The 57,671-nt window shown below is 33.0% G+C and carries 43 protein-coding genes, 4 tRNA genes and 1 pseudogene (2 of these 48 cut by a window edge); 28 read left to right on the top strand and 20 right to left on the bottom strand.

Annotated features, from left to right (window positions below; genetic code table 11):
- Nucleotides 1–1,416, top strand: partial view of a hypothetical protein gene (locus H3T80_RS05460; protein WP_198200533.1) — the 3' portion only. 132 nt of this gene lie to the left of the window's left edge; only the last 1,416 of its 1,548 coding nucleotides appear in the window; its start codon lies off the left edge, out of view; it ends in the stop codon at nt 1,414–1,416.
- Between the two features lie 209 nt (nt 1,417–1,625).
- Here the strand turns inward: H3T80_RS05460 and cydC are convergent, their stop codons facing one another.
- From cydC to H3T80_RS05435, 5 genes are all read right to left on the bottom strand, one after another.
- Nucleotides 1,626–3,257 carry a cysteine/glutathione ABC transporter ATP-binding protein/permease CydC gene (cydC, locus tag H3T80_RS05455; RefSeq protein ID WP_198200531.1) on the bottom strand — a complete coding sequence of 544 codons (1,632 nt, stop codon included), beginning with the start codon at nt 3,255–3,257 and terminating at the stop codon, nt 1,626–1,628.
- Nucleotides 3,251–4,990: a cysteine/glutathione ABC transporter permease/ATP-binding protein CydD gene (gene cydD / locus H3T80_RS05450; protein ID WP_198200528.1), complete on the bottom strand. Its 1,740-nt coding sequence runs from the start codon at nt 4,988–4,990 to the stop codon at nt 3,251–3,253. The genes cydC and cydD overlap by 7 nt, the downstream gene beginning before the upstream one ends.
- A 15-nt stretch (nt 4,991–5,005) precedes the next feature.
- Nucleotides 5,006–5,959, bottom strand: a complete 954-nt coding sequence (trxB, locus tag H3T80_RS05445; protein ID WP_198200524.1) for a thioredoxin-disulfide reductase — start codon at nt 5,957–5,959, stop codon at nt 5,006–5,008.
- A 545-nt stretch (nt 5,960–6,504) separates the two neighbouring features.
- Nucleotides 6,505–7,158 (bottom strand): NAD(P)H-dependent oxidoreductase, encoded by a 654-nt coding sequence (locus tag H3T80_RS05440; protein ID WP_181414634.1) that lies wholly within the window; start codon nt 7,156–7,158, stop codon nt 6,505–6,507.
- An 8-nt stretch (nt 7,159–7,166) separates the two neighbouring features.
- A complete protein-coding gene (locus H3T80_RS05435; RefSeq protein ID WP_110447430.1) occupies nt 7,167–8,429 on the bottom strand; it encodes an AmpG family muropeptide MFS transporter in 1,263 nt (420 codons plus the stop codon).
- A gap of 266 nt (nt 8,430–8,695) precedes the next feature.
- Here H3T80_RS05435 and H3T80_RS05430 point away from each other — a divergent pair, with 266 nt between their 5' ends.
- From H3T80_RS05430 to H3T80_RS05410, 5 genes are all read left to right on the top strand, one after another.
- Complete coding sequence (locus H3T80_RS05430) at nt 8,696–9,685, top strand: 2-hydroxyacid dehydrogenase (protein WP_198201168.1); 990 nt, start codon at nt 8,696–8,698, stop codon at nt 9,683–9,685.
- Nucleotides 9,686–9,740: 55 nt separating this feature from the next.
- Nucleotides 9,741–10,814, top strand: a complete 1,074-nt coding sequence (gene mltB, locus H3T80_RS05425) for a lytic murein transglycosylase B (RefSeq protein WP_198200523.1) — start codon at nt 9,741–9,743, stop codon at nt 10,812–10,814.
- A 767-nt stretch (nt 10,815–11,581) separates the two neighbouring features.
- On the top strand, nt 11,582–12,964 hold the full coding sequence (locus tag H3T80_RS05420) for a hypothetical protein (RefSeq protein ID WP_198200521.1): 1,383 nt from the start codon (nt 11,582–11,584) through the stop codon (nt 12,962–12,964).
- A gap of 498 nt (nt 12,965–13,462) precedes the next feature.
- A complete protein-coding gene (locus tag H3T80_RS05415) occupies nt 13,463–14,791 on the top strand; it encodes a hypothetical protein (protein WP_198200519.1) in 1,329 nt (442 codons plus the stop codon).
- A 695-nt stretch (nt 14,792–15,486) separates the two neighbouring features.
- The gene (locus tag H3T80_RS05410) at nt 15,487–16,830 is read left to right on the top strand and encodes a hypothetical protein (protein ID WP_198200517.1); all 1,344 of its coding nucleotides are present in this window, start codon (nt 15,487–15,489) and stop codon (nt 16,828–16,830) included.
- A gap of 141 nt (nt 16,831–16,971) precedes the next feature.
- Here the strand turns inward: H3T80_RS05410 and H3T80_RS05405 are convergent, their stop codons facing one another.
- Entirely contained in the window at nt 16,972–17,778 is an 807-nt protein-coding gene (locus H3T80_RS05405; RefSeq protein ID WP_198200515.1) for a sulfite exporter TauE/SafE family protein, read from the bottom strand.
- Between the two features lie 276 nt (nt 17,779–18,054).
- Here H3T80_RS05405 and H3T80_RS05400 point away from each other — a divergent pair, with 276 nt between their 5' ends.
- From H3T80_RS05400 to H3T80_RS05390, 3 genes are all read left to right on the top strand, one after another.
- The gene (locus H3T80_RS05400; protein WP_110447437.1) at nt 18,055–18,474 is read left to right on the top strand and encodes an OsmC family protein; all 420 of its coding nucleotides are present in this window, start codon (nt 18,055–18,057) and stop codon (nt 18,472–18,474) included.
- 112 nt (nt 18,475–18,586) lie between these two features.
- On the top strand, nt 18,587–19,933 hold the full coding sequence (locus tag H3T80_RS05395; RefSeq protein WP_198200513.1) for an APC family permease: 1,347 nt from the start codon (nt 18,587–18,589) through the stop codon (nt 19,931–19,933).
- A gap of 688 nt (nt 19,934–20,621) precedes the next feature.
- The gene (locus tag H3T80_RS05390; RefSeq protein WP_173795321.1) at nt 20,622–21,248 is read left to right on the top strand and encodes a LysE/ArgO family amino acid transporter; all 627 of its coding nucleotides are present in this window, start codon (nt 20,622–20,624) and stop codon (nt 21,246–21,248) included.
- A gap of 36 nt (nt 21,249–21,284) precedes the next feature.
- Here the strand turns inward: H3T80_RS05390 and H3T80_RS05385 are convergent, their stop codons facing one another.
- Entirely contained in the window at nt 21,285–22,241 is a 957-nt protein-coding gene (locus H3T80_RS05385) for a tetratricopeptide repeat protein (RefSeq protein ID WP_198200511.1), read from the bottom strand.
- Nucleotides 22,242–22,636: 395 nt separating this feature from the next.
- Between H3T80_RS05385 and H3T80_RS05380 the strand changes: the two genes are divergently transcribed.
- Nucleotides 22,637–24,598: a glycoside hydrolase family 3 protein gene (locus tag H3T80_RS05380; RefSeq protein ID WP_198200509.1), complete on the top strand. Its 1,962-nt coding sequence runs from the start codon at nt 22,637–22,639 to the stop codon at nt 24,596–24,598.
- Between the two features lie 115 nt (nt 24,599–24,713).
- Here H3T80_RS05380 and H3T80_RS05375 read toward each other — a convergent pair whose 3' ends face one another.
- From H3T80_RS05375 to H3T80_RS05360, 4 genes are all read right to left on the bottom strand, one after another.
- Nucleotides 24,714–25,331, bottom strand: coding sequence for a tetratricopeptide repeat protein (locus H3T80_RS05375; RefSeq protein WP_198200507.1), 618 nt, complete (start codon nt 25,329–25,331; stop codon nt 24,714–24,716).
- Nucleotides 25,332–25,795: 464 nt separating this feature from the next.
- Nucleotides 25,796–25,871 (bottom strand) — tRNA-Lys (locus H3T80_RS05370).
- A gap of 16 nt (nt 25,872–25,887) precedes the next feature.
- A tRNA-Val gene (locus H3T80_RS05365) sits at nt 25,888–25,963 on the bottom strand.
- A 35-nt stretch (nt 25,964–25,998) separates the two neighbouring features.
- Nucleotides 25,999–26,074 (bottom strand) — tRNA-Val (locus H3T80_RS05360).
- A gap of 200 nt (nt 26,075–26,274) precedes the next feature.
- Here H3T80_RS05360 and H3T80_RS05355 point away from each other — a divergent pair.
- From H3T80_RS05355 to tusA, 6 genes are all read left to right on the top strand, one after another.
- Nucleotides 26,275–27,222 carry a hypothetical protein gene (locus H3T80_RS05355; RefSeq protein WP_198200505.1) on the top strand — a complete coding sequence of 316 codons (948 nt, stop codon included), beginning with the start codon at nt 26,275–26,277 and terminating at the stop codon, nt 27,220–27,222.
- A complete protein-coding gene (locus H3T80_RS05350) occupies nt 27,215–27,688 on the top strand; it encodes a hypothetical protein (RefSeq protein ID WP_110447443.1) in 474 nt (157 codons plus the stop codon). The genes H3T80_RS05355 and H3T80_RS05350 overlap by 8 nt, the downstream gene beginning before the upstream one ends.
- Nucleotides 27,685–28,056, top strand: coding sequence for a hypothetical protein (locus H3T80_RS05345; RefSeq protein WP_110447444.1), 372 nt, complete (start codon nt 27,685–27,687; stop codon nt 28,054–28,056). The genes H3T80_RS05350 and H3T80_RS05345 overlap by 4 nt, the downstream gene beginning before the upstream one ends.
- A 29-nt stretch (nt 28,057–28,085) precedes the next feature.
- The gene (locus H3T80_RS05340) at nt 28,086–29,378 is read left to right on the top strand and encodes a secretin N-terminal domain-containing protein (RefSeq protein ID WP_110447445.1); all 1,293 of its coding nucleotides are present in this window, start codon (nt 28,086–28,088) and stop codon (nt 29,376–29,378) included.
- Between the two features lie 116 nt (nt 29,379–29,494).
- Nucleotides 29,495–30,301 carry a Cof-type HAD-IIB family hydrolase gene (locus H3T80_RS05335; protein ID WP_198200503.1) on the top strand — a complete coding sequence of 269 codons (807 nt, stop codon included), beginning with the start codon at nt 29,495–29,497 and terminating at the stop codon, nt 30,299–30,301.
- Between the two features lie 26 nt (nt 30,302–30,327).
- Nucleotides 30,328–30,558 (top strand): sulfurtransferase TusA, encoded by a 231-nt coding sequence (gene tusA, locus H3T80_RS05330; RefSeq protein WP_110447447.1) that lies wholly within the window; start codon nt 30,328–30,330, stop codon nt 30,556–30,558.
- A gap of 39 nt (nt 30,559–30,597) precedes the next feature.
- On the opposite strand, the gene H3T80_RS05325 is transcribed toward tusA, so the two are convergent.
- Complete coding sequence (locus H3T80_RS05325; protein ID WP_198200501.1) at nt 30,598–31,002, bottom strand: protein YgfX; 405 nt, start codon at nt 31,000–31,002, stop codon at nt 30,598–30,600.
- Nucleotides 31,003–31,437: 435 nt separating this feature from the next.
- Between H3T80_RS05325 and H3T80_RS05320 the strand changes: the two genes are divergently transcribed.
- The 5 genes and pseudogenes from H3T80_RS05320 to H3T80_RS12395 form a co-directional block, all read left to right on the top strand.
- Nucleotides 31,438–33,978, top strand: coding sequence for a penicillin-binding protein 1A (locus H3T80_RS05320; RefSeq protein ID WP_294912148.1), 2,541 nt, complete (start codon nt 31,438–31,440; stop codon nt 33,976–33,978).
- A 13-nt stretch (nt 33,979–33,991) separates the two neighbouring features.
- Nucleotides 33,992–34,555, top strand: a complete 564-nt coding sequence (gene rsmD / locus H3T80_RS05315; RefSeq protein WP_034902448.1) for a 16S rRNA (guanine(966)-N(2))-methyltransferase RsmD — start codon at nt 33,992–33,994, stop codon at nt 34,553–34,555.
- Complete coding sequence (locus tag H3T80_RS05310) at nt 34,555–34,812, top strand: DUF1145 domain-containing protein (protein WP_034902452.1); 258 nt, start codon at nt 34,555–34,557, stop codon at nt 34,810–34,812. The genes rsmD and H3T80_RS05310 overlap by 1 nt, the downstream gene beginning before the upstream one ends.
- A 71-nt stretch (nt 34,813–34,883) precedes the next feature.
- Nucleotides 34,884–34,959, top strand: a tRNA-Gly gene (locus H3T80_RS05305).
- 747 nt (nt 34,960–35,706) lie between these two features.
- Nucleotides 35,707–35,946 (top strand): annotated as a pseudogene (locus H3T80_RS12395) (integrase domain-containing protein); the annotation flags it as partial.
- Nucleotides 35,947–36,018: 72 nt separating this feature from the next.
- On the opposite strand, the gene H3T80_RS05295 reads toward H3T80_RS12395, so the two are convergent.
- From H3T80_RS05295 to H3T80_RS05280, 4 genes are all read right to left on the bottom strand, one after another.
- Nucleotides 36,019–37,533 (bottom strand): RNA-directed DNA polymerase, encoded by a 1,515-nt coding sequence (locus H3T80_RS05295; RefSeq protein ID WP_198200499.1) that lies wholly within the window; start codon nt 37,531–37,533, stop codon nt 36,019–36,021.
- Nucleotides 37,534–37,639: 106 nt separating this feature from the next.
- A complete protein-coding gene (locus H3T80_RS05290; protein ID WP_198200497.1) occupies nt 37,640–40,912 on the bottom strand; it encodes a nuclease-related domain-containing protein in 3,273 nt (1,090 codons plus the stop codon).
- A gap of 128 nt (nt 40,913–41,040) precedes the next feature.
- Nucleotides 41,041–41,721: a JAB domain-containing protein gene (locus H3T80_RS05285; RefSeq protein ID WP_198200495.1), complete on the bottom strand. Its 681-nt coding sequence runs from the start codon at nt 41,719–41,721 to the stop codon at nt 41,041–41,043.
- A 133-nt stretch (nt 41,722–41,854) separates the two neighbouring features.
- Nucleotides 41,855–42,118 carry a type II toxin-antitoxin system RelE/ParE family toxin gene (locus H3T80_RS05280; RefSeq protein ID WP_198200488.1) on the bottom strand — a complete coding sequence of 88 codons (264 nt, stop codon included), beginning with the start codon at nt 42,116–42,118 and terminating at the stop codon, nt 41,855–41,857.
- A 32-nt stretch (nt 42,119–42,150) separates the two neighbouring features.
- Here H3T80_RS05280 and H3T80_RS05275 point away from each other — a divergent pair, with 32 nt between their 5' ends.
- The 3 genes from H3T80_RS05275 to H3T80_RS05265 all read left to right on the top strand — a co-directional run bounded on the left by H3T80_RS05275 (nt 42,151) and on the right by H3T80_RS05265 (nt 43,513).
- Nucleotides 42,151–42,360 (top strand): SDR family oxidoreductase, encoded by a 210-nt coding sequence (locus H3T80_RS05275; protein ID WP_254048633.1) that lies wholly within the window; start codon nt 42,151–42,153, stop codon nt 42,358–42,360.
- Between the two features lie 189 nt (nt 42,361–42,549).
- Nucleotides 42,550–43,071, top strand: coding sequence for a DUF2867 domain-containing protein (locus H3T80_RS05270; RefSeq protein WP_198200487.1), 522 nt, complete (start codon nt 42,550–42,552; stop codon nt 43,069–43,071).
- 160 nt (nt 43,072–43,231) lie between these two features.
- Nucleotides 43,232–43,513, top strand: a complete 282-nt coding sequence (locus H3T80_RS05265; RefSeq protein ID WP_198200486.1) for a YciI family protein — start codon at nt 43,232–43,234, stop codon at nt 43,511–43,513.
- Between the two features lie 113 nt (nt 43,514–43,626).
- Here the strand turns inward: H3T80_RS05265 and H3T80_RS05260 are convergent, their stop codons facing one another.
- From H3T80_RS05260 to H3T80_RS05250, 3 genes are read right to left on the bottom strand one after another with little or no spacing between them, the layout of a single operon-like run.
- Nucleotides 43,627–45,051 (bottom strand): hypothetical protein, encoded by a 1,425-nt coding sequence (locus H3T80_RS05260; protein ID WP_110447455.1) that lies wholly within the window; start codon nt 45,049–45,051, stop codon nt 43,627–43,629.
- Between the two features lie 3 nt (nt 45,052–45,054).
- A complete protein-coding gene (locus H3T80_RS05255; RefSeq protein WP_198200485.1) occupies nt 45,055–46,425 on the bottom strand; it encodes a DUF6384 family protein in 1,371 nt (456 codons plus the stop codon).
- Nucleotides 46,425–47,576 (bottom strand): hypothetical protein, encoded by a 1,152-nt coding sequence (locus H3T80_RS05250; RefSeq protein ID WP_198200484.1) that lies wholly within the window; start codon nt 47,574–47,576, stop codon nt 46,425–46,427. The genes H3T80_RS05255 and H3T80_RS05250 overlap by 1 nt, the downstream gene beginning before the upstream one ends.
- A gap of 726 nt (nt 47,577–48,302) precedes the next feature.
- On the opposite strand from H3T80_RS05250, the gene H3T80_RS05245 reads away from it, so the two are divergent.
- A complete protein-coding gene (locus tag H3T80_RS05245) occupies nt 48,303–53,303 on the top strand; it encodes an autotransporter outer membrane beta-barrel domain-containing protein (protein ID WP_198201160.1) in 5,001 nt (1,666 codons plus the stop codon).
- A 105-nt stretch (nt 53,304–53,408) separates the two neighbouring features.
- On the opposite strand, the gene H3T80_RS05240 is transcribed toward H3T80_RS05245, so the two are convergent.
- Nucleotides 53,409–54,257: an aldo/keto reductase gene (locus H3T80_RS05240; RefSeq protein WP_198200483.1), complete on the bottom strand. Its 849-nt coding sequence runs from the start codon at nt 54,255–54,257 to the stop codon at nt 53,409–53,411.
- Between the two features lie 665 nt (nt 54,258–54,922).
- Between H3T80_RS05240 and H3T80_RS05235 the strand changes: the two genes are divergently transcribed.
- The 3 genes from H3T80_RS05235 to H3T80_RS05225 form a co-directional block, all read left to right on the top strand.
- On the top strand, nt 54,923–56,158 hold the full coding sequence (locus H3T80_RS05235) for an NRAMP family divalent metal transporter (protein ID WP_198200482.1): 1,236 nt from the start codon (nt 54,923–54,925) through the stop codon (nt 56,156–56,158).
- Nucleotides 56,159–56,166: 8 nt separating this feature from the next.
- Nucleotides 56,167–56,949, top strand: a complete 783-nt coding sequence (locus H3T80_RS05230) for a LamB/YcsF family protein (RefSeq protein WP_110447460.1) — start codon at nt 56,167–56,169, stop codon at nt 56,947–56,949.
- A gap of 102 nt (nt 56,950–57,051) precedes the next feature.
- Nucleotides 57,052–57,671, top strand: partial view of a 5-oxoprolinase/urea amidolyase family protein gene (locus H3T80_RS05225; RefSeq protein WP_198200480.1) — the beginning only. The gene runs 988 nt beyond the window's last position; the window shows 620 of its 1,608 coding nt (coding positions 1–620); the start codon lies at nt 57,052–57,054; the stop codon falls past the right edge of the window.

Below are 57,671 nucleotides of genomic sequence, written 5' to 3'. Positions count from 1 at the left end.
AGATTTATTTTATTCTTACCGTTTTTTTTAGTTATAGCAGTTGTTTTAGTTTTATCCTTTTCACCATGTAGTTATGCATTATCAGTATATACAACTAACGTTATTCATGGTAGTGCACCATATTTAACTTTTGATAAAGGTCATACTCGTATTACTGATACAAATAATCTATTGGCAATAACCTTATCTGATGGTAGAAAAATTACACCTGAAACAAATGATTCATTGATAACGCCAATTGAATTACCCCGTGTTGGTGATAGTTTTGCTGATATAGGTATGTTAGTTCCGACCAATATTAATAAAATTGCAATGAATACACTTATTGGGGCACCTTATAACTATTGGGGCGATGATGATGGTGATGGTCAAGGAAGTAATAATATTTCAGCTACTGGCGATTTAACTTTAACCATTGTTGATAAAAATAATAAATCTGTGCCTCGTAATGAAATACCATCAATTTGTAATTCTCCGTATAAACTATCATTGAGTAGTTCTGCTGGTTATTTAACAACACGTTATGGTTTTCCTAATCGAAGTAGTTTTAGTACTGGTAGTGTCAACTATTATATTAATCCTAAAGCATCACCATCCGTTTGTTTTGCAAAACCTAACTTAAAATATGGTGGAGCAAAGGATTGGGTTAATGGTGATATTGTAGACTATCGAGGTCCAGAATGGATGTGGAATACCTATAAAGGTTTTTTAACCCAGTCAGCGACACCATCATCTTATCATCTAAATTTCCCTACAACTGGTGCTGATCATCTATATTTTGATTTAGACATTGGCGGTTATAATGAGCCTTTGACATGGACACCCGTTACGCGAAGTGGCATTACGGCAACTATGAGACCTAATTCAAACAATACTAGTGTTCGTGTTACATTAACCGGCCCTGTAGCTTCCGCTTCTCAATGGAACACAAGTTCTCCTGATCCGATAACTCAACCTGATTTACCACAAACTTTTGAATTAGTTGGTAAAGATAGCAATGGTAAAGAAGTAGTAAAATATGGTTTTGTGCTACGACAGTGGTTTGTCCAGCGTCGTATTAATAGTACTTATTCTCAAGCGTTGTACTGGTGCAAAAATATTGGTTATCGTCTTGCACAAGTTAAAGATTTAACCAATGCTTCTTGTCAAGGCACTTTATCTGACGATCGTTGTGTAGGCGCTGTCGGTGCAACGCCATCATCACCGAATAATCGTTATCAACGCACAATCAATGCTGGTTTTTTCTCGGAGTGGGGATTTATGGATTACTATGTTGGCGCTAATTTTTCTAATACTTTTTATTGGACAATTGATTTACAACGTTCAAGAACTGGGTTTGTGGTATATTCAGATGATGCAGATGTTCATCGTAGAGATATTACTACAAAAACTTTGGCCGTCTGTGTTACGCCTTAGTGTTAATTATATATTGATTAGCTAATTGCCATAATAAATACACTTTAGTAAAAAATAATATAGATTATATAGGAATAAACCACCCCATATCATCCAAAGATGGTATGGGGTGTATTTAATAATCACAGTTAGTTAATTGAGAGTCATTTTGAAGATAAATTTTACTCTATTAATTAATATGTCCTGAATCGGTTATCTAAATCTAAAACTTACAATTCAACCACTCGATCAAACAATGGATTATCGGTTAATCTATGGGTGACCATTAGTAATGTTTTATTTTTACAGATTTGTTTAATCAGCTCGATGATCTGTTGTTCGGTTTGTTGGTCAAGGCTTTCAGTTGGTTCATCCATTAGGATTAGTGGTGAGTTATGTAATAATGCTCGAGCAATGCCGATACGGCGAATTTCGCCGCCAGATAGAGCGCGCCCACCTTGTCCTAATGGTAAATTCAAACCTTGATCAGTTGCTAACAATTTTGATAGTTCAACTTGATGTAATACATCGATCAACTGTTGGTCAGATGCCTGTCGTTTACCAATTAGCAAATTCTGTTTAAGTGTATCACTAAAAATAGTAATAACCTGAGGTACAACCGCAATGGTTTGGCGGAGTGTAGCTTCATCAAGTTGATCAACTGGAATATCATTGATCAAAATTTTTCCAGAATTTGCTTCCCATGTGCGAGTAACTAAATTAAGCAGTGTTGATTTGCCGCAGCCAGTTTTACCTATTAAACCAACATGTTGACCGGAATTTATGGTTAATGAAAAGTGACTTAAAATAGCAAAAGGTTGATTGGGATAACTAAAACTAATGTCATCGAATTGTAGTTTAGCAATAGATAAATCGATAGTTTTGCCTTGTTCAATAAATTTGATATCAGGTGTTTGGTTAAATAAAGTTGTTGTGCGTGTTGCGGATGTTAATACCTGTCTTAAAAAGATAAATGCTCCTGGTATGGGCGCTAGAATTTCACTACTAGCCAAGCAAACAAAAACAAATAAGGCAACTAAAGGTGATAATGTGTATTGAGTGATCAACCACAGTACCAATAAAGTTAAAAAACCAGCAATCAATACGACGAGCGCACTTGATAGTGCCATTAATGTTGATTGGCGTTGTTGATGAAAAAGCCAGTCTGATTCAAGTTTATCTAGTTTTGTACGATAACGATGTTGCGCATTAAATAACGTTAGTTCAGCTTGACCTTGTAAATAATTAATTAATAACGCCCTATATTCACTTTGTTGTTTAGCTAATGTTTCTCCTAACTGTTTGCCTGCATGATAAAAAATGACAGGTATAGCAAGTAAGGTAATTGTTAACACGATAGTAATGATTAAGGCAATGGGTAAATTGATATAACTTAGCCCGACAAACAGCAACAAAATCATGACTAATGCTGTAACAATTGGTGAAAATAGTTTTAAGTAGAGATGATCAAGTGCATCAATATCGACAATAAAGCGGTTAAGTAAATCAGCTTTTTGATATTGAGCTAATTGGTTAGCACTGAGTGGTAAAATCTTTCTAAATGCTAACGTTCTTAAATAAGCTAAAATTTTAAAAGTAGTGTTGTGATCAACTAAGCGCTCAACATAGCGTGATGCTGTTCGGGTAATTGCTGCTGCTCGTACACCAGCTGCAGGTAACATGTAATTAAAAGTATATAAACCGGCAACACCAACAACGGCTGTAGAGGCTAAAAACCATCCCGATAATGAGAGCAAAAAGACACTGGCAAATAGCGTAAGAATAGATAAACTAAGCCCAATAACGATTTGCCAAAAGTAGTGCTTATAAAGAGCAATATAAGGGCGTAATAGCGTTAGCATGAACTCTCCTTAATAGCGTTAATTTGTCCTTTTGAAAGTTTCCAAACTAGCTCAAAATCATGCATATCATCATGTTGATGAGTTATGGTAATACTGTTAGTGGCAATATCATATGGTGCTAACAATTCTACTGTCTGTTTATCTAAACTTGCGTTTGGTTCATCTAGGATTAGTAATTGGCAAGGTTTTAGCATTGCTCTGGCAAGTGCTACACGTTGGGCTTGTCCTACTGATAATCGTACCGCATCTTCACCGACCTGTGTCTCAACTCCTTCAGGCAGTTTAGCGATAACATCAGATAATTGTGCTTTGGCTATCACTTCATCAAGCTCACTAGTGGTTGCTGTGGGTTTACCAAGTAGAATATTTTCACGAATTGAACCGTTAATGAGATAAGGATTTTGGCCAATCCAACTTATTTGTTGTTGCCAACTCTTTAAATCTAAATGATTAAATTCAATACCATTAATTTTGAGTGAACCTTGATAAGGCAAAAATCCAAGTAATACTTGCATGAGCGAGCTTTTTCCTTCACCACTAGTGCCAATTAAGGCTAGTTTAAAGGGCGCATGTAATGAAAAGCTAAGTGGCCCAACAATCGGTAAAGCTTCATTGGATAGTACGATCAGATCTTTGGCTTCAATTGTTTTTAAAACTCCAATATCTAGATAATTGTTTGCTTGCAATTGGTTCAAGTTAGTTTTTGGCTGAGCGTTATCAACTTGTTGCGGTAAATTTTTATTTAAAAAAGTTTCGATATTATCAGCAGCAGCAATAGCTTCGGCTTTAGCATGATAATAGACTCCGAGATCTCGTAAGGGTTGAAAATACTCAGGTGCTAAAATTAATGCAAAAAAACCAGCAAATAAAGTAACAGTTCCATTATAGGCACCAAAATCAAATTCGCCTAAATATGAAAAACCAAAATAGACTGCCACTATAGCAATTGAAATTGAGGTAAAAAACTCTAACACAGCAGAGGATAAAAAGGCCATTTTTAACACTTGCATGGTTTTAACACGGAAATCTTCAGATGCTTGAGCGATTTCTTCCGTTTGTTGTTCTCCTTGATTGAATAAACGAATGGTGTTAAGTCCTTTTAATCGATCTAAGAAATGGCCACTTAAATAAGCTAACGCTTTAAAATGGCGTCGATTAATGTCAGCTGCTCCCATTCCCACTAAAATCATAAAAATAGGGATCAGGGGGGCTGTGCAAAGTAAAATAACGGCCGCAGCCCAGTTGAAAGGGAAGATAGCAATACAAATTAATATTGGTACCATGCTGGCTAAACGCATTTGCGGTAAATAACGAGCAAAAAAATCATGTAAATTATCGACTTGTTCAATAACTAACGTACTCCATGCTCCGGTAGTACTTTGATTTAAATAAGCAGGACCAAATAATTCAAACTGATCGATTAATTTTTTTCTAATTTGTTTACGGATCTTTTGACCTAAAGCAAAGTTAATCTTTTCACGAAAATAAATTAACGATCCTCGAGCCAGTAAAATGAAAATTAAAGATAAAAAGTAAGGAATAACCGTCAAAAAAGACTGTTGTTCAATAATTAATCTTTGTAAAATAATCGCCAAAAAAGCTGCTTGAGCAATCATTAAAATACTTAACATAAATCCAGTTAAAACCGAAGCCCGTAAATCTGACTTGTGTATTTTGGTGTGTTGTTTTAACCAGTTAAGTAAATAAGTTTGGCGTTGTTTATCTAAAGACATTTTATTTAGCTGATTCTATTTTAAATTATCTAAATAATGTTCAGCATCTAACGCTGCCATACATCCCGTTCCAGCCGATGTAATTGCTTGTCGATAAATATGATCCATAACATCACCGGCAGCAAAAATACCCTCAATGCTAGTTTGAGTTGCATTACCTTGAGTGCCTGATTGCACTTTTATATAACCATTATTTAGTTCAAGTTGGCCGTCAAAAATAGCGGTATTAGGTTTGTGACCTATAGCAATAAAAACGCCCATTACATTAATTTCTTCGCTAATATTGGGATCTTGGCTACTACGAATTCTAACACCTGTTACGCCCATATTATCACCTAGAATTTCATCAATAATTTGATGGGTATGCAATATAACTTTACCTTCTTGTACTTTTTCATATAAGCGGTCCATTAATATTTTTTCAGCCCTAAAACCATCACGACGATGGATCAAATGAACTTCACTAGCGATATTGGCTAAATAGAGAGTTTCTTCAACAGCAGTATTGCCTCCACCGACAACAGCAACTTTTTGGTTACGATAGAAGAAACCGTCACAAGTAGCACAAGCTGACACTCCTTTACTTTTAAATGCTTCCTCCGATGGTAAACCAAGATATTGTGCTGATGCGCCTGTTGCTATGATTAATGCATCACAACTATATTCAGTATCACTGCCAAAAAGTTTGAATGGTTTTTGGCTAAAGTCAACACGATCAATATGATCTAAAATGATTTCTGTATTAAATCGTTCTGCTTGTTGTTGCATTTTTATCATTAATTCTGGCCCAGTAAGTTCCGGATCGCCAGCCGGCCAGTTTTCTATTTCGGTGGTTGTAGTAAGCTGCCCACCTTGTTGCGTACCAGTAATTAATACTGGTGATAAGTTTGCTCGTGCAGCATAAACAGCCGCTGTGTAGCCAGCAGGTCCTGACCCTAGTATCAATAAACGGGCATGTTTGGTCTTCATGTTATATCCTTCTTTATTCTAATATTCTGGCTAATTTAAATACGGTTAGCGCAATTTATAGTTGATAAGTCTAACATTATCAAGCTTTATCGTGCAAAAAAATTGGTTATCATAGCGATAGGTGGCGGTGATAGTTTGAGTCACTGTTAAATTTTTTATTTCTTTATATTTTTATTTTTTAATTAAGTTTTACTTTTAAACGTTTTGTGTTGTTTATATTAATTTTTTTAAGTTTTCAATTAGATCTTAAAGATTATTGTTATTAAATAATGAGATTAAACTAGTTTCATTTAAAAGCAAATACTATGATCACATCCTCACAATAAACAGTGGAAGCTCTGTTAGCTAAAATAAAGTAGGTAAAAAATTCTAAATTCCACGCAAAAGATATTAGTGATCTGTAAATTGGTAATATTTTATTTGGTATTGAATTTATTTTGCCATCGCTATCGTTAATGTTGAAATATTGTATATATTGATTAATTGATTTTTTAGACATTGGCCTTCATGCCGCCGGTTGGCGACATAAGGAGATTTGTTATTGATTATGATAAATAGGTGGTTACATCTTGAAGTGACCAGCGGATATGTGGTTGTTGCTCATTAACTCGATAACCAAATGCTAAACAGAGTCCAACTCCAAAAGTTTCACCACTAAACTGTGGAATATGTTTTTCTAAAATCTGTATGACTTTATCATGTTCAAATCCACCAATAGCACAAGAATCTATACCTCGATAAGCCGCTGCTGTCATCATATTTGCTGCAGCTAGATAATCTTGCATTTCTGACCAATGATTTACAGTTAAACCATTTGCTAAACCAAATTTAGTAAAATTAATAAAATCTTGGCAAGCAATATCAATTGCGGTTTGATCATTTTGATCAGGTAACGTTCTCGCTACAGCTTGACGTAAATAATGACTTTGTGAAGTAAAGTTACTGGCTTTCCGATAAAGTACAATCACATAGTGTGAGCAACTAGTAACTTGCTCTTGGTTATAACAAATAGCACGTAATTCAGTTTTAATATCTGCATTATCGACAACGACAAAATGCCAAGGCTCCATCCCAAATGATGAAGGTGATAAACGACCAGCCTCTAAAATTGCTTCAAGATCTTCATGATTAATTTTTTTTGATTCATCAAACCGTTTACAAGCGTGTCTAAACTCGAAAGCTAGAGATAGTTTATCCATAGTGTCTCCTAAGATTTTAAATTCCATGGCGCAACTTTTAATAATAACACCATACCAGGTATGGCTAGCATCGTACATAAACCGAAAAAGCTTGTCCAGCCTAAATAATCGACCATAATTCCTGTTGTCGAATTAATAAGTGTTCGAGGAATAGAGGCAATACTGGTAAATAACGCAAACTGTGTTGCAGTATATAATGGATTTGTGGTCTTAGCGATAAAAGCAACAAATGCTGCTGAGCCAAGGCCTACACCTAATGCTTCAAATCCAATGACTAATGCTAATAAAATTTTTTGATGTGTATTGATCTCATCAAAAGGCCCTTCGATCGATAACCAAGCAAAACCTAAAATAGAGATAACTTGGACAAAACCAAAACACCATAAAGCGCGATTAATTCCTATTTTTATCATTAATATACCGCCAATTAGAGCACCAAAAACACTTGGCCATAATGATGCATTTTTAGCAATCCAACCCACATCAAAACGGCTAAAGCCCATTTTTAGATAAAATGGGGTAGCTAAGGACGTTGCCATGCTGTCCCCTAATTTATATAAAAAGATAAAAGCTAAAATCAATACGGCACTTTTAACACCTTGGCGTGTAATAAATTCACTAAAAGGTTTAATAATAATTTCATCTAAACTATGAGTCTTGGGAATTTGATTGATTGGTTCTTTGACCAGTAATGTCATAATAATTGCTGGTAACATAAATAATGCAGTAATGAGAAAAACACTGTTCCAAGGTAAATAATTTGATAGTATTAATGATAGTGATCCTGGTACCAATCCGGCAATGCGATAAGCATTGGTATGGATACTGTTACCTAATCCAAGTTCTTTATCGAGTAATAATTCACGTCGAAAAGCGTCTAAAGCAATGTCTTGGGTTGCTGAAAAGAGTGCGATAATAAAACAGATATTAGCGATTAACCAAATATCTAACGTTGGAGAGAAAATACCTAAAATCGCAATCGAAAAGAGTAAAACTAGTTGTGAAATAAACATCCAACCTCGACGTCGCCCAAGTTTGAATAGAGAAATATTATCCATAAATGGCGCCCAGATAAATTTGAAAATATATGGCATCTGGGTTAAAGAGAAAATGCCAATGGTTTTTATGTTGATATCTTCGCTAGCCAGCCATGCAGGTAATAGTTGAATTAATAAATAAAAGGGCAATCCGGATGCAAAACCAGTGAAAATGCAGATTAGCATTTTTGTATTAAAAATAGTTTTGAAAATAGAATCTTGCGGATTATTCATTATTTAATATTATTGGTGAGTTTTTAGTGAGGTGCTATCATAGCATAATAATATAAAAAGTAATTGCTAAAGCCATCATAAAACGTTTTACTATAATATAGATTTGTTGATGCCCAGTTTTTTTAAGGCTAAAAAACCAATTAAATCAAATTTCAGTATTCAATGTTGTCAAAATTAGCATGTGACAATGTTTTTCAATCATCATTTAAAATAAAAAATTATATATAAAGTTACCTTAAAAGGGAGTAGCCGTTATGAAAAAAACTGTGAAAGTTGCTGTTTTTAGCAGTAAACATTACGACAGAGAACATCTAGAAATTGCAAATAAACATTTCGGATTTGAAATTGAATATTATGAACATAAATTAAGTCATAAAACGGTGGTTACTGCTGAAGGATATGATGCTGTATGTGTTTTTGTAAATGATGAAGTGGATAAACGAGTATTACAAAAATTAGCTCATTATGGAATCAAAATTTTAGCTTTGCGCTGCGCTGGTTTTGATAATGTCGATCTAGCTGAAGCTAAAAAATTAGGTATTACTGTAGTGCGTGTTCCTGCTTATTCGCCAGAGGCTGTGGCTGAACATGCTGTTGCATTAATGATGACATTAAACCGTAGAACACATAAAGCTTATCAACGTACACGTGATGCCAACTTTTCTTTAGAAGGATTGACAGGTTTTAATATGCATAATCGTACCGCTGGGGTTATTGGCACAGGTAAAATAGGTCAAGCTGTTATTCGTATTCTAAAAGGATTTGGCATGAATATTTTAGCTTATGATCCTTATCCTAATGATATCGTTGTTGAGTTAGGTGCACAGTATGTTCAGTTAGATGAACTGTATGCTAAATCAGACGTGATTACTTTACATTGTCCGATGTCACCAGAAAATTATCATTTGCTCAATAAAGAGGCATTTGACAAAATGAAAAAAGGTGTGATGATTATTAATACCAGCCGTGGTGGTTTATTAGATGCAACAGCAGCCATTGAAGCGTTAAAACAAACTAAAATTGGTGCATTAGGGATGGATGTGTATGAAAACGAACGTGATCTGTTTTTCGAAGATAAATCCAACGATGTTATTTTAGATGATGTATTCCGTCGTTTATCATCATGTCATAACGTGTTATTCACTGGTCATCAAGCATTTTTAACCCAAGAAGCATTGTTAAATATTTCCGATACAACATTAAATAATATTGCCCAAATTTCAGAAGGCAAAGAATGTCAAAATATTGTTAAATAACAAGAAATAATTTAATATGTCGCCGTTATTTTAATTAATTAAATATGGATGATTTATGCAACGTATCGTTATTTGTCTCATGATGATTTTATGGCTTGCTGCTTGTTCTAGTGGCGGTTCTTCTAAAACTCCAATGCAGAAACATCGAGGACATTCAGATGTAAAAGGTGGTGTTTATTTAGAGAAACAGCATGAACAGCCGAAACCTGATAGTGCACCTTTATCTGTTGATAAAGAAAAGTTTATTGCCATGATGGTAAAAAAACATGGTTTTAATCGTCAACAACTTCGTACAGTTTTAGAACAGACAAACAAACTTGATTGGGTAATTGGTTTAATGGATAAACAAGCACCTAAATCAGGCTCTTCAAATGTACCGAATGGCGCTTGGATTCGCTATAAAAATAAATTCATTACACCAAATAATTTGCCTAAAGGTGTTGATTTTTGGAATAAATATGATAAAGATTTACAACGAGCATATAAAGAATATGGTGTACCACCTGAAATCATCGTCGGTATTATTGGCGTTGAGACAGGTTGGGGCCGAGTAATGGGCAAAACAAAAATAATCGATGCATTATCAACGCTAGCATTCCACTATCCTAGAAGATCACAATATTTTGCTAAAGAATTGGAAGATTTTTTAATTATGTGTCGTGATGAAGGAGTGGATCCTTTTGATTTAAATGGATCATTTGCAGGTGCTATGGGATATGGTCAGTTTATGCCATCAGCATTTAGAAATCATGCGGTTGACTTTAATCATGATGGTCATATTGATTTATGGGATCCTGTTGATGCGATTGGTAGTGTGGCTAATTATTTCAAATCACATGGTTGGCAACGTAATAGAAAAGTTGCTGTAGTTGCTGATGGGCAAGCGCTTTCTCTTGATACAGGTTTTAGTACCAAATATTCAATTGAGCATTTGGCTAAATCAGGACTAAAACCGAAAAGCTCCTTAGAAGGCCATAAAGAAGTCAGTTTGTTACGTTTAGATATGGGTGATAGTTATCAATTTTGGTATGGTTTACCTAATTTTTATGTCATTACTCGTTATAATCATAGTACACATTATGCGATGGCGGTATGGCAATTAGGATTAGCGGTTAAACAAGCCAGATAGAATAATGTTAAATCATAAAACTGTAGGTCGCAATTTGCGACCTTTTTTATTAATTCTAGTGAACTCCACTCAAAAATTGAGGAGAGGGGTTTTTATAACCTGAAAATTAGTTAAATCAAAGTAAATAACTATTCTAGATGCTTGCAAAAATACTACCGATTCCCACAATATTTTATTGCTAAAAAAATAATGTTCTGAGGTTTATGTTTTTACGTTTGCTGATAATCAATAGCATTTAGGATGGAAAATATCAAAGAATGCTTTATTAGAACTTAATAAAAAAATAATTAATCATATAATGATTATTTTTGTTTAGCTGTATTAATAATAATTCTACGAAAATAAAATAATCTAGCTAAAACTTAAACTCTTTTAATAATCAAACTTAGAACGATAAAATGGTTTAAGATTATCTTAATAGCTTAGAATTAATATCGATTTATTTTGCAGCGAAACAATTGTTTTTTACAAAACTTAACAATTTTTAGGAAAAAAAATTGTTGCATAGTTTTTCCTAGTAATTATACTTTTCTCGTTTACTCACAAAAAGTGATTAGATAGATTATCATTTAGCTGTTTGAGCAAGGAAAGTTCAAATTAAACATTAAGTTACTTGACAGGATTGTCGCAATGCATTATAATTTTAACACCAAACACCAAACACCAAACCTGTAAAACCAACCTTATTTTTAAGTTTATTTTTATCAAGTCCACTCTATTTAGTTCCAGTACTATTTTTTTTATCACTTCCATTTAGTAGCCATGCTTTGACGACGAGTACAACGAATTTTATTCATGGTAATGCACCTTTTTTAACCTTTGATGATGGTCAAAGTCGCGTTACTGATATGAGTAATTTACTTGGTATCAGTTTATCTGATGGTAGAACTTATTCGCCAAATAATAATTCAGCAACCAACCCAATTGTATTGCCCGAAATGAATGAGACATTAATTAATGTTAATATGTTAGTACCAACCAATGTGGACTCAATCGCATTAAATACGCTTATTGGAGCGCCCTATAATTATTGGTGGGATGATGATGGCGATGGTCAAGGTAGTAATGGTATTGCAGTTACAGGTAATTTAACCCTTACCATTACTGATAAAAATAATAAAAAAGTACTGCGTAATACCGCATTAGATATCTGTAATGCACCTTATAAGGTCGTATTAAGTAGTGATGGTGGTACATTATCTACCCAGTATGGTGTACCTAATAGTACTAATTTTAATGCTAGTCGTGCGACTTATTACATTAATCCTAAGGCGCTGCCAAAATTATGCTTTGTTCGTCCTGAATTAAAATTTGGATCAGATAAGGAGATTAAGGGTACAGACTTTGGTGGTCCAGCTTCAATGTGGGATCCGAATAAAGGTTTTATTCCGCAGTCTACGGATCCTTCATTTTACGGTTTAAATTTCCCTACAACTGGAGCTAACAATTTGTATTTTTATTTAGAATTAGCAGGTAAAAACTCTTTATCATGGGCGAGTCCTATTTCTCGAGGTGGTATTACTGCTACCATAACACCTAATTCATCTGGTACTCGTGTTCGTGTTAAATTGACAGGTCCTTTTGCGAATGAGTCTCAATGGGGGTTAGATTCACCAGCTCGTATTACTAAACCAACATTACCACAGACATTTGAATTAGCTGGTAAAGATAGTAAAGGTAATGTAGTGGTTAAGTATGGCTTTCAAATAAAAAAATGGTTCGTTAATCGTGGAACTGTTTATCAAAACTATTCAAATACATTGTCATGGTGTAATAGTATCGGTTATCGTATCGTAAAGGTTCAGGATTTAACTAACGCATCTTGTAATGGCAAAGGTTCTGGTTCTCATTGTCAAGGTGCTGTGGGTGTTAAACCATCATCACTTAACAATAATTACCAACGTAGAATTGGAGGGGGATTGTTTTCGGAGTGGGGCTACATGAATAACTACACGGGAGCTAACTTTGACTCAGACTATCATGATAGTAATGCTCAAGGTAAGCAGAATAGTTCTAATTCAAGCATTGGCCATGCCTATTGGACAAGTGATCCTATCGGTAATGATAATTTTGTCGTATCCTCTAGTAGTGGTTATATCAATCGTTTTAGTTTGGATTATGGTCACGATGGAGTGTGTACCTATCCTTAATGATATGGAGCCTCAGAGTCCGAGCAACCAATAAATAATGGCTGCTTAAAATTCAATAGAACTGGCATATTTCTATTTTGATTTAGGCGAGATTAAATTTTGAGGAACGGTGTTTTTAGATACAAAGATCTTTAAAATCTAAAATCACCACAATATCATGTACCAATAGTAATTTCATTAATATACTAATTGAGTATATTTACAAAAGTTAACATTTTTTAGAAAAAAATTGTTGCATAGTTTTTCCCAGTAATTATACTCTTTCCGTTCACTACAAAAAGTGATTAGATAGATTATTATTTAGCTGTTTGAGCAAGGAAAGTTCAAATTAAACATTAATTTAATTGACAGGATTGTCGCAATGGATTATAATTTTAACACCAAACACCAAACACCAAACCTGTAAAACTAACCTTATTTTCAAGTTTATTTTTATCAAGTCCACTCTATTTAGTTTCAGTACTATTTTTTTTATCACTTCCATTTAGTTGCCACGCTTTGACGACGAGTACAACGAATTTTATTCATGGTAATGCACCTTATTTAACTTTCGATGATGGCCAAACTCACGTTACTGATATGAGTAATTTACTTGGTATCAGCTTATCTGACGGTAGAACTTATTCGCCAAATAATAATTCAGCGACCAATCCGATTGTATTGCCGGATATAAATGAGACATTAATTAATGTTAATATGTTAGTACCAACCAATGCGGACTCAATCGCATTAAATACACTTATTGGAGCGCCCTATAATTATTGGGGGGATGATGATGGCGATGGTCAAGGTGGTAATGGTATTGCAGTAACAGGTAATTTAACCCTCACCATTACTGATAAAAATAATCAAAAAGTACCGCGTAATACCGTTTTAGATATTTGTAATGCACCTTATAAAGTCGTATTGAGTAGTGATGATGGTACATTATCTACCCAATATGGTGTGCCTAATAGTACTAATTTTAATGCTAGTCGTGCGACTTATTACATTAATCCTAAAGATCGTCCAAAGACCTGTTTTGCTAGGCCAATATTAACATATGGTTCAAATACTGAGATTAGTGACATAGACTTTCGCGGTCCGGCTTCAATGTGGGATCCAAGTAGAGGTTTTATTGTGCAGTCTAGGGATCCATCATCTTATGGTTTGAATTTCCCAACAACTGGTGCTAATAATCTATATTTTGATTTAGATATTGGTGGTGTAGGGCCATTGAGATGGGATCCGGTTACTCACGATGGAATAACCGCGACCATGACGCCGAACTCCTCCGGTACCACTGTTCGTGTTACACTCACTGGTCCTGTTGCTAACGAAGCCCAATGGCAATCAGATTCTCCTGGTATTATATATAGACCTTCATTACCTCAGACATTCGAGTTGGTTGGTAGAGATAGTTTAGGTAATGCAATTATTAAATATGGTTTTCAATTAAAGCAATGGTTTATCAATCGAGGCGTTAACAAATACATTTATGAAAGTACTTCTTCATGGTGTAGTAATATAGGTTATCGTATTCCTACAGTAAAAGATTTAACTAATTCAGTTTGTGAGGGTATATGGAGTCACTCTCGTTGTAAGGATATGGAAGGTGGGATGCCTCCTTCCTCCGGTAATCATTACCAACGCACAATAGGGGCAGGATTTTTTTCTGAATGGGGATTCATGTATTATTACACGGACGCTAATTTTGGTCATAGTGATTACTATTGGACGAGTGAACTTGGGGGTAACGAACGGTTAGATGTTAGCTCTGATGGTGGGCATGTGTTTTGGGCTGGTTATTCATCTTACAGTGTTTATGGTATTTGCTTATTACCTTAGTTATCAATTCTAGGTTTGATAAGTAATATAGTAAAAATAGAATCAAATAGAATTATTCGAGTTTAAGATAAATAAAATTATCATATGGATAGATGATCGTACCGGTAATGATAATTTTGTCGTTCTCGCTAGTAGTGGTTATATTAATCGTTTTAGTTTAGATTATAGTCACGATGGAGTGTGCACCTATCCTTAATGGTATGGAGCCTCAGAGTCCGAGCAACCAATAAATAATGGCTGCTTAAAATTCAATAGAACTGGCATATTTCTATTTCGATTTAGGGTGATTAAATTTTGAGGAACGGTGTTTTTAGATACTAGGATCTTTAAAATCTAAAATTACATGAAATATCATGTACCAATAGTAATTTCATTGAAACACTAATTAAGTATATTTACAAAAGTTAACATTTTTTAGAAAAAAATTGTTGCATAGTTTTTCCTAGTAATTATACTTTTCTCGTTTACTCACAAAAAGTGATTAGATAGATTATTATTTCGCTATTTGAGCAAGGAAAGTTCAAATTAAACATTAAGTTACTTGACAGGGTTGTCGCGATGCATTATAATTTTAACACCAAACACCAAACACCAAACCTGTAAAACCAACCTTATTTTTAAGTTTATTTTTATCAAGTCCACTCTATTTAGTTCCAGTACTATTTTTTTTATCACTTCCATTTAGTAGCCATGCTTTGACGACGAGTACAACGAATTTTATTCATGGTAATGCACCTTATTTAACTTTCGATGATGGTCAAACTCGCGTTACTGATATGAGTAATTTACTTGGTATCAGCTTATCTGATGGTAGGACTTATTCGCCAAATAATAATTCAGCAACCAACCCAATTGTATTGCCCGAAATGAATGAGACATTAATTAATGTCAATATGTTAGTACCAACCAATGTGGACTCAATCGCATTAAATACGCTTATTGGAGCGCCCTATAATTATTGGTGGGATGATGATGGCGATGGTCAAGGCAGTAATGGTATTGCAGTGACTGGTAATTTAACGCTCACTATTACTGATAAAAATAATAAAAAAGTACTGCGTAATACCGCATTAGATATTTGTAATGCACCTTATAAAGTGGTATTGAGTAGTGATGGTGGTACATTATCTACCCAGTATGGTGTACCTAATAGTAGTGATTTTAGTGGTGGTAGTGCGACTTATTATATTAATCCTAAAGATCGTCCAAAGGTCTGTTTTGCGAAACCTACATTGAGATATGGTTCAGATACTGAGATTAGTGGTATAGACTTTCGTGGTCCGGCTTCAATGTGGGATCCGAATAAAGGTTTTATTGTGCAGTCTAGGGATCCATTATCTTATGGTTTGAATTTCCCAACGACTGGTGCTAATAATCTATATTTTGATTTAGATATTGGTGGTGTAGGGCCATTGAGATGGGATCCGGTTACTCACGATGGAATAACCGCTACCATGACGCCGAACTCCTTCGGTACCACTGTTCGTGTTACACTCACTGGTCCTGTTGCTAACGAAGCCCAATGGCAATCAGATTCTCCTGGTATTATATATAGACCTTCATTACCTCAGACATTCGAGTTGGTTGGTAGAGATAGTTTAGGTAATGCAATTATTAAATATGGTTTTCAATTAAAGCAATGGTTTATCAATCGAGGTAATAAAAGTTCTAATTATAGTTTAGCATTATCATGGTGTAACAGTATTGGTTACAGTGTACCTCAAGTTAAGGATTTAACTAATGCGGTTTGTTCAGGGCCATGGAGTGGTGATAACTGTCAGGGTGCTATCGGAGCCATACCTTCATCTACTGGTAATTACTACCAGCGTCGAATAAATGCTGGATTTTTTACTGAATGGGGATACCTAACCAACTACATTGGTGCGGGTACAGGTCACTATTATTTGTATTGGACTAGAGATCAATCAGGAAGTGAGCAGTTTATTGTTTACCCGTATGGAGGGGATGTTTATATGTACAATCCAGCTATTGACTTTTACGAACCCTACAGTTTTTATGCTCTGTGTACTTCATCTTAGTTGTTGTTTATTGAATCGAGATTGAATAACTAAAATAGAGTCACGTAAAATTATTCTTGTTTAGGATAAATAGAGAAGTCATATTAACCGCTCTAAATAAGAGCGGTTAATATTTTTGAGAACAGGGATTTTAAGTATAAATTAAGAAACGATTAGTTTGACTGAAATTAATAATAAGAAGATACCAAAATATCTAATTAGTTTATTTATTGATAATTTTTGAGCAATTTGAACTCCGACTTTTGCCATGGGTATGCTAGCTAACATAATTGATAATACTGCGGGTAAATAGACGAAACCCAAACTGTATTCTGGCAGTTCTTTGATATTCCATCCAGCAATGATATAACCAATAGTACCACCTAAGGCTACAGGTAAGGTAAATGCCGCAGAAGTACCGATCGCTTTTCGCATATCCACGCCGCATTTCTTTAAAAAAGGTACCACTAACACACCACCACCTACACCAACTAATGCGGCGAATACACCAATTAATCCGCCGATGAAGATATAGATTGTGTTAGGTAATAATGTCGCTTGGCTATTTTGTTTTTTCGCAACTTTTCCAGTTTTTAGAATAAATTTACTGCCAGTATAAATGAGGAAAACAATAAAAATCCATTTGAGCCAAATACCGGGAATATAAGGTGTCATGTAGGATCCGCCAATAGTGCCAATAATGCAACCTAATACCATCTTTTTTAAGATCGACCAGACAATATTATTATTTTTATTCTGAACCCAACTTGATGATAAGCTAGTACCAATGATCGTTGCTAAAGATGAGGCCACTGCGATATGGTTTATCCATTGCCCACCATGACCAAAATAATCGAGTAGCATAAGTAATGCTGGCACAATTAATGCTCCACCACCAATACCGAACATACCCGCAAGTAACCCAGCCAATGCGCCTATACAAAGCAAGATAATAAATTCAACAATCATACTCTATCCTTAAGTTGTGCTTTCATAAAACTAATTATTTGATTATTTAATAGTTATAATAAGTTTTTTGGCAAGTCTATTTAAAATAGTATTGGTTATGTACTATGGCAATATTGTACTGAGGCTAGCTAAAAATACTAGTAGCTAGTTAATTATTGATGACTTATATCAGAAAAAATAATTCAAAAGATGACATATCGTTTAAAAAGACTTATGTTATTTAGCAATTAATATGAATAAATATGTTTAGTTAATTTTTGATGAAAGGGGAAAATAATGAAAGATCGTTTGAAATGGATTGATGAGTTTGGTTTTTTAGCTGAAACCGCAAGTGGGCACTCCTTAGTAATGGATGGCGGTATTGAACATGGTGGTCGAAACCGTGGTGCGAGACCTATGGAGCTTTTGTTACATGGTGCTGCAGGTTGTATGGCTTACGACATTATTGCTATTTTGAAAAATAATAAAAAGGATGTTCGAGATCTTTGGATCGACATTGATAAAACTCAAGCCACCTCTTCGCCAAAAGTGTATACCTCAATTAATTTTCATATTGTAATTACTGGTAATAATATCGATAACGAGGCTGTTGAAAAGGCGATTAAACTTGCATCTGAAAAATATTGTAGTGCTTCAATTATGTTAGGTAAGACAGCCAAAATGTCCTACACTTATGAAATAAGGGATCATGTTTAATAACTTTTTTATAACTGATAGTTATAAATAAATAACCAGCTGATATTAGTCTGAATTGCATTAATCCTTTAAGATTTCATCCTTTATCAGGAAGAAAACAACGAGAGTGATTATGCAACAATTAAGTAAAAATATGCGGTTTCGAGATTTAGTTATTTTGGGATTGCTTTTTATTGGCCCCGCAGCTCCAGTAGGGCTATTTGGAGTTTTAGATGTTATAAGCGATGGTGCCATTGCACTAGTTTATATTGTTGCGACTTTTGTGATGGCGTTTACGGCATTTTCTTATGCAAGAATGTCAAATGCTTTGCCCCATGCAGGCGCTGTATATGCTTATTGTTCTATTGGTATTCATCCTAATGCTGGATTTCTTGTAGGTTGGTTACTTCTACTAGACTATCTGTTTATTCCTGCTGTTGCCTATTTGTTTAGTGGTATTTCATTAAATGCCTTAATTCCAGAAGTTCCTGTTTGGATATGGACCTGTTTTGCAGTAGTTATCACTACCATGCTTAATTTAATTGGTGTTAAAAAATCGGCTAGAATCACATTAGTTATCTTAGTCGTTGAGATTGCAGTCCTGTTTGCTGTGCTTTTAGTTGGTATTTGGATTATTACCACGCATGGAACTAAACAAGATTGGCTTACTCCGTTTATTGGTGGTGAGTTATTTAATTGGAGTAGCCTTTTTAATGCGGTCTCTATTGCTGTGCTTTCTTATTTAGGGTTCGATGCTATAGCAACTTTTTCAGAAGAACACAGTGGTAAGCGAAACTTAGTAAGTAAAGCTATTATTAGCTGTTTAATTCTTGCTGGTTGTTTATTTGTAATACAAATTTATATTGGAGCTTTACTTAATCCTTATGATAGCGAATATTTACGTAACCATCCTGAGCTACAAGGCAAAGCTTATTATAATATAGTTAATAATGAAATTAATTTATGGTTAGGATGGTCTCTTAGTTTAATGAAAGCTGTCGGGGCATCGTTTGCCGCTATGGTCGGTCAAGCTGCGGCAAGTCGTCTATTATTTAGTATGGGGCGAGATAAAAGATTACCTGCTTTTTTTGCTAAGATTGGTAAGAAAAGTGGTGTGCCTTCGAGAGCAATTTTATTTTCTGCATTGTTTAATCTATTGTTGGTATTTATTGCTGCCAATCATGCTAAGGGATTACCAATGTTAGTTTCATTTGTCGATGTTGGTGCTTTATGTGCATTTATAATGTTACATGTATCAGTAATAGGTTATTTTAAATTTAAAAAACGTTCGAATGGTTGGCGAGCTAATTTATTTGATATTTTAATCCCTATTATTGGCATTGTCGTATTGTTACCTGTGTTGTTACATATTGATAATTATGCAAAAATTATTGGTGGTATTTGGTTAATTATAGGAGTGATTATTCTTATTTTAAGTAAAAATCAAGGCCAAATCGGTTGGTTAGAAGCAAATAAATAATCAAGATTTTGTTTAATCATTTTAGATGCAAAATTTTTTATAAAATCTGAAAAAATTGTCTGTTATATCTATTTAGCACGGCAATTTACTTTTTGCTATTTTTTGGGGTTAATGGTAATTTTTTATTGATGAGCAAGAGTATTGATGACAGCTAAATGATAATTATGGATATTCATCTTCTATTTAATGCTTTATTGTTGCTGTGTTAATGTTTAATCAAGCTGTTAGTTGTCTGAATTTATAACGGATAAAATGTTTTAAAAGCATTTTTAAGCCAAAAAATTTGAGGAAAGGGTTTTTTTAACCTCTTCCTCAAGTAATCATAAGTTTTACTGTAACGAATAACAGGAAGATAGCAAAATAGTTAATCAGTTTCTTTATTGATAGTTACCTTGCAATTTATCTAACAATGTTTGCTATAAGCTTAATAGAAAATACTACCGTTTTTACCAATCTACAAATAAGCTGATAATTGTATTTGTGCTAAATAAGATAATAAACTCAAAGATAATAAAACTTTCTTGTGTACTTTTTTAATTAATCATATTTTGATTAGTTAACTTATAGATTTTTAATAATTAATAATTGTATCACTGTTTTTTTATAAAGGATGCATAATCATTGTTGTTTTAATAGTTATACTCATAACCTTTTTGTATAATGCTTCTTATTTACGATGTTAAGTTCAATGCTGACAGAAATATTACGTGGCTCGATGATTTCGGCAAGTTTGATTATAGCTATTGGTGCACAAAATTTGTTTGTACTTAAACAGGGGTTATTAAAAAATCATATCTTTTTTGTCGCTGGTATTTGTTTTATCTGTGATTTTACTTTGATGGCTATCGGTATTTGGGGAGTCGGAGCATTTATTAGTCGTAATCCTATCATAACCGACGTGCTTGCCATTTTAGGCGCTTTATTTTTGATTTGGTATGGATTTAATGCCTGCAAGAGTGCAATACAAGGTAACAGCACTATGCAAATTGATTCTACTCAGCAACAAAAGAATGCATTAACTAAGGTTATATTGTCTACTTTGGCTGTTACTTTACTTAATCCCCATGTTTATTTAGATACAATTGTAATTGTTGGTGGTATAGCTGGCACTTTATCAACTGAGCAAAAATGGGCATTTTTAATTGGTGCTGTTTGTGTTTCTTTTATTTGGTTTTTTGGTATTGGTTACGGTGCTAGGTTACTTATACCATTATTTAAACAAAAAAGAATGTGGGTTATATTGGACTCAATTGTAGGCGTCGTAATGTTCTATATTGCTTACCGACTTATTTTTTATGTTATTTATGGCAGTTGAATGTTGTTAATTTCCCCACAACATTCAACTTGAAAATTAATTAGCATTAGCTTGAGTACAACTATCTTCATAACCATTTTGGCAAGCTAGATAATAATAATGTTTGGCTCGTTCTGGATCTTTATCAACTCCCAGCCCTTGTTCATAGATAATTGCTAACATGTATTGGGAGCCTGCTTCGTTTTGAGCGGCTGCAAACTCAAATGATTTTCTGGCTTTGGTATAGTCTTGCTTAAAATAAGTACCTTCATAGAAAAATAAGCCTAAATTGTATTGTGCTAATGGTGATCCTTGTTTGGCAGCTTCGATATCCAATTTTACACCTTTAGCCAAATCTTTGGTTAGTCCAGCATAACCATTGTAGTACATTATAGCCAAATTATGCTTTGCATGACGATCACCACCTTTTGCAGCTATTTCATAATATTTTCTTGCTTTAAATTCATCTTTTTCAACACCACGACCATTTGCATAAAGAACGCCTAAATTATAAGTTGCTTGCATATTTCCTTGTTGTGCGGCTTTTTCATACCATTCTCTAGCTTTGACAAAGTCTTGATAAAAACCACTATCATCTATATTTTTTTCAATTCCTTTGTATGTCTTTTGGGGTTCGGCTTCTTCATATAGAACACCAAAGTAAAATTGACCGATGGGATCTCCACTTAATGCTGATTCTTCAATCAGTTCTTTACCTTTTTGTTTATTTTTATCAATTCCATAACCAAAAAAGTACATTGAACCCAAAACTGCTTGTGCACTCATATGATGTTGTTCTGTTGCTTTTTCAAACCATTCCTTTGCCTTGGTAAAATCTTGTTTAACTCCTTCACCCTTTAGATACATGCGGCCTAAATAGAATTGAGCTTCAGCATCATTTTGCTGCGTTGCTTTTTTATATTGCTCATCAAAAAAAGCCTCAATATTTTCAACTGCAAAGCTGGTATTTATTGCAAATAAAAATAAGCTAATCATTACTATTAATCTGGTCACTGTTTCACCTTATTTGTCCCTAAAATTTAATATTTATTGTTACTAAATACATTTATATATGGATCTTTAATAAACTAATTGGCATTAAAAATTATTACCATTACATGTATAACTAGAATATGCTGAAATTATCTAATAATAACTTGATATTTATCACAATTATAATATTTTTTGTTTATAACAAAAGTAAGTTTTTAATATTATGCTAATTTATAAATTTGGATTGTTACTGTTTAGTTGACATAACTATTCGGGCAAAACCTAAACATCTTACTCAATGAGGTGTTTAGGTTTTTTTGCTTTAAGAAAGCCAAATATATTAACAACTAGGGAATATCAGTTTTAGCGGGTATGCAAAATTAATTGGATACTGAGTAAATAGACAAGGGGTTCTTATGACAAATAAACTAGTGAAATTAGCATTATTGGTTAGTGCGGCTTTGGCTGTTGGTCAAGCAGTTGCTATTGAGCAGGTTGAGATTAAAAGTCATCAATTAAAGAAAATTGTAATTGATAATCTCGAATTTAAAGACTTTGATAAAGATGGCAAATTGTCTCCTTTTGAAGATTGGCGTTTGTCGCCTGAAGTTCGTGCTAAAGATCTACTTAGCAAATTGTCGTTAGAAGAAAAAGCAGGGCTGATGATGCATGGTAATGCCAAAAGTTTAGGCGATGAGCTTGGTCATGGAGATAAGTATAATTTAGAAGAAATTAAACAGTTAGTGCTTGATGATAAGGTAAATAGTTTAATTACTCGTTTAGAAGTGAATCCAAAAGATTTTGCTGAGCAAAATAATCAATTACAACAAATTGCAGAGTCCTCTCGTCTGGCTATTCCTCTGACCATTAGTGTTGATCCGCGAAACACTTTCTATTATGGCAATAAAGTAACGAGTAACGCTGGATTTAGCCAATGGCCAGGAACATTAGGTATGGCTGCGATTGGTAACGAGTCTATTATAAATGAGTACGGAAACATTATTCGACAAGAGTATCGTTCACTAGGGGTAACTCAGGCTTTATCTCCCATGGCAGATTTGGGAACCGAACCACGTTGGTCTCGTTTTGAAGGTACATTTGGCGAAGATCCAATGCTAAGTAAAAGTATGGTGCGAGGTTATATTTCAGGTATGCAAAATGGCAAACTTGGCTTAAATTCACAAAGTGTGGCTGCCGTCGTTAAACATTGGGTTGGTTATGGTGCTGCAGAAGAGGGGTTAGATAGTCATAACTCTTATGGTAAATATGCACTCTATACTCATAAAAACAGTTTAGAACAACATATCATACCATTCACTGGCGCATTTGAGGTCAATGTAGCTGCAATTATGCCGACTTATTCTATTTTAAAAAATGCCCAATTAAATGATCATAAAATTGAACCTGTCGGCGGAGGTTTTAATCGCTATTTATTGAAAGATCTATTAAGAGATACTTATCAATTTAAAGGGGTGATTATTAGTGATTGGAATATTACAAAAGATTGTAATGAAGTTTGTATCAACGGTAACCCACCTGATATAGCGCCTAAAGCGGAAGGAATGCCATGGGGAGTAGAAGATCTCACTGTTGAGCAACGTTTTATTAAAGCTATTCAAGCCGGTATTCAACAATTTGGTGGAGTGAGTGATAGCTCTGTTATTGTGTCAGCTGTAAAAAACAATAAACTGGATGAAAAAACTATTGATAGTGCAGTTTTAGCAATCTTGACGCAAAAATTTGCTTTAGGACAATTTGAAAATCCTTATGTTGATCCTACTGAAGCAAGCCGTTTTGTTGGTAATCAAGATTTCCAAAAAGTTGCTGATAAAGCGCAATTTGATTCATTGGTTTTATTAGAAAATAAAGATAAGATTCTGCCATTGAAATCCAGTAGTAAAGTCTATTTATATGGTTTTACTGAGGATGCTAAAAACTCCTTAAAAGGTAAAATTACTATTGTTGATAAATTGGATCAAGCTGATGTGGTTGTTGCTAGAGTTAATGCGCCTTATGAACAAAAACATAAAAATTACTTCTTTGGTGCAAGATATCATGAAGGTTCATTAGAATATACTGCTGATGATAAAGATATAAAATTTATTAATGAAGCAAGTAATAAACATCCCGTTGTTGTCACTGTTTATTTAGATAGACCGGCAGTTTTAACTCCAGTAAAACAAATAGCAAATGCAGTGGTTGCAAATTTTGGTGTAAATGATGATGTGTTATTTAAACGTTTATTAGATAGTAAACCATTCAGCGCTAAATTACCATTTGCATTACCAGACTCAATGGATAGTGTTATAAAACAATCTTCTGATTTAGCAAACGATATGCAGGCATTATATCCATTAGGTTATGGTTTAACGCTTTAAGTCGTCTATTTTGTGCTATTGAATTATGTTAAGGCAATAGCACAATTATTATTTTCAGTGGAGTTTTTAACTATAAATAAGCAATAAATTAAAAAATATGATAATTTTTTCAACATTAACTACATCCACAATCAACACTGCTAGTTTTTTGTTTTTTTGCTTGATTATTTTTCTTGATAATTGCTTGAACTTTTTTGGAAACTACTGATAAATGGTCTTTAGAGTCTAAATAGTTTTGTTCTGCGGCTTTAGCAAACCATTGTTTCGCTTTAAAATAATTCTGTTTAACACCGGTGCCTTTATAATACATAGTTGCTAAAGTATATTGTGCTACAGGATCTCCTTTTTGTGCTGCTTTAGTATCCCATTCAATACCCTTTAGATAATTTTGCTTAGTACCTTGTCCGTTATAATACAACATAGCTAAACTATGTTGAGCGCCAATATGCCCTTGTTTAGCTGCTTTTTCAAACCATTCTTTTGCTTTGCTATAATCTGGTTCAGTTTTTTGTTCGGGTTCATCAATTGCCCCTTGTTCAATACCTTTAAATATCCGTTTTTTAACTGTATAACCATTAAAATACATTATTCCAACATGATATTGAGCCTCAGGATCATTTTGTTCTGTAGCTTTTTGATATTCACTTTCAAAATTTAATTCAGGTTGTTCATCAGCAAAAGCCGAACCATAAGTGAACAAACCTAATGATAGGATTAGAATTAATTTTTTCATTATATACCCAGTAATTTTATTACTGTAAAAAGACTGTAGCGAATTTATTCGTTATAGATAAATCTATTGTCGTTATGTAATTTAGCTATTTTATAAGCAAGTTTACAAAAGTATCAATAGTTTTCTTTTGGTTAGTAAAATGTTGGGTCGTGAGCTAGATTATTCGGCACATCGTGTGCCTCACCCTTTCAGGGCCAACACTTTGTGTTGTTCAAATTCGTTCCAGACGAATTTGTCGAACGCTAGCGTTCTCATCGCTAAGTAATTTATCTCTGTAATGGAATAGGTGAAAGAGAAAAAAAGTGGTGGGTCGTGAACTAGATTATTCGGCACATCGTGTGCCTCACCCTTTCAGGGCCAACACAAGTGTTGTTCAAATTCGTTCCAGACGAATTAGTCGAACGCTAGCCGTTCTTATCGCTAAATAATTTATTCGTAATGGAGTAAGTGAAAAAGAAAAAAAATGGTGGGTCGTGAGCGATTCGAACGCTCGACAAACGGATTAAAAGTCCGCTGCTCTACCGACTGAGCTAACAACCCATTAAGATAGTAAAAGTGGTGGGTGATACCGGGTTCGAACCAGTGACCCCCTCCTTGTAAGGGAGGTGCTCTCCCAACTGAGCTAATCACCCCAAGTGTTTTATTTCTAAAACATCACGGTAAGAATTGGTGGGTGATACCGGGTTCGAACCAGTGACCCCCTCCTTGTAAGGGAGGTGCTCTCCCAACTGAGCTAATCACCCTTACCGTGTGGATGTGCATTATAAGGCACGTCTTATTTCAGTCAACCTTTTTTTTTAAATTTTCTTAAAATTGACCCTGTTCGGTTTAATTTTAGACATTTTTTGGATGATACTTCGCAAATATGCATATTGTTGGCTTATATCCAGCTAATTATGATTATGATTTTTGATATCACCAATCAACATTATTTAAGATACATATGATGGTTTTTAATAAAAAATGTGCTGTTATTACAATCGAACCAGAAATATTACGCTATCAAGTGGTAACTGTTAAAGCCCTTAACGGACATTCTAATAATGAAAATTTAGCTGATATTCCTTATCAAAACTCGACTGATATTGAGCAACTGATACAAATTTTAAAAAAACAGCAGCCAAAATTAACCGCAATAGCACTGAATTTAAGCCAAAGTTACGTTCAGTTTCAGAAAACGGCTTATCCTGAGGTGAAATTAAATTCAGCAGAATTAACTTTATATATAAAAGCAATAATCAATAAACTATTTCAATTACCGGCAAACAATATGTTTTTCGATTTTGTGTCATTAGCAGGCCCTCAAAAAACTATTATGATTGCTATTTGTGATAGTGATGCAGCCAATTATTGGATAGATTTATCCAAAAAGCATGGTTTAACTTTGCTTTCTATTAATAGTAAGTTGGAAAATATAAGATTTAATTTTTTACCGTGGCGCCAGCAAAAAGCAAGGCAGCATCAGTTTCAATTACTACTTTTCATGGTTAGCTTCATTGGTTTACTGAGTTGTTTCTTCTTTTATCTTTTACTTGATGGCCAAACTACATTTACTCAATATTCGAAACAGCTATCAACACAACAAGTGCTAGAACAGCAATTGTCTGCTCAATTAGCAAGTTTTATTCCTAGTCCTTCACCTAGTCAAAAACAGATTCAACAATCGCTACAAATGTTTGCAGAAATGCTGCCAGAGACAATTTGGTTAAGATTGTATGAATATGAAGCACAGCATATAAAAATTATCGGTCAAAGTATTAATTATGTCGATATTATTAATTTTAATCAGCAACTTTTATTCAGTCATGAGGTAAATAGTAGCTTGGTAAAAAATATCGAAAATAGTGGAGATAGTTTGTTGTTTCAACTGGATATTGAATTAAATGAATAATGATTTTTTTTATAGACCTATTTGGCAACAATACTTAATCAGCTTTTTGCTACCTTCAATTGTGTTTTTCATTTGTTATCAGTTTTTTATTCAAGAACTAAAACAACAAACAGAGATGCAAATTACGATATATGAAGAAAAGAAAACGGCAATTAAATTACTTCAATCAAAAATTGAACGTTATCAATCTGCTAAAAAAAGTTCGTTAACTTTACTAACAGAACTTGAGTTTGCTAAAGCAATCAAACGTAATCAATTGCACTTAACTTCCTTTAAATATGAGAAAAATGAATTGTCAAGTTATTGGCATATTGAGCTACGAGGGCAGTTTATTAATTTTATGCAATTTATTAGTGAGTTAAATGACAATTTTTATTATTTAAATTTTCAGAATTTTACTATTGATAAGCAAGATACTTATTTGCAAATTAAATTTAACATATTGATTAAAAGGGATATTAAATGAATTATTATCTTATTATCAGTTATTTTTTATTAATGATTTATTGTTTTAATGTTAATGCAGATATTCATTTAACAAGGGATCCTTTTTTACAAACTATTAATTTTAGTTGTCAGGAGCAGACAGATCTCCTTAATAAACAGATCCAAGTTTGGCAATATAAAGGTTATATCCAACGCATAGAGAACCATTACCAACAATTATGGCTTTTTTCTGAAAATAATTGGTTAGCAATTACTGATAATACCGTACCGCATATTTTGTTTCCATGGACTGTAAGTGCTGTATTAGACGATAAACTTTTATGGCAAGCAAGTTTACCTAACTATTGTAATCATACTGTGTTATGGACAATGCCTTTGACAAAATAAGTGACTATTATAGTTTAAGGATATAATTAATGTTTAAAATTAGCCAAATATTAAAAAGTTTAGCAAAAAAATATTTAAATATTGTTATTTTAGTTATGCTTTTTTCTATGTCATGTTGGGCAAATCCTAAAACTTTATCAAGCGCTGAATCGGACGATCTAATTTCTATAAATTTTTATCAAACAGACATTGCTATAATTTTGCAAGCACTTGCTGACAATAAACAGATGAACTTAGTTATGGTCGATGATTTGTCAACCAAACAAACCATTAAACTGCAAAATGTTAAATGGCAAAAAGCATTAACAGTTGTTTTAAATTCTGCAAATTTACGCGCTGAAATTGACGATAATATCTTATTTATATCAAAAGCTGTTGATCCAGAGGTGTTGCTTCAAAAAAAATTACTAGAACAAAAAGAGTTGCAATTAAATAAGCCATTAAATTTGCTGACTATTCCAGTTAATCATGCCGACCTTAATAATCTAGTTGAAACTATTCAATCACAAGGATTATTATCTGAACGAGGAAAAGCGATTATCGATAAAAGAACTAACTCAATCATTATTACCGATATGTCTACACAATTTTCCAATATCAAAAAATTAGCTAAAAGTTTGGATCAGCCAATTCCTCAAGTGCATATTTCGGCTCATATTGTCACAATGAATAAGCAAAGTATGGATGAGTTAGGTATAAAGTGGGGATATACTGGGCACTCATCACAAGTATTAAGTAAGTTTGATGTTGACTTTGGTGTCACCAATGCAGCATCTTCTGTCGGTTTCAATTTAGCAAAACTTTCCGGTAGTTTGTTAAATCTTGAACTTTCGGCATTAGAATCAGAAAACCAGTTAGAAATTATAGCAAGTCCGAATTTGTTAACGGCAAATCAAAATATGGCTTCAATAAAGCAAGGTACAGAAATTCCTTATGAAGTTTCAAATGGTGGTAATGGAGCTACATCTATTGAATTTAAACAAGCTGTATTAGGTTTAGAGGTTACCCCAAAAATTATTGCTAACGATCAAATGATATTAGATTTATATATTACGCAAAATACGGCTGGTCGTTCAATAAAGCGACGTGATGGGGGCGAAGCGTTAGCTATTGAAACACAGGAAATTAGAACGCAAGTCAAAATTAAAAGTGGCGAAACTGTTGTATTAGGTGGAATTTTCCAACAAATTAATAATGTTAGTAAAAATAGTGTTCCAGGCATTAGCAATGTACCCATTATCGGTAATGCTTTTAAAAATAAAACAAAAAAACAACAAAAACGAGAATTAGTTATCTTTATTACTCCGCAATTAGTTGAGTAAATAGCCATGGAGTTGTATCATACTCAATCTTATTTTGTTACTTTGTTTTGAGCCTATTAACTCAATGCAAAATATAGTCACTAGAATTACAATTTATTATAAAAGTTGAGAATATCATGTTTCATTTTGTCGCTTCTGATTTAGATGGCACTTTGCTAAATACTGAGCATAGCTTATCGCCATTTACTAAAAAAATTCTTCAAGCTTTACGTCAAATGGGGATTCACTTTGCCTTTGCTACTGGTCGACATCATATCGATGTTGGTCAAATGCGTGAAAATATGGAAATCGACGCTTTTATGATAACCTCAAATGGTGCTAGAGTTCATGATAGTCGAGGTAATTTAGTTTTTAGTCGTAGCTTTGAGCCTAATATAGCCTGTGAGTTAGCACAAATTTGTCAAGATAGTTCATATATTTATACGCATGTTTATCGTGGTGATGATTGGTTAATTAATAAACCAGATGCATATTCGCTTAGTTTTTTTACTGACACGCAATTTAAATATCAATTTTTCGATCCGCGTAATTTTGTCGCTGATGATATTGCCAAAATTTATTTTACCACTTCTGATGTTGCACATAACCATTATTTGGTTGAACTAAAACACAAAATTGAACAACAATTCGGCAAAAAAGTTAGTATAGCTTTTTCTACAGCAAACTGTCTTGAAGTGATGGCGGAAAATGTAACTAAAGGTAGTGCATTAAAATTAGTGGTTGAAAGTTTAGGTTATCAGCTTAAAGATAGTATTGCCTTTGGTGATGGAATGAATGACTATGAAATGTTAAAAATAGCAGGGAAGGGTTGTATCATGAAAGATGCAAGTCCTGAACTTAAGTCATTACTTCCTGAACTTGAAGTCATTGGCTCTAATGCTGATGATGCTGTACCTCACTATTTAGCTAATCTTTTACTTTAATTTGAATAGTTATATTAACCATAAATATGATTGTTGATAAAGATCTTAATACTCTGGGCTTGCGTTGCCCAGAACCCATTATGCTGGTTCGTAAAGCGATTAGAGAATTAGCTGTTGGTCAAATCTTACATGTTATAGCTGATGATTTGGCTACAACTCGTGATATTCCTAGCTTTTGTCGGCATATGGATCATCAATTAGTTAATGCTCAGATTGAATCTATACCATTTGAATATTGGATTAAAAAATCACATTAATAAATTGATCTGAATAATTTTCAATTAAATTCATTTTTATTACGATAAATCAATTTGTTTTAAATGATAGTGTAGTGTGCGCCAATCATTAGGTGCAAGATTATCGATCATTAAAAATAATACTCTTCTTTTGCCATCACGACATGATTTTAAATTTAAAATTACCATATAACGTAAAAGCAGTGGTTTTCGCATTAAATGCCAACGTTGTTTATGCCAATAAATTTGGTGTATATATTCAAATAATGCCAATTCACCTTTAATAGTTCTGAAATAATTGACACTACGCCACCATTCAACGATTAAAACTAAAATTAAAATATAGATATAACAATTCAAGGATGTATCGGCTAACTGAATAAAACTGATGATAATTAAAATTAAATAAAAACAACTAGAACCTAATAATTGTAAAAAAGATGGAGTAAGATTTGTGCTCCACATATTAATATTCTTAAATTGATGTAAAGCACAATTATTTAATTGTTTTATCTGTTTTATTTAAAAATATAAAAATATTGTGAGATAATACGCAAAATTATTGAATAATTTACTAATAATACGGTTAACATCGTCAATTTATTAGCTATTTGGCTGTTGTTTTATAACGTATTGGTTGTAGTAATTTATTAATCAATGTATTAGTAACGATATATAAAAATAGCAATTAACTTTAATCTAAATTTCTTATTTAAATTAAAAGAATTAATGGTTAAAAAATTTGATTCAAGTATTATTTGCAATATAGATAATTATTGCTTTTTATTTTGAGTCTTATCGAGTAAGTAGTATACTCGTCGGTTAAAAATGATATTAATAAATATAACAACAGTTTTATTATCTTTCTTTGATTAAAAATCAATTGGATAGGAATGATTTGTGATAATACTAAAAATATTAAAATTTTGTCTTAAACTTTTTATAGGTTTATTTCTTTGTGGCTTAATTATAGGTATAGCTGGTTATAGCTATTATTCAAAAGATTTACCGGATGTTGCAACATTAAAAGATGTTAGATTACAAACACCTATGCAAGTGCTAAGTAAAGATGGTGAATTGATTGCTGTCTTTGGTGAACGTCGACGAATACCATTAAAATATGATGAAATTCCACCAATTGTCGTAAATGCTGTTATCGCTACCGAAGATGCTCGTTTTCATGAACATTTTGGCATTGACCCAATTGGTATTGTGCGAGCAATGTATGTAGGATTAAAACAAAAAGGCTTTTCACAAGGTGGTAGTACTATTACTCAACAAGTTGCTAAAAACTTTTTCTTAACACCGGAAAAAAGCATATCTCGTAAAGTAAAAGAGATGATTATTGCTATTCGTATGGAGCAAGAATTATCTAAAGACGAGATAATGGCGTTATATCTTAATATGATCAATTTTGGATCGCGAGCATATGGTATTGCTGCCGCATCATTTACCTTTTTTGGTAAAACACCTGATCAGTTAACCGTAGATGAAGCCGCGTTACTTGCTGGCTTACCAAATGCTCCTTCAGCGTTTAATCCGATTTCTCATCCAGATAAGGCGTTAATTAGACGTAACTGGGTCTTGGGACGAATGTTAGACCAATCTTATATTACTCAAGCTGAATATGATGAAGCAATTAAGAAACCTTTAAACGCAAGTTACCATACGCCAAATATTGAATTTTCTGCACCATATGTTGCTGAAATGGCAAGACAATTTATGTACGATAAATTTGGTGAAAATGCCTATACTGACGGTTATAAAGTTTATACAACCATCTCTAAAACTGATCAAGTTGCAGCAACTGAAGCAGTTCAAAAACATATTATTGATTATGATATGCGACATGGCTATCGAGGCCCCGAAAAAGTCTTATGGGAAAATAATGAGCCAGCATTAAACGAAGAGCAAATCCAAGAAGCCTTACACAAATATATTTGCTATAGCGGTATGTGCCCAGCAGTGGTATTAGAATCGAATGATAAGGAAGCAAAAGCTGTATTATCTGACAAAAGTAATATTACTATTGCTTACCAAGATATGAAATGGGCAAGAAAATTTATTAATGATAATCAACAAGGTGCTTTGCCAAGAAAAGTTAATGATACGTTAAAAGCAGGTCAACTAATTTGGGTAAAAAAATCTGGTGATAATTGGGCTTTAGCGCAAATACCAGCTGTTAATGCCGCATTGGTTTCTCTTGATTCGGATAATGGGGCTATTAAGGCAATTGTTGGTGGTTATGATTTCAATTTAAGTAAATTTAATCGTGCAACACAAGCATTACGTCAGTTAGGTTCTAATATAAAACCATTTATTTATACAGCAACTTTAGAACAGGGCTTAACCATGGCAACGCTACTTAATGATGCACCTATTGTGCGGACTACTGGTAGTGTTACATGGCGTCCAAAAAATTCTCCTCCTACCTATGCAGGGCCTTTAAGAATGCGAATCGGTTTAGGAATGTCTAAAAACGTGATGATGGTAAGGGCTTTACGTGCTATAGGTATTGACTATGCGGCAACCTATTTAGAACGTTTCGGATTCCCGAAAGAAAATATTTCTCATAATGAATCGTTGGCCTTAGGTTCTGCATCATTTACACCTTTACAAGTTGCTAGGGCATATTCAGTAATCGTGAACGGTGGCTATTTAATTACGCCATATTTAATTGAAAAAATTGAACACGACAATGACAGTGGTGTGATTTATCAACACCAACCATTAATTGCTTGTCATAATTGTAACGATGAGGTTGTTAAATTTGATTCAGTTTCTGTATCGCTAGATAACGTTGAAAATGAATCGAATGAAATAGGTAATGAAGAGCCAGAAGAGGCAAATCTTAAGTCAGAAGATAATCTAATCCTACCTGATATTAATAATGATAACAAAACCGTTGATGTAACACCTAAATATGCGCCACACACGGTTGATAGCGGTATTGCTTATATTATGAAAGATGGATTACGTACCATTGTTTTTGGTGGTTCGGATTGGCAAGGTACAGCATGGCGTGTAAAAGCCTTAGGTCGAAAAGATGTTGGTGGTAAAACTGGTACCACTAACCAATCGAAAGATGTTTGGTTTTCTGGATTTGGTGGCAATATTGTCACATCGGTTTGGATGGGCTTTGATGATCACCGTCGTGCTTTAGGGCGGACTTTCCGTGCCGAAGCTGGTGCAGTTACAGCTAACCCAGTCTGGGTTGATTATATGAAAGTTGCTCTTAAAGATGTGCCAGAAAAACAAGATGTAAAACCAGATAATGTGATTTCAGTGACAATTGATCAACGAACAGGTATGTTACCAGGTTCTGGTGCAAGAACAATGTCAGAATACTTTATTAAAGGAACAGAGCCAACTACATATGGATCACAAGAAGTTGGTACTAGTGTGACGGATTCACAAGGCAATACTCAAGAACTATTCTAAGTAAGGTTATTATATGAATGGTTCAATAAGAATTATTGGTGGTAAATGGCGCGGTAGAAAATTATCAGTTCTTGATAAACAAGGCCTGCGTCCAACCACAGATAGAGTAAAAGAAACTTTGTATAATTGGTTAATGCCAATTATACAAAATAGCAATTGTTTAGATTGTTTTTCTGGTAGTGGATCATTAGGTTTTGAAGCTGCATCACGTGGAGCTCAATCAGTCACATTATTAGAGAAAGACAAGCAAACAGCTAATCAGTTGAAAAAAAATAAACAACTCATTGCAAGTGATAATATTGATATTTATGCAACCGATACTTTTCAATGGTTAGATAAACCTGCGCAAAAACAATTTGATGTTGTTTTTATCGATCCGCCTTTTCATCAATCATTGATTGAAAAGACAGTACAACTCCTTGAAAATAATCATTGGCTTACTTCATCAGCTTATATTTACATTGAGTCTGAAACAAATCATGATCTAACTAGTTATATCCCATCAAATTGGTATTTACATCGGGAAAAAACCGCCGGCCAAGTTCATAGTTATTTATTTATACGAGAAGAAAAATAATGTTTATACTTTTGGGCAAATCAATCTATTCATTTATATGGTTATTTTTATTATTTAACTTAGTTCATCCATTTCCAAAGCCAGCCAATATTGTTGCTTACGTTGGATTGGCTGCATTTGTTATAACTCATGGCTTACAAGCTTGGTTATTACAATCAACAATGACCAACCAAGAAAAGCAGCAGGATAAATTTAGAGCACTTAGACTTTTTATTTTTGGTGTTTTTGAAACACTTAGCTGGAAGAATAAAAAATAACGGTTAAAAAAGGTTGCCATAGACTAATATTTTTGTATAATGCTCACCACTTCTTTCGAAGCAATCAATATGCGGGAATAGCTCAGTTGGTAGAGCGCAACCTTGCCAAGGTTGAGGTCGCGAGTTCGAACCTCGTTTCCCGCTCCAAATCTTATGAAGACTTCTAGTAAATCCCATATTTTCTTAAAATAATAGAATTAATCAGCTATTTCCGCCTAATTCGGACTATTAAAACCAACTTAAAGTATGCAATGGTATGTCTATACTTTTTCATACGTTAAAATTAATGGGTAACTGTTTATTAAAATCCATCGGCGTCAAATACCCTAATAATGAATGCAGCCGATTGTTGTTGTACTAATATATAAGCAGAAAAACATTGACCAGTAACTAGAGCAGGTCACATAAACTGGCGGTTTTTTACCCTTATTACGATAGGCTGCTATATTGAGTATATGACCAAGCCTCGAAACCTCAATATTGTTTTGCTCTGGTGCATAGGTATCAAAAAGATAACCACCTATAAGTGTTTATCAGCTCAGCGTGCACCACCAAAAAAAACACATTAATCAACCACAATGGATGGGGCTATTTAAATGAAAACTACTTAAAGCAAACATAAAAATCTGAAAGAACAATTATAAAAAGCACCTAAACAAGTTTAAAAGCTCTTATAAAACTGAATATGACGTAAACTCATTATTGACCGGTTTAATCACTACCTTAAAATCCACAATATCCAAATGCAATATATTGATCAGATTAAAACAAAATAATTAGTAAACGAACGTTGCATAATGAAATGGCAGCCTTTGGACAAACTGGCTAAATTAGAACGTTTCACCAATAAAGCTTTGAGGGTTAAGTGGTGCTAGTCGCTAAGTCACCAAAGAGGCAATAATAGACATTCAATATCACAATCTACACAAACAGGCACCAAGACAAGCCTCTGCTCTTGCTGCTACCTTAGACATCGCCGGAACCCTTGGCTTAAGGAGTGCAGAAGCCGTACAAAGCTGTCAATCCTTAAAAATATGGCAAAGGGTATTTAATAACAGTGCAATCTCCATCAAGGTTGTTTTTGGCACTAAAGTCAGTAGAACGCAACAAGTCCATATCATCATCCAACAATAAGCACTCACCATCCTCAACAAGCCTAATTTAAAAAAATAGTATTAATTTTTTGTACCAAGCATAAAAATGAAATTAGGAATTTGGATATATAAATATATCGAACTCATCACTATTAATTATTTCATCTAAATTATCAAAAATATTATTATTAAAAAATGAATTATTTTTCAAAATTTCTTTGATTTTAGTACTATCTATCCATGAGTGATTCCATATTTTTATTTGGTTATCTCCGGCAACTAATAGACATAATCTTTCAGAAAAATTTATTGTAGGAATAGCATTTTTTAGCATACGCTGTAACCATATTTGAGCAAATCCAGAGTTAGGCGCTGTTTTTAGTTTATTATAAACTTTTGTAGCTAATTCATTATATACATTTCTATTTAATTCAAGTAAGAATTGGCTAATGATGGCACAACAAATAGAAATACATTTAGGATTATGATAGGCAATATCTGTAACAATACTAATGATTTGATTTGAATATTGCTTAATATTTTTTTTACTTTCTAGTTTTAGGCGTTTTTGGAAATTGCTAAGAGCTGCGATTAAACTACCTGAATTCGGATAGTTTAATGAATGATGTCGAATAACTAAAATATATTTTTGTAAATTAGAAGTGTTTGATTCTGGATCAGGTAGTTGTAGCCAGGCTAATTTATCTTTTTTAATAGAGGCTGTAATAACATCACTGTTACTTTTTGTTTTACTTGAATTAAGCTTTAATCCAAAAGGCACTAATATTTCTGATAAAAGTTTTAAGATAATTTCACCATCATTAATATTATTAACAAAAATTCGATAATCATCTCGATATCTCAGTATTTGATAATTCTCAATACTATTCTCTTCAAGTTTTTGGGTCAATAATTCATCAACATATCCTAAGACCATTTCTGCTATAAAATCCATTAGTATGGATCCCTGTGGGATACCATTTGTTTGTTGGTATTGAGCAGACTGGATACTTTTATCAATAATATTACCAAGTAAATTTTTATCATTAATATGTTGTTTTGCAATATCTTTAGTTTCAAGAGCCCAAGCGATTGAGTGTGTATAAATTGAACCATAACAATCTGCAATATCTGTATCAAAAACAAAATTATATTCAAGAGATAAAGTAATTGATTCTTGTTCAACTTCTTCCCACCATTGTAAGATTTGTTGGGCTTTATTTGATTGTTTATTTAGAGATTTAACAGGTATACTCAAACAACGAATTTTAGGATTTTTTTGAAAATCCTTAAACCGATTTTTTATTTTCTTCCAATTTTTTTGTTCCGTTATTTTATGTACCAAAGAAACGTATACCAAGGGATGAATAATTTGTAAAGGTCTCCATGAGAGTTTTCCATCTTTATTTGTATACAGCGTATAGTTTATATCATCTAACTCTTTCATTCTTTTTGTATTAGCTATACTAGTCAAAGATTTATTTTCAATTTCTGCAGATAATTTTTCTAACAAATCTTTAAATGAAAAGTAAGATGGTAAATCAATACTACAATAACTTTCTTGTTTTAAAAAAAAGGCTTTTGCCGATTTACTTTGTAATCTCAATAGTGAAGTCCTATTTTTCATTACTCAATCCTTAATTGTAGCTAGTGCTAATAATATTATTATGTTGTAATAATTGCTAAAATATAGCAAAACAGGTAACTATAAATATTACTTAGAAATAATCTATTTAAAAATCAATTCTTTCCTCTATACATCTAATGGCATTGAGGGCAGCATAACCATACGATTCATGATCACATAGCTCTCTTAATGATAACAAATCATTGATATTACCGATCTTTCCTAAAACATGTATAGCAAACTCAATAATACCGTTTGGATTTATTTTAAACATATATGGAAAATAATATAATTGTTCATTTTGGCTTCTAAGTACTTCTCTACAAACTGAAAGAACCATATCTGGATATTTATTCACAAGAGATTTTGTTAATTGTCCATCCAGAGTGGTTATCATAAGAGCTGAAGCACTTGCAGTTTTAGAGTATTCTAAAATTGTTGTACGAGCATTTAAAGTATGATGAGAGAACTGTGGTTTTTCAATATCTTTTCTATTATACCAATAGTAAAGTTCACCACATGCAAGTAAAGTGAAATCTTCAGCAGTTTTTGGTTTACCTCTATTCTGAGGCAAAGGATATTTGAGATATCCAATAGCCTCGTGAGCGATAATAAAAGTTTTTATAGATTCTTGGGGGATAATACTTTTTTTGTCAGGTAATACTGTCCATTTTGCAATTGTAGGAGCTATTTTTAGATCATTGAATTCAGATAACTGTCTAAGTAGTATTCCTAAGAAAAAATTATCAGAAGAACTAGCCCCTAGACATGCTTTATTGAGAAGAAGTTTTTTTTTCGATTCATCTAATTCTTGTATTTTTTCCCAGTATAAATAGTCAAATGGATGATCAAATTGTCGAGAAAATAATTGCCATGCAAGTTGATTAGACTTGCCATCATCTAATATTAAAGTATTTTCAATTTCATTATTTATGATTAATTCATAATCATCTTCATCTTTCTTTAAGGCTCCTAATACTTTCAAAGTATCAAGTATGAGACCATCTATCATAAACCCTAATTTGTTTATGACAGCTGTCAATGCATCAATAATTTGGATACGGTAGGGAGTTTCTAATTCTGAGAAATATTGACAAAAGTCGATTAAAGCTAATTGCAAATGATAAGGATATGAAGAAATATTTTTCACTAATTCAACTATAAAGGGAATTGCAACCTCTTCAGCTGAAGCCATACGAGTAATTTCAATAAGAAAATAAATTTCTCCTGAGGTTTTTGCGTCTAACCATGCTTTTTTCAGTCTTGAATAAAATTCTAAGCATTTTTCATTTTTTAAAAAATAATTATAACTACCAATAAAACTTACTATTTTTGATACCGCAGTATCCTTGTGCATGACATATAAAGTAGAGAAAAGATTGTGTTTTAGAGAAATATTTTTTTTATTTGCCTCAGATTTTAACTTCATTGCAGAGACTTTCATTGCTTTATCAGTATTTAAACAAGCAGCCATAACATAATCAAAATATAGTCCATTCATAAGTCCTTTACTGATAGGAATAAGATAATAGCTAAAATTTTCCAGATCACTATTCAAAGAAAATTTATCAATAATTATTTCATTCCAGCTTTTTTCACTAATTTTGAATTTAATTTGCTGTGCTTCTAGTACCATACTTTTCAACATTTCATCAATTTTACAATTAATGATAGATTGAGCAACTACACCACATTCTCCATTAGCACATGCAGTAACTAAATCTTGATCTTTGCAATCATTAAGAATTTTACGTAATAGGCGGTCATTCTCAATAGCTCCCAATATTAGAACTTTTGAGAAAGAGAGTCGTGGCGAAGATAATGCTGTAATGAAAGTAGAATAATCATCATTAGCAATCCTAATCACAGCCTCTGCAGCAAAAGCAGCAAAAAATAATTCATGGGAAAAACTAACTCTATCACTCCTTGCTTGCAATAAACCAGATAATAATATTTGTTGACGAGTCTTTGCGTCTAAGTTATTAGAGTCACAAACACGATCAAACTCACGAATAGACATGCTAAAGCAGGCTCTCCGTATTAATGTATCTGCAAAATAACTAAGAGTACGAATTCCATCAACGGCGTTACTTTTTAATAAATTTCTTACATATGTATTAAAAAGAACGAATCTACTAGCTCCTATAGGTAAGAATTTACTAATCTTACCAATAAGAGAAGCTTCAAGGCACGTATCCACTATCTGTAAAAGACCATGGAGATTTTTAGTATCATGATCCTTAATTTCTTTTATTCCTGAAACCGCAATTTTAAACTCATTAGAAGGTCGTTCTACAAATAATGTTTTTGTTTGTAACAGATCAGATCGAGTAAGTTCTGTCTGAGAACTAATAACAATCATTACATCATAACGTAATGAAAATGCTTTAAGACTCCGTGTTAATCCCAATTTTAAATAATCTGGACACTCATTGTATCCATCCATAAACAAAATGAGACGCTTTCCAAGTATTTTTCCTGTGTTAATAAGGTCGATTACAGTACAATTATTTAATAAAAACGTTTCTTTATTAAGAAGTTTTTGAAATTGATTATTAAATTCTTTCGCTCTAACAAAAATTGGAATACAGTCAGAATCGCAACATAAGGTTGCACAAGATAGAGATAGAAATGTCTTTCCACAACCAGAAGGTCCCATAATGACTAAACTAGTTTCTCCTCTAGAAATCATTGAGTTAATATGGAAAAAATCAATATTATTGGATTCATAAGTGTAGTGACCGTGAATAAATTTTCTTATGTATGGGGTATAAAAATCTTGAAAAGCTTTAATATATGTATAATAAGATTTTTCTGCATGTAAAGTATCTTCTGCAAATACTGAATCAATACTTGATACAGGATAAAGATTTAAACTATTGGCTAATGCTTCACATAATAAAGGAGTTAAAACTGCTCCTGATGGTTGGGTTAATTGTTTTTTGAGAACGTCAATTCCACCCACTGCGACTTTAAAGTCTCCTTTTGTGAGGGATGAGCCATTAGGTATATGAGGCATAATTGTGACAACAGCATTTGGATAGCCTTCTACCTGAGATATTTTTTGAATGTTGTCGCGTAAAGCATTCTTAGCATCTAATGCCTGATTATATCCATTTCTTATTGTTTTTTCACCATATGCCCCATGTACTGACCATTGTCCATTAATTTGACCATACACTGATGAAACATAATTTTTAACTTCTATAATCAGTGTTGTATTTTCCGTAAATACAGCTAAATCAATTTGTCGATCGGATGCGTGAAAATTAGCAAAAATATAAAACCAGTTATGTGATTCATTTAAAATCTCATAAATAGCTAGGAAACAATCATACTCAGATCGATATTTTATAGATTCTCCAATATATATATTCATAGATACCGACAATTTAGCTTTTATATTAAATAGTTATCATAAAAAAATAGAAAAAATTAATTTTATGTTGGCTTGCAATTGTTTCTAATGGGAATAATAAATTATTAGAATCTACCATATTTTTTCTATTAATTACTGTTTATTTTATTAATAACCTTATTAACAGCTTTTGGTGTAATTTCCATAATTTTAGCAATATCCTCTATAGAAACATTTTTATCTAATAATGCTTTAACCGTTACTAATTCTAATTTTTCTCGTCTTTCTTTTTCAGCTTTAGTCTTATTTTTCTCTAAATCTAATTTTTCCTTAGCAATCTGTTTCTCTTCTTTCCTAATCTGCTCAACCACCTGATAAGTTGGTACATATTTAAGGCTTTTTTCCAACTCATCCATTAAACCAATCGACCTAAAACTAGTATAAGACAAAGGGGATATTATCAAATGGTCTACAAATTCTATATTTAAGATTCGTCCCACTTGGATTAATCGATCTGTGATATCTTTATCAGTTACGGAGGGTGACAATCTTCCTGATGGATGATTATGTACAGCAATCACTCGTGAAGCATTTTTCATGACTGCTACACGAAATACATTCATTGGCTCAACATCTACCGATTTATAAGACCCTAAGGCAATGAGTTCAATATATAGAATGTAACCCGCTAGATTCATACCAACAATCCAGAAATGTTCTTTTTCCTGGTCTATTTTGTTGTCACGTAATAGCACACTCTTCATGATATTATAGACATCATCCGTGCCTTCTATATAACGTTTATCGTTTTTACCGAGTTTTATATCCATTATGAGGTACACTGTGTAAGAATGAGTTTGTTAATGTTATCAATATAACATAATTCCATAGAATAAAAAGCCATTGATGGTATAGCAATGACGGCTAATTATTAGCCTTATAGCCCCTAGCTTGTAATATACTCTACCTTAGTAAATGCTGCGTTAATAAGGCTTGCATATCACGTCTGCCATCGGTAATTAAAAAAATAACGATCTGTTGGTCGATGATTTTGTAGATGAGTCGGTAGGAGTTAAACAAGGTTTGACAATAGTCACGATTGCCTAAATCTAGTAACTCTTTAGGGATACTGCCATTTTCAGGGCAGTCATACTCTGCTATATAGTCATAAATGGCTTCTAAGTCTGTCTCTGTATCTTGAGTTAAAGCGACATTATACGCAAGCATTAGCTTTAGAATTATCTTCATCAAATATACAAGTGAATGCCATTGCTCCAGGTGTAATTGATACCCCCCTTAATGCAATTCATAATGCACAAGATAGAGAAAATTTAGCTAAAATGTCTCCCATGGGAAAAATTGGCAATCCGCAAAATATCGTTGATGCAGCTGTTTATTTAACGCAAAGTGAATTTGTGACAGGAACGACAATGATAGTAGATGGCGGATCCTCAACGGGTGTTTGGTAGAAAAATACCTAAAATTAAATAAAACTTCAAGTAGTGACTATTTATATATTATTGATTGATAAATGTATAATCATACTGCAAAATTAACCAATAATTTTATTTACTTGCCAATTAAATTATTAGTTAAAAATGTATTTTTTATGCTTTTAATCTAATTAATAAGTAAGTTACAACACAATTGAGTTAGTGATGAATATTAGAAAAACAAAAATTATTAATAAATTAAATAGTTTATTAAACCATCAGGTAACTTTAATTGCGGAGGATATTGATTATTTAAGTTATCAAACTGTCTTTATTCCTAGCGATATTTCCGCCTATGATTCTTATAGAATAATGACTCAATCTCAACCGAAATGGCTTAAAATATTATTTAAGATGAGAGATTTATTAGGCAGAATGGTAGGAATTAGAACAATAAAAGGTTTTGAACAGTTAAGTAAAAATATACCTAATGTTGGCGATACAGTGCATTTTTTTAACGTAATGGAGTTAGAAAAAGATAAATTAACTTTAATCATTAGAGATCATCATCTAGATGTTTGTTTACATCTTCGCTTAGTTGATGATAATGATAAACAAAATAAATTATATGTAATTACATCAGTCAAAAATCATAATGTTATCGGCAAGGTATATATGGTTCCAGTGTCTGTTCTTCATCCATTTATTGTTAATAGACTATTGATTAATCTTAAAGCTAAAAAATAAATGTATTAGTAAATCTGGATTGATTTTTGATTGCATAATTAACTATTTTTAACTTTATTTCGTGTGATAAAAAACAAGTCAGAATAAGTAAAAGTTTTTAGCTCTGAAAAATTTAGCTAAAGATTTATGCAAATAATTTAAAATATATAAGGAGTGTATAATGATAATTGTAACTTTTAAATTTAAAAAACCTTTGGAAGAACTGTTAGCTAAATTTGAAGAACATAATAAATTTTTAGATGAGTATTTTGCCAACAATAAATTTATCGCGTCAGGTCCTTTAGAGAATAAAACAGGTGCGATTATTGTAGCAATGAGTGATTCACTTGAAGAAGTTAAAAGTATTATGAAATTAGATCCATTTTGTATTTATGATCTTGTTGATTTAGAATTTACCTTATTTCAAGCGAATAAAATTTCGCCTAACTTATTAAGTAATTAAATTTACATTACCTGGTTTGATGGGTTAAAAGTAGGTTGCATTCAATGCACCTACTTAATCGAATAATTTAGTAAATACTAAAAAACTTACTTCAATAAAACTATTTTGGCTATCTAAAAACTATCCGTAGTACGATATCCACCGCCACCAGATGAAGAGCTCGATGAATAACTATTCCTACTGGATGAGGAACTTGAAGAACTTGATGAAGTTCGACTACTATTAGATGACCAGCTTGATGAGCGACTTGAGCGCCTAGAAGATGATGAACTTGAGCTACTTAATATCGACCAGCCACTATTTGTACTTGAGGAAGTTGTATTATTTCTTAGTACGCGTCTAGCTAAAAGCTCCATAACGATTTTTTCAGGAGAATCACCATATTCTATTAAGTTATTTAGTAGGTTATTAAGTGTGTTTGAAGAAATTTTATATTCATAAAAAGAACTAGGTATATTATTTTGCCTAAATAAATTCAATGTTTGATTAAAGCGAATAAAAATATCTTCAAGGTTTCCAATTGATTGTTGAAAATGTGGAATACGTTGTTCAAGTTTTTTTATCTGTTTATCTAATTCAGGAATTTTTTTAAGTAATATATCATCTTCTTTGGATTTAGTTTGTAAGGTTAGCTGCTCAAGTTTTTTAATTGACTGATTTTCTAGTAACTTAGCTAGCTTTGAAGATAAATTTTTAAACTGAACGCTTTGTCCTGATTGTGTGTCATTTAATGTATTATAAGCCTCTTGCTTCTGGCATTCAGCTTTATCTAAATCCTGTTCAATTTTAGCTAATTCAGTTTTTAATTGCGGTAGCTTCAAACTGTTTTCAACCAGTTGTTCTTTGTTATTTTTTTGTTTTAAGGCCAAATCGTATAATTTTTTCTGATTATCGTATTTAAATTGCGATTCTTTCATTAAAGATTCGAGTATTTTTTGGTTTTTATAATTTTCATTAAAATGAACAAATTCAGCTAGCGATTCATCCAGATTTCTAAAAATCCAACGACCTTTATAATTATCTTCGCCATAGTTTCTTTTGATTAAATAATTGTAATAGTTATTTTTACTGTACTCGGCTAATTTTTTTGAGAATTCTTTTTGGCATACTTCATAATCTTTGGTTATTTTTTCTAAATTTTCTTGTTCGATAGTAAAACGATTAAACGATGAAACGTAATCAGGATCGCTTTCCAGTTGTAGCACCTTTTGGGTAGTAAGTTCATCTAACTTTGCAAGAGTATTTGTTAATTGCTGTTGATATTGACCAGTTTGTTTTTCTAATTTACTAAGCTTGCTAGTTAAGTCACTATATAGTCCCTGCAATTGCTTAATAATATTCTGGACTTGAGAATCACTATTTTCCGGTGATTCTTTTAAATATATGGTAGCAATTTTTTGATAAATACTAGCCTGTTCATTCTTCAAATTCAAAATTTTATCAAGGGTATCTTGTCTTTCTTTATAAGCCGTATCTAAAGTGGCTTTAATACCCTGTGCTTGTTCATAAATTTTATTTTCAATTATTTTGGTCTGCATGGTTTACCACTCTAAAATCCTTCCAGATTTCACTGATTTTGGACAATTGAAGATTAAACGTCCTTTCGGTTTGGTACAAAGTTTATTGTTATCAATATGCCCATCTTGCATTTTATCGCTTTTAACACTGTTATATTGTTCTAAAGTGACTTGTTGGCCAAATGTATTTACCAATTTTGATTCTCCAGTTTCAATACTTTGTACCCATAATGAATCTGAATGGTTATTGGTTGTCATCGGTCTGACAATCAAGTACCACGATTTACCATTAGTATTGTCATGAGTACGCTCCACTCCCGATTTATAATCTGGATGATCAACAATAGTTAACGTTAAATTGGTTTGAGCTAGTTTTATATAGTAAGCCATCATTTCTTGATAATGTTCGACATGCTCAAAATTCAAATTTTTTAAATCAGCAGTTAAGGCATTTTGTAAAGTAATAACTTCACTCATATCAGAGTTAGGTACGTTTAATGTTTGTAGTTGTTTAGTATCAGATAGAATTTTATTTTCAAGAGCTTCAGCACGTCCAACGGAATGAAAAAGTGTTTCTATTGGTTCAACATCAATATCTTGTTGTCCTTGATTGAGATTATCAAGAATTTTATCAACTGAAATTTGTAAAATAGGATATTTTTTAGTTGCCTCTATAAACTCTTTACTTTGAATTAAGTTGGCCAATTTTTTATCCTTTTCAAGTAATTCACTTAATTCTGTTATTTGTTTGGTGATCTTAGGTAAAGTAGAGGAGATTGAGTTATCAAGTTCTTTCAGATCATTAAGTGTTTTCTGATTCATCTCAAACGTTGGCGATGAAATCTCCGTTGATTCAGTAACAGGAAGATTAATCTCTTGATTGAGTAAATGAGTAATTGAGTCTTTTAATTTTTTTACGGGAACTTGTGCAAAGTAAACAGGAAGTTTATCAATTTGCAAAAATTTATTGTTAAGATCATTTAAGGTATTTTTTTGGGATAAAATATGACTATAAGTCGTATCGATATTATCATTAATTTTTAGAGTATTTTTTAATATGCTGAAGTTGAGCAACAATAAAATAACTAAGATCACACCGATAAAAGGATAAAGTATATTTCTTTTTATGTAACAAAAAGCAATAAAACGAATTAACCAACTACGTTTAGGTGCAATAAATTGTAATCTTTGGTTAAACCAAAGATTAATTCCCTTCTCAATGATTTCGTCATTAACAATTTGCCCCTTAGCTTGATAATAATTTTTTATATTTTCTGCTAAGTTTGTACGCAAAGCGTTATGATCAAGGTGCTCAAGTAATAATTGTTGCTTTTGATAAAGTTCGTCAATGATTGCCATTGCACCTAGTTGGTCACTAAGCTTAATATTTGACATCAATTATTAACCTTTAAAATAATATTATTAAAGCGTTGTTTACCATCTTCGACAATTCGATCTATTTCTTTCGCATTATCAATTGATTCATTACGTAATTCGGCTATTAATTGCTGGCTTGATTCTTGATAATTGACAATTGCGTCGACCAAAGCTCGTAACGAATCCGCTTTAATGGTTGAACTATACCCAGCACGTAAGCTTTCTTCTAATTGCTTATTACCCGCAGAAGCAATGCTTTCAATACCTTTATTCATGCCATCTTTCATCGCTTCTAAAGTTTTAGTGCTTTCGCTTAAACCAGTTAAAGAAGTGATTGATGCACTTAATGCAGTAAAAACAATTTCATTGGTGGAAAAAAAACTAACACTTTGTTGATAAACTCGTTCTTTCACTGAGGTTGTTTGTTGTATACGGGCAAAGACTGCCTCTGCTGAATTATAAGAAACGGTTAAATTATTGGCTAAATCCAATATTATTTGATAACGGCTATCTTCTTGTTGGACATTACGTAATGCTTCATCTCGGATAAGCTCTAAACGCGCTTTTGCCACATGATCATCTTCTTTAAAATTATCCACATCCGCAATGGCTAAAGATAATTTATCTTTACATTCTTCAAGACGTGCGGTTGCTATTTGAACTAATTCTTCGGCAGTGATCTGAGATTGTTTTAATCCAAATCGAAAATCTTGATAGGCATTTAGAATAATATGCTCACGCTCAATTTGATTACCGGTTTCTTGCGATACCTGTAAATAGGTCTTTTTTATTAGATTGAATCGGTCGGGAATAGAGCCTCGTTGAAGTTTCATCCAACCTATTTTTATTCTTTCAAAAAAATCTAATCGACCATCATCAAGCCAACCTAGCATTTTTTCCATATCCGTTCGGATACTATCAAAATGATTAACAATATTGGTATAACGTTGTGAAACTTCAACACCATCTATTTGTTCGCGAACCACTTGGTTAAAAGCACTTTGTTGTTGTAAGGTTCGTGCTATTGCAATAACTCGATTTTTATCAATCTCAGCAACATTATCCAATAACTTTAAAATTGGTGCATCAGCTTGCGGCTTAATAATAATTCCGATTTTATTTAATAGTTGTACTGCTCTATCAATATAAGGTATGACCTGGCTAGACATGTTTAAATCCTTTAATTTTTATTATTACATCGACAAATCTGCTAAATTATATCTTAATAAATTGTTTACAACAATTTATCTAAATGACCTTCTAGATTATTAAAATAACCATCAAAGACGATAGTTTTAAATATAAAGAGTAATCAATCTCGATTTAGTTTACTGGATGTGATGGTTCTTTTTTGCTTGATTTTCTATTTTAGTTTTTGAGTAATGTTGTTGTTTTAGTATTTAAGTTACTGCAATCGACTAAAATTTTGCCTACTTATTAAATAATTAAGTTTAAATTATCAGATCCATATAGTTAAAAGTTGGTTGTGTATAATAGATTGAATAATTTAGGAAATGCTAAAAAAATCATCGGTATAAAATTCATTTTCTTTTTTACACACATTAATATATTTTATTCTTTTAATTGCCAATTTACCTACTATGTGGTAAAAATGAGCGTTGTTCCAGTCAGTTTTCTTTTATGAAAATCAAATTACCTATAACATAGCTTTTCTTTTTCTATTTTAAATTATTTACTAATTTAGTCTTATCATTTGATAAATAAAGTCTTTTTTATTTGTTCGAAATTTTTGCCACGCTCCACAATTGTATAGATTTCTTAGCTGTAAAAAGCAAATGGTCATGCACTTAATAGCACTACTTAAAAATTCTCTATTAGATTTTTCAAATAAAAATGTTGTTTTACCAATATAGATTTATTTTGGAGAGGAAATAATGAATAAAGTATTTAAGTTAGTTTGGAATGCACAGCGTCAGGCGTACGTCGTTACATCAGAAAAAGCACAATCTAAAGGTCGATTGTTTTTACTTAATTTAGCATCAGCTATCAGTTTAACATTAGTCATGACGCCGATGAGTTATGCTCAATGTGATAGTTCATTACTCAACAAAAATTGCACCCGAAACGTTAAAAATGAGATTGTTAATAAAAATTTATCTAATAATCAATTAACTAATAAAAAAATAAATAATTATGTTAACTCACTTTTTGGTGTTACTAACTTTAACGATCCAGTAGAAATATTACTGTCCAAACATATTGAATCTGAGGATGATGGTTATAATTATACTAGTGATAATAATGTTAGTGACATAACTTTACATCAATCTACTGGAGATATTATTGGTGGTAAAAATGGTATTAATCTTAACCATAACGGTAATGGTTCAAGTGGTATTACGATTTCAAGTGATGTCACGGGTAAACAGGGTGATGGAATAAGAACTATAAATAGCACCTCGACTCAAGATCTAAACATTACCGAACTTGTTGGCGCCAATGTTCATGGGCAAGCCAATGGAATTAACGCCGTAAATAATGGACATGGTATAACAATAATTTCAACTGCGGACTCGGTTATTGGTGATGAGCTTGATGGTATTTTGGCTATAAACGATGGTGATACTCAAGGTTTAAAAATAATCCAATCAGCAGGTAATGTTCATGGGAAAAAAAATGGTATTAATGCTGATAACAGAGGTAAAGGTAGAACTAATATTACTTCCAATGGAGAGGTGGTTGGTGATGAAAATGAAGGTATTAATGCCGTTAATGAACAAAATGCAGGTGATTTACTGATTTCACAAAATGGCGGTTCTATTACTGGTGGACTTAATGGTATCAAAGCTAATAATCTGGGCAATGGTTCTACCACAATTACGGTTTCAGCTAATATTATTGGTCAACAAAATGATGGCATCTATACCAATAATAGCAGTAACACTCATGATTTATCGGTGACTCAAAATTCAGGCGTTATTAATGGTAAATTAAACGGTATTAATGCTGTTAATAATGGCAATGGATCAACTATTGTCACAACTTCAGGCACAGTTACTGGTAATGAAAACGATGGTGTAAATATCACTAATCAGGCCAATACTAATAAATTAACTTTTAATCAGTTAAAAGGTGAAATTACGGGTAAAGAATATGGCATAAATATAGTTAATAATGGTAATGGTATAACTTCGATTTCAAGTCATGGAGCGATCGAAGGACAACAAAAAGACGGTATATTAGCTACGGGTAGAGCCAACACAACTGATTTAAACGTTAATCAAACCAGTGGTAGTATAAAAGGTGCACTTAATGGAATGAATTTGACTAATCAAGGTACAGGTTCAACTTTAATTACCACTAATGGCGAAGTGATTGGGCAACAAAATGATGGCCTTTATGCCGTTAATCAGGCTAATACCCACGACATGACGGTTAATCAATCAGCAGGCACGATTTCTGGTCAATCTAATGGTATTAATATTCACAATGAAGGTAATGGATCTTCTGTTATTGGTAGCTCTGGAGATATAACCGGTGAGACTAATTATGGTATTGTTGCTGTTAATGAGACCAATACCAAAGATCTTACAATTATCCAATCGTTAGGTAATATCAATGGTAATCAAGATGGTATTAATATTGAACATAAAGGGACTGGGTCAACAACGATTTCAACTGCAGGGCAAGTATTAGGCCATCAAGGTAATGGTATTTATGCTCTAACTCAAACAAACAGTCAAAATTTAACAGCAAAACAATCATCAGGCCGTATCTATGGCAAAAAAAGTGGTATTAATTTTAATAATAATGGTAATGGATCTACATATGTGAATACTTTTGGGGATGTCATTGGTGAAGAGAATGAAGGGATCTTAATTAATAATGACAGTCATAGCCAAGATGTCAATGTGATGCAGACATCAGGCCTAATTAAAGGTAATACTAATGGTATTAATATTTCTAATAAAGGTAGTGGTAAAACAACAGTAACCTCATCAGGTGACATTATTGGTAGTCAATATAATGCCATTACATTAATCAATGATCAAAATAGCCAAGATATCACGGTGTCACAATTAGATGGTAATATGCAAGGGGAGTCATACGGCATGTATATTACTAATAATGGCAAAAGTACCTCAGCTATCACTACTTCAGGCAATGTAACTGGTGCTGAAAATGATGCAATCCGTGTGTTTAACAATAATAGTGCTACGGATTTAAAAATCAATCAATTAAAAGGTAATATTACTGGTAATCAAGATGGTATAAATATAGAAAATAATGGCCAAGGATTGTCCAATATTACTACTTCAGATAACGTCATTGGTAAACAACGTGATGGTATAGCAGTAAAAAATGGTACTAATTCTAAAAGTCTCAATGTTATCCAATCAGCAGGTGAAATTAATGGAAATCGCTATGGAATATATGCAGTCAATAATGGCCAAAGCTCAACGGTAATTAGTATTGCAGGTAAAGTGATTGGTAATAATAGTGACGCCATTTTTGCTGTTGCTGAGTCTGCTACTTACAACTTACTTTTTAGTCAAAATAAAGGTAGTGAGATTAATGGTAAGCTCAATAGTGTCAATCTTACCAACAATGGACAAGGTTCAACGAATATTAAAGTTGCTGGCCAAATTATTAGTCAAACTTTAGATGCTATCATTGTGGCTAATGATGCCAAAACTAGTAGTCTATCCTTTAAACAAGAAGCGGATAGTAATATTCAGGGCGAGATGAATGGCGTTAATCTTACCAATAGAGGACGAGGGTTAACGAATATTATAGCTGAAGGTAATATTAGTGCTAATCAAGGTTCAGCCATATTAGCCGTTAATGGTGATACCGCAACAGATTTATTTGTTAAACAGTCCAATGGCATCATTAATGGTTTTGATAATGGTATTATGGTGACCAATAATGGTACAGGTATGACTGAACTTGATATATCAGGAAAGGTATTTGGCCAAAATAATATCACTGGAATAGGCATTAATACTTCTGGTAAAGAAGGTCTTAAAACTTATATCAATTTAAATGAGGGCGCAGATGTATCGTCTGCCAGTAGTATTGCGATTAAAAATGAAACAACTGATTCAATTATTTCCCTCAATAATGGTTCTAAAGTTAGTGGTCAAATTAGATTGGGTACTGGCAATGATACCTTATTTATCAATGAGGGTGCAGATATATCGCGATTGACTGTCGTTGATGGAGGCAATAAATTACTTCGCGTAGACGGATCGTCAGATGTTGATAGCCTTTATCTTAATACTCATCTCATTGGTTCATCGACTTCTAATGGTTCAATAGGTGATGTGGCTATTATTGGCTGGGAAAATATTAATCTTAGTGGTATTGCTAGACTAACACTTACAGGTGATTTAAATACTGATAAATTAACCATTAATTCAGGTGCTATGGTAGATCTTAAATCTGGTCTGCACCAATCTAATATTAGTGGTAGTGTTTATAATAGTGGTGTGATTACCCTCGATAATCAATTTGCAGGTGATCGTTTAATGATTGCAGGTGATTATATTGGAGATGATGGTAAGTTAATCTTTGACACGGTAGTGCAAGATAGTGATAGTCCAACCGATCGATTATTTGTACAAGGTAATGTTTCGGGGAATACCTTTATCGAGATTAATAATATTGATGGTTTAGGTGCTGATACTAGTAATACTAATGGTATTGAATTAGTCCATGTAGATGGATCAAGTAGTAATGATGCTTTTAAAATGCAACAAGGGCATCTAGATGTAGGCGCATATGAATATTATTTACATAAAGGTGATCTTAATAATCAAAATAATAACTGGTATTTGCGTTCTTACTTACCTAATAATCCAAATGACCCTACAGATCCTAATGAGCCGACACATCCAGTAGATCCTACAACTCCAATTAAACCAATCGACCCAAATGAGCCTACTGGGTCAATAGATCCTGAACCAGAAAAACCAGCCAGAATAAAAACTTATCGTAAAGAAGTATCAATGTTTGGTGCAATAGCTGAACAACTTCGTTTAGCAGATAACCTTATGCAAAGTAACTTACATCAACGTATTGGTAATGCGCCATTGTTGGATTCATCAATAGGGTGGGGAAGAATTATCACTAAACGTATTAATGTAAAACAGAATGGTACAGCAAATGCACACAGTAAAGGCAACTACTCAGGTTTCCAATTGGGCAGTGATATTTGGCAAAATAATGATTGGCGTATAGGGGGATATTTCGGTTATCTACATGGTAATTTAAGTGTTGATGGCTTTGCTAGTGGTAGATATGGGCGTGTAGGTAGTAATGGTATTAATTCATACTTTATGGCTGCTTATGGTACCTATATGCAAAACGATGGCGGGTATTTCGATATGGTTTTACAAGCTGCTCGTCACCGAGTTGATGTAAATCCAAATAGTAATAAAAATAGCAAACAAAAAGCAAATAGTTTGAATGCCTCCATGGAAACAGGTAAACCATTTGATTTATTTGATAGTAATTGGAAAATCGAACCTCAAGCGCAAGTAATTCACCAATGGTTAGATTTAAAAGATAGCCATATCAATGGTAAAACTAAAGTAAAACATAGTGATAATAATGCTTGGCTATTCCGTATTGGGGCTAGATTTGAAGGTGACTATAAAGCTGATAATGAATTATGGCGCCCTTATGCACGGGTAAACCTTTTCTATTCACCAAGTGGTGCTGATCATGTCACTTTTGCTAGTAAAAATGCGGCTACTGAATTTAGTAATGGGGTTAAATCATTTAGTTCTGAATTAGCCATTGGCGGTAGTTATGAAGTTAATAATCAAATTAATGCATATAGTGAAATAGGGCACACGTGGACTCATGGTGGCGATGCCAGAGTTAAAGCTCCAATTAGTGCTTCTATAGGTATCCGTGCTAATTGGTAATTGTTAAATAAAATTTCGTTAACTTAGCTAAGCCGATATTACTTAGTAAATATCGGCTTATTTAATTATTTTTAGTTCTTTTTCAAACTTTCTTTTAATTGAAAATTAAATATTACGGTTACGTTTAGTTAGCCACTCGACAATTGCTGGATCACGATGTGAGAAGAATGCACTAGTTGCAGTATCAATTGCGGTAATATTGATGAGATCTTGATTTGAAAGTTCAAAATCAAAAACATTAAAATTTTCAGCCATTCGTTCTTTTCTAGTTGATTTTGCTAAGCAAACAATTTGTCTTTGTATTAACCAGCGTAAAATAATTTGGCCAACTGATTTATTATGTTTATTGGCAATAACAGTTAATACAGGGTGATTAAAAATATCGTTTTTTCCCTCAGCGAATGGCGCCCACGCTTCTGGCTGAATAGTTCTACTTTGCATCCAAGGTACTGTCTGCAATTGTTGATTAAATGGATTAATTTCGATTTGATTGATGGCTGGCTTAATTTTATTAAAAGCTATCAAGTCAGCAACACGGTCTGAATGAAAATTACTTACACCAATGGCTTTAATTTTTCCTTGTTGATAAAACTCTTCCATTGCTCGCCAAGCGCCATGTATATCACCAAAAGGTTGGTGGATTAAATAGAGATCAATGTAATCTGATTGTAGTAAATTTAGCGATTGTTCAAATTGAATTTTAGCACCTTCATAGCTAGCACGATTTAACCAAAGTTTGGAAGTAATAAAAAGATCTTTTCGGTTAATTCCACTCACTTTAATCGCATTTCCGACTTGGCGTTCATTTTGATAAGCTGTAGCGGTATCAATTAGGCGATAACCAACATCAATTGCATCTAATACCGCTCGCTCACACTGTTTTTCATCAATTTGATAAACACCAAAGCCTAAAATAGGCATTTCAATGCCGTTATTTAATTTTGTGCTTTTCATAATGCACACCTCTAATATTAAAATTAACTGAAAATATTAACGGTTGTCTTTTCGAATGATTATTTATTAATCTCACTATTAAGTAAAGCGGAAATGTTATCTCATTAGCCAACAAATAACTTGTTTTATGGTAGTTTTACTAGCTATTTACCTTTATGTTTATCTTCAAAAAACCTTTCCTCAATTTTTTAATCTTAAATAAATTATTATTTAGTTAGTAAAGTGATTATTACTTCAATAAAAACTATTTATTTAAAAAGTGTATTAAATAAAAAAAGAAGAATTATTGATGGATAGGAAACAAGCTGAGTGAATGGATCAGTTATAGTGCAATGGTTATTTGATTTACCAATTATTATAAAAATAATTATTTTTGAAAAAAATATAATATTTATTTTTAAAATATTAGTAATTATTATTTAATTTTTTGCTAACTTCATTAAGTTATATCATGATTATTAAATGATATTAGATATCGCTATAGGTTTATTCTTTGCACATCATTAATCATGATAATTTTTTTTAATTAGTTTTTTGTTAAAAAAATAGTAATTATATTTGCTATTGTTTTTTGAAATATGTTAGAAATATTGGCATAGTAATTGCATGCATTAATATCAGATTAATCATAATTACAGAGAAGTTTAGTAAAGAGGAACATGCGTATGGAAAATCATAGCAGCAGTACCGTTGCTTTTATAAAAAATAGGCGAGCATCGCTGATTAGTGCAATCTTTTTGATGGCAACTTCGGCAATTGGTCCCGGTTTTATTACTCAAACAGCTACTTTTACCGTGACACTTGGCACTGCTTTTGGTTTTGGTATTTTGGCCTCTATCATTATAGATTTTGTGGTTCAGCAAAATATTTGGCGAGTAGTTGCATTAACAAAAATGAACTCATCCGATATCGCTAATAGTACTATACCTTTTAGTGGTTATATATTAGCAATACTAATTATATTTGGTGGTTTAGTTTTTAATATAGGCAACATAGCTGGAGCTGGTCTAGGATTAAATGCATTAGTTGGCCTTGATCCTAAGTGGGGTGGGGCAATTAGTGCTCTAATGGCGGTTTATATATTTTCATCACGTAAAGCGAGTAATTTTATTGATCGCCTAATGATTGGTTTAGGTTTATTGATGATCATTTTGACACTGTTTGTGGTCTTTGCTTCTCATCCTCCTGTTGGAGAGGCTTTAAAAGAGACAGTTATACCATCAAATATTGATTTTGCTTCAATTACAACCATTGTTGGTGGTACTGTTGGTGGTTATATCTCCTATGCTGGTGCTCATCGCTTACTTGATAAAGGTATGGTTGGCGTAGAACATATAGACTATGTATCTGGTGCAGCAACAAAAGGGATCATGGTTGTTGGTTTAATGCGTTATATTTTGTTTTTAGCCATTTTAGGTGTAGTAGCCAGTGGCGTAACAATCGATATTTCGAGTTATGCCGCAAATCCTGCGTCACAAGCATTCCAAGCGGCTTTAGGCGAATTAGGTTTGCGTATTTTTGGTTTGATACTGTGGGCAGCTGCCATCACGAGTATTATAGGTGCCGCTTATACCTCAATGACTTTTATTACACCTTTTAAACGTAATATCAGTGAAAAACAACGCCAATTTGCTACTATTGTTTTTATTGCAACCTCATTGGCGATTTATTTAATTATGGGTGCCGCGCCTGTATCATTGCTGGTTTTTGCTGGTGGGTTTAATGGTTTAGTATTACCACTTGGTTTAACTATCTTTGTTTACATCGGATGGAAACGGGCGGATTTAATGTCTGGTTATCATTATCCTAGATGGCTATTGTGGTCAGGACTTTTGGTTTGTGCTATCACGTGGTATATGGGAGCAATGTCTGTTTTCACTATTTTTAATTATTTAAAATGAAGGGCATCATGATTACTAATAAGATTATTGATTTAAACAGTGATCTTGGCGAAAGTTTTGGTCAATGGCAAATGGGTAATGATGAGGCAATGCTGAAAGTTGTTAGCAGTGCCAATATTGCCTGTGGCTTTCATGCCGGTTCGCCAGAAGGAATTTTAAAAACATTAAAAGCTGCCAAGTTAAATAATGTAAGTATTGGTGCTCATGTTGGATATCCTGATTTAGTTGGTTTTGGCCGACGAAATATGGATATTGGCTCTGAAGAATTAATTGCTGATGTTATTTATCAGATAGGCGCATTAACTGGATTAGCAAAATCTATTGATGCTGAAGTTAGTTATGTTAAACCGCATGGTGCTTTATATAACACGATAGCGCATGATAAGCGCCAAGCAATGGCAACGATTGATGCTATTCGACTGATTAATCCTCATCTTGTTTTAGTCGCTTTGGCGGGATCACCATTAATCAGCTGGGCTAAAGAAAGTGGCTTGAATGTTGTTGCTGAGGCATTTGCTGATAGAGCTTATCATACCGATGGTACCTTAGTTTCTCGTAAGGAGGTTGGTGCCGTCTTACATGATCCAGATATTGTTGCCAATCGTATGTTACAACTTGTTAATGAAGGTGGTTTGATATCAATTGAAGGCGAGTTTGTTGAGATTGATGCTGGATCAATTTGTGTTCACGGTGATAGTATGGGCGCTTTAGCGATGGCGCAAAGAGTTAGCCAACAATTACAAAATAATGGTGTTAAAATTGCTTCATTTACTGATGTTATTAATGAGTAATATGCAGTAGATATTGTAACAATATAATTCAATTATTTGCCGTAATTATCAAATAAAGATTTACTTATAATCAATCTTTTTTGCGGTGTTTAGAGGTGCATAATGCGTTTTTTACCAGTTAATATTGATGCTCTGCTTATCGAGTTAGAGACTCTAGAACAAGTGATGGCATTAACTGATGCATTACAATATAAAAAAGATGTATGGAATATAAATGAAATAATACCAGCAGCTCGGACAGTGTTAGTTCGATATAATTCCATTATTATGGATGGAAATAAACTTGCCCAATATATCGCTCAATTAGATGTATCTTCAGGGCAATTAAGAGCTGGTGAATTAGTTACCATTCCAGTTAGTTATAATGGTGAGGATTTAGGCTTTGTAGCAGAATATTTAGGTATTAGCGTTGCTGATGTTATTTCTAGACATACAAGTAATGAATATCAGGTTGCTTTTTGCGGATTTGCACCTGGTTTTGCTTATATGGTAACAAAAGATATTCAGCTTAACGTTCCTCGCCGTCAATCTCCCCGGGTTCGTATTCCTGCTGGCTCTGTAGCCTTAGCTGGAGAATTTAGTAGTGTTTATCCACAAGCAAGCCCCGGCGGTTGGCAACTGATTGGTGTTACCAACGTTAAAGTCTGGGATATTTATCGTGACGAGCCAGCACTCTTTAAACCAGGTACACGAGTAAATTTTATTGATGCAAGTAAGACTGC

Source organism: Gilliamella sp. W8145 (assembly GCF_016101145.1).
Taxonomy (GTDB): Bacteria; Pseudomonadota; Gammaproteobacteria; order Enterobacterales; family Orbaceae; genus Gilliamella; species Gilliamella apis_A.
Note: the sequence above shows the minus strand (reverse complement) of the source record. Positions and strands in the feature narration are given on the sequence as shown.

Coding starts and splice junctions, on each gene's coding strand:
- cydC (WP_198200531.1), bottom strand. CDS start 3,257: ATGCTAACGCTATTACGCCCTTATATTGCTCTTTATAAGCACTACTTT.
- cydD (WP_198200528.1), bottom strand. CDS start 4,990: ATGTCTTTAGATAAACAACGCCAAACTTATTTACTTAACTGGTTAAAA.
- trxB (WP_198200524.1), bottom strand. CDS start 5,959: ATGAAGACCAAACATGCCCGTTTATTGATACTAGGGTCAGGACCTGCT.
- H3T80_RS05440 (WP_181414634.1), bottom strand. CDS start 7,158: ATGGATAAACTATCTCTAGCTTTCGAGTTTAGACACGCTTGTAAACGG.
- H3T80_RS05435 (WP_110447430.1), bottom strand. CDS start 8,429: ATGAATAATCCGCAAGATTCTATTTTCAAAACTATTTTTAATACAAAA.
- mltB (WP_198200523.1), top strand. CDS start 9,741: ATGCAACGTATCGTTATTTGTCTCATGATGATTTTATGGCTTGCTGCT.
- H3T80_RS05405 (WP_198200515.1), bottom strand. CDS start 17,778: ATGATTGTTGAATTTATTATCTTGCTTTGTATAGGCGCATTGGCTGGG.
- H3T80_RS05400 (WP_110447437.1), top strand. CDS start 18,055: ATGAAAGATCGTTTGAAATGGATTGATGAGTTTGGTTTTTTAGCTGAA.
- H3T80_RS05395 (WP_198200513.1), top strand. CDS start 18,587: ATGCAACAATTAAGTAAAAATATGCGGTTTCGAGATTTAGTTATTTTG.
- H3T80_RS05390 (WP_173795321.1), top strand. CDS start 20,622: ATGCTGACAGAAATATTACGTGGCTCGATGATTTCGGCAAGTTTGATT.
- H3T80_RS05380 (WP_198200509.1), top strand. CDS start 22,637: ATGACAAATAAACTAGTGAAATTAGCATTATTGGTTAGTGCGGCTTTG.
- H3T80_RS05375 (WP_198200507.1), bottom strand. CDS start 25,331: ATGAAAAAATTAATTCTAATCCTATCATTAGGTTTGTTCACTTATGGT.
- H3T80_RS05355 (WP_198200505.1), top strand. CDS start 26,275: ATGATGGTTTTTAATAAAAAATGTGCTGTTATTACAATCGAACCAGAA.
- H3T80_RS05350 (WP_110447443.1), top strand. CDS start 27,215: ATGAATAATGATTTTTTTTATAGACCTATTTGGCAACAATACTTAATC.
- H3T80_RS05345 (WP_110447444.1), top strand. CDS start 27,685: ATGAATTATTATCTTATTATCAGTTATTTTTTATTAATGATTTATTGT.
- H3T80_RS05340 (WP_110447445.1), top strand. CDS start 28,086: ATGTTTAAAATTAGCCAAATATTAAAAAGTTTAGCAAAAAAATATTTA.
- H3T80_RS05335 (WP_198200503.1), top strand. CDS start 29,495: ATGTTTCATTTTGTCGCTTCTGATTTAGATGGCACTTTGCTAAATACT.
- tusA (WP_110447447.1), top strand. CDS start 30,328: ATGATTGTTGATAAAGATCTTAATACTCTGGGCTTGCGTTGCCCAGAA.
- H3T80_RS05325 (WP_198200501.1), bottom strand. CDS start 31,002: ATGTGGAGCACAAATCTTACTCCATCTTTTTTACAATTATTAGGTTCT.
- rsmD (WP_034902448.1), top strand. CDS start 33,992: ATGAATGGTTCAATAAGAATTATTGGTGGTAAATGGCGCGGTAGAAAA.
- H3T80_RS05310 (WP_034902452.1), top strand. CDS start 34,555: ATGTTTATACTTTTGGGCAAATCAATCTATTCATTTATATGGTTATTT.
- H3T80_RS05295 (WP_198200499.1), bottom strand. CDS start 37,533: ATGAAAAATAGGACTTCACTATTGAGATTACAAAGTAAATCGGCAAAA.
- H3T80_RS05290 (WP_198200497.1), bottom strand. CDS start 40,912: ATGAATATATATATTGGAGAATCTATAAAATATCGATCTGAGTATGAT.
- H3T80_RS05285 (WP_198200495.1), bottom strand. CDS start 41,721: ATGGATATAAAACTCGGTAAAAACGATAAACGTTATATAGAAGGCACG.
- H3T80_RS05280 (WP_198200488.1), bottom strand. CDS start 42,118: ATGCTTGCGTATAATGTCGCTTTAACTCAAGATACAGAGACAGACTTA.
- H3T80_RS05270 (WP_198200487.1), top strand. CDS start 42,550: ATGAATATTAGAAAAACAAAAATTATTAATAAATTAAATAGTTTATTA.
- H3T80_RS05265 (WP_198200486.1), top strand. CDS start 43,232: ATGATAATTGTAACTTTTAAATTTAAAAAACCTTTGGAAGAACTGTTA.
- H3T80_RS05260 (WP_110447455.1), bottom strand. CDS start 45,051: ATGCAGACCAAAATAATTGAAAATAAAATTTATGAACAAGCACAGGGT.
- H3T80_RS05255 (WP_198200485.1), bottom strand. CDS start 46,425: ATGTCAAATATTAAGCTTAGTGACCAACTAGGTGCAATGGCAATCATT.
- H3T80_RS05250 (WP_198200484.1), bottom strand. CDS start 47,576: ATGTCTAGCCAGGTCATACCTTATATTGATAGAGCAGTACAACTATTA.
- H3T80_RS05245 (WP_198201160.1), top strand. CDS start 48,303: ATGAATAAAGTATTTAAGTTAGTTTGGAATGCACAGCGTCAGGCGTAC.
- H3T80_RS05240 (WP_198200483.1), bottom strand. CDS start 54,257: ATGAAAAGCACAAAATTAAATAACGGCATTGAAATGCCTATTTTAGGC.
- H3T80_RS05235 (WP_198200482.1), top strand. CDS start 54,923: ATGGAAAATCATAGCAGCAGTACCGTTGCTTTTATAAAAAATAGGCGA.
- H3T80_RS05230 (WP_110447460.1), top strand. CDS start 56,167: ATGATTACTAATAAGATTATTGATTTAAACAGTGATCTTGGCGAAAGT.